The organism is Oceanobacillus piezotolerans (genome assembly GCF_003665065.1).
Classification (GTDB): domain Bacteria; phylum Bacillota; class Bacilli; order Bacillales; family Amphibacillaceae; genus Oceanobacillus; species Oceanobacillus piezotolerans.
In genome coordinates this window covers 57672-108115 of record NZ_RCHR01000008.1, presented here as the reverse complement: position 1 = coordinate 108115, position 50444 = coordinate 57672, and the positions used below count along the sequence as shown (strand labels likewise).

The 50444-nt window shown below is 37.2% G+C and carries 43 protein-coding genes, 8 tRNA genes, 1 rRNA gene, 3 pseudogenes and 1 riboswitch (1 of these 56 only partly in view); of the genes and pseudogenes, 46 read left to right on the top strand and 9 right to left on the bottom strand.

Translation table 11 applies throughout. The annotated features are described in order from the left end of the window. Nucleotides 1-7: 7 nt before the first annotated feature. The 3 genes from rrf to D8M04_RS17755 all read left to right on the top strand — a co-directional run bounded on the left by rrf (nt 8) and on the right by D8M04_RS17755 (nt 284). Nucleotides 8-120: ribosomal RNA gene (gene rrf / locus D8M04_RS17765) — 5S ribosomal RNA — on the top strand. 9 nt (nt 121-129) lie between these two features. Then, nucleotides 130-204: transfer RNA gene (locus tag D8M04_RS17760), tRNA-Asn, on the top strand. Between the two features lie 7 nt (nt 205-211). Next, a tRNA-Thr gene (locus tag D8M04_RS17755) sits at nt 212-284 on the top strand. A gap of 274 nt (nt 285-558) precedes the next feature. On the opposite strand, the gene D8M04_RS17750 is transcribed toward D8M04_RS17755, so the two are convergent. Continuing rightward, on the bottom strand, nt 559-1494 hold the full coding sequence (locus tag D8M04_RS17750; protein WP_121524750.1) for an EamA family transporter: 936 nt from the start codon (nt 1492-1494) through the stop codon (nt 559-561). Between the two features lie 498 nt (nt 1495-1992). Beyond that, nucleotides 1993-2769, bottom strand: a complete 777-nt coding sequence (gene fabI, locus D8M04_RS17745) for an enoyl-ACP reductase FabI (protein WP_121524749.1) — start codon at nt 2767-2769, stop codon at nt 1993-1995. A 243-nt stretch (nt 2770-3012) separates the two neighbouring features. Between fabI and D8M04_RS17740 the strand changes: the two genes are divergently transcribed. The 10 genes from D8M04_RS17740 (at nt 3013) to D8M04_RS17695 (ending at nt 8161) form a co-directional block, all read left to right on the top strand. Continuing rightward, a tRNA-Glu gene (locus D8M04_RS17740) sits at nt 3013-3087 on the top strand. A gap of 4 nt (nt 3088-3091) precedes the next feature. Beyond that, nucleotides 3092-3167 (top strand) — tRNA-Val (locus tag D8M04_RS17735). A gap of 3 nt (nt 3168-3170) precedes the next feature. Continuing rightward, nucleotides 3171-3246: transfer RNA gene (locus tag D8M04_RS17730), tRNA-Thr, on the top strand. A 49-nt stretch (nt 3247-3295) separates the two neighbouring features. Beyond that, nucleotides 3296-3380 (top strand) — tRNA-Tyr (locus D8M04_RS17725). A gap of 10 nt (nt 3381-3390) precedes the next feature. Continuing rightward, nucleotides 3391-3465: transfer RNA gene (locus tag D8M04_RS17720), tRNA-Gln, on the top strand. Between the two features lie 22 nt (nt 3466-3487). Continuing rightward, nucleotides 3488-3560: transfer RNA gene (locus D8M04_RS17715), tRNA-Lys, on the top strand. A 241-nt stretch (nt 3561-3801) separates the two neighbouring features. Continuing rightward, entirely contained in the window at nt 3802-5091 is a 1290-nt protein-coding gene (locus tag D8M04_RS17710) for a hydroxymethylglutaryl-CoA reductase, degradative (protein WP_121524748.1), read from the top strand. Beyond that, on the top strand, nt 5088-6065 hold the full coding sequence (mvk, locus tag D8M04_RS17705; RefSeq protein WP_121524747.1) for a mevalonate kinase: 978 nt from the start codon (nt 5088-5090) through the stop codon (nt 6063-6065). The genes D8M04_RS17710 and mvk overlap by 4 nt, the downstream gene beginning before the upstream one ends. Before the next feature lie 4 nt (nt 6066-6069). Beyond that, nucleotides 6070-7056: a diphosphomevalonate decarboxylase gene (mvaD, locus tag D8M04_RS17700; protein WP_121524746.1), complete on the top strand. Its 987-nt coding sequence runs from the start codon at nt 6070-6072 to the stop codon at nt 7054-7056. A gap of 1 nt (nt 7057) precedes the next feature. Further along, the gene (locus D8M04_RS17695; protein ID WP_121524745.1) at nt 7058-8161 is read left to right on the top strand and encodes a phosphomevalonate kinase; all 1104 of its coding nucleotides are present in this window, start codon (nt 7058-7060) and stop codon (nt 8159-8161) included. Nucleotides 8162-8274: 113 nt separating this feature from the next. On the opposite strand, the gene D8M04_RS17690 is transcribed toward D8M04_RS17695, so the two are convergent. Continuing rightward, nucleotides 8275-8427: an aspartyl-phosphate phosphatase Spo0E family protein gene (locus D8M04_RS17690; RefSeq protein WP_121524756.1), complete on the bottom strand. Its 153-nt coding sequence runs from the start codon at nt 8425-8427 to the stop codon at nt 8275-8277. A 172-nt stretch (nt 8428-8599) separates the two neighbouring features. On the opposite strand from D8M04_RS17690, the gene sigW reads away from it, so the two are divergent. From sigW to D8M04_RS17595, 19 genes are all read left to right on the top strand, one after another. Beyond that, complete coding sequence (gene sigW, locus D8M04_RS17685) at nt 8600-9166, top strand: RNA polymerase sigma factor SigW (protein WP_121524744.1); 567 nt, start codon at nt 8600-8602, stop codon at nt 9164-9166. Between the two features lie 6 nt (nt 9167-9172). Then, nucleotides 9173-9823 (top strand): anti-sigma-W factor RsiW, encoded by a 651-nt coding sequence (gene rsiW, locus D8M04_RS17680; protein WP_425464037.1) that lies wholly within the window; start codon nt 9173-9175, stop codon nt 9821-9823. Nucleotides 9824-10149: 326 nt separating this feature from the next. Further along, nucleotides 10150-10971, top strand: coding sequence for a diadenylate cyclase CdaA (cdaA, locus tag D8M04_RS17675; protein WP_121524743.1), 822 nt, complete (start codon nt 10150-10152; stop codon nt 10969-10971). Next, a complete protein-coding gene (locus tag D8M04_RS17670) occupies nt 10964-12340 on the top strand; it encodes a CdaR family protein (RefSeq protein WP_121524742.1) in 1377 nt (458 codons plus the stop codon). The genes cdaA and D8M04_RS17670 overlap by 8 nt, the downstream gene beginning before the upstream one ends. Nucleotides 12341-12531: 191 nt before the next feature. Next, nucleotides 12532-13878: a phosphoglucosamine mutase gene (gene glmM, locus D8M04_RS17665; RefSeq protein WP_121524741.1), complete on the top strand. Its 1347-nt coding sequence runs from the start codon at nt 12532-12534 to the stop codon at nt 13876-13878. A 108-nt stretch (nt 13879-13986) separates the two neighbouring features. Next, entirely contained in the window at nt 13987-15819 is a 1833-nt protein-coding gene (locus tag D8M04_RS17660; protein ID WP_121524740.1) for a S9 family peptidase, read from the top strand. Between the two features lie 303 nt (nt 15820-16122). Continuing rightward, nucleotides 16123-16674, top strand: a complete 552-nt coding sequence (locus D8M04_RS17655) for a DUF6241 domain-containing protein (RefSeq protein WP_246001333.1) — start codon at nt 16123-16125, stop codon at nt 16672-16674. Nucleotides 16675-17112: 438 nt separating this feature from the next. Further along, a complete protein-coding gene (gene glmS / locus D8M04_RS17650; protein ID WP_121524738.1) occupies nt 17113-18915 on the top strand; it encodes a glutamine--fructose-6-phosphate transaminase (isomerizing) in 1803 nt (600 codons plus the stop codon). Nucleotides 18916-19855: 940 nt separating this feature from the next. Continuing rightward, nucleotides 19856-21343: a glucose-6-phosphate dehydrogenase gene (zwf, locus tag D8M04_RS17645; RefSeq protein WP_121524737.1), complete on the top strand. Its 1488-nt coding sequence runs from the start codon at nt 19856-19858 to the stop codon at nt 21341-21343. Between the two features lie 24 nt (nt 21344-21367). Beyond that, nucleotides 21368-23377 carry a transketolase gene (gene tkt / locus D8M04_RS17640; protein WP_121524736.1) on the top strand — a complete coding sequence of 670 codons (2010 nt, stop codon included), beginning with the start codon at nt 21368-21370 and terminating at the stop codon, nt 23375-23377. 39 nt (nt 23378-23416) lie between these two features. Further along, nucleotides 23417-24310 (top strand): phosphogluconate dehydrogenase (NAD(+)-dependent, decarboxylating), encoded by an 894-nt coding sequence (gnd, locus tag D8M04_RS17635; RefSeq protein WP_121524735.1) that lies wholly within the window; start codon nt 23417-23419, stop codon nt 24308-24310. A gap of 51 nt (nt 24311-24361) precedes the next feature. Next, complete coding sequence (fsa, locus tag D8M04_RS17630; RefSeq protein WP_121524734.1) at nt 24362-25030, top strand: fructose-6-phosphate aldolase; 669 nt, start codon at nt 24362-24364, stop codon at nt 25028-25030. A gap of 61 nt (nt 25031-25091) precedes the next feature. Further along, nucleotides 25092-26429: a glucose-6-phosphate isomerase gene (locus D8M04_RS17625; protein ID WP_121524733.1), complete on the top strand. Its 1338-nt coding sequence runs from the start codon at nt 25092-25094 to the stop codon at nt 26427-26429. A 194-nt stretch (nt 26430-26623) separates the two neighbouring features. Continuing rightward, nucleotides 26624-28042 carry an MFS transporter gene (locus tag D8M04_RS17620; protein ID WP_121524732.1) on the top strand — a complete coding sequence of 473 codons (1419 nt, stop codon included), beginning with the start codon at nt 26624-26626 and terminating at the stop codon, nt 28040-28042. Nucleotides 28043-28756: 714 nt separating this feature from the next. Beyond that, a complete protein-coding gene (locus D8M04_RS17615; protein ID WP_121524731.1) occupies nt 28757-28900 on the top strand; it encodes a BA3454 family stress response protein in 144 nt (47 codons plus the stop codon). Nucleotides 28901-28929: 29 nt separating this feature from the next. Next, nucleotides 28930-29877, top strand: coding sequence for a class II fructose-bisphosphatase (glpX, locus tag D8M04_RS17610; RefSeq protein ID WP_121524730.1), 948 nt, complete (start codon nt 28930-28932; stop codon nt 29875-29877). Nucleotides 29878-30788: 911 nt separating this feature from the next. Next, a complete protein-coding gene (locus D8M04_RS17605; RefSeq protein WP_121524729.1) occupies nt 30789-31349 on the top strand; it encodes an NADPH-dependent FMN reductase in 561 nt (186 codons plus the stop codon). A 93-nt stretch (nt 31350-31442) separates the two neighbouring features. Beyond that, on the top strand, nt 31443-31826 hold the full coding sequence (spxA, locus tag D8M04_RS17600; protein ID WP_121524728.1) for a transcriptional regulator SpxA: 384 nt from the start codon (nt 31443-31445) through the stop codon (nt 31824-31826). A 173-nt stretch (nt 31827-31999) separates the two neighbouring features. Next, entirely contained in the window at nt 32000-32407 is a 408-nt protein-coding gene (locus tag D8M04_RS17595; protein ID WP_121524727.1) for a DoxX family protein, read from the top strand. A gap of 561 nt (nt 32408-32968) precedes the next feature. Here the strand turns inward: D8M04_RS17595 and D8M04_RS17590 are convergent. Then, nucleotides 32969-33745 carry an IclR family transcriptional regulator gene (locus D8M04_RS17590; protein ID WP_147436828.1) on the bottom strand — a complete coding sequence of 259 codons (777 nt, stop codon included), beginning with the start codon at nt 33743-33745 and terminating at the stop codon, nt 32969-32971. 366 nt (nt 33746-34111) lie between these two features. On the opposite strand from D8M04_RS17590, the gene D8M04_RS17585 reads away from it, so the two are divergent. From D8M04_RS17585 to D8M04_RS17550, 8 genes and pseudogenes are all read left to right on the top strand, one after another. Next, a complete protein-coding gene (locus D8M04_RS17585) occupies nt 34112-35275 on the top strand; it encodes a Gfo/Idh/MocA family protein (RefSeq protein WP_121524725.1) in 1164 nt (387 codons plus the stop codon). Nucleotides 35276-35381: 106 nt separating this feature from the next. After that, nucleotides 35382-35774 (top strand): VOC family protein, encoded by a 393-nt coding sequence (locus D8M04_RS17580; RefSeq protein WP_121524724.1) that lies wholly within the window; start codon nt 35382-35384, stop codon nt 35772-35774. A 71-nt stretch (nt 35775-35845) separates the two neighbouring features. Then, the gene (locus D8M04_RS17575) at nt 35846-36133 is read left to right on the top strand and encodes a putative quinol monooxygenase (RefSeq protein WP_121524723.1); all 288 of its coding nucleotides are present in this window, start codon (nt 35846-35848) and stop codon (nt 36131-36133) included. Nucleotides 36134-36311: 178 nt separating this feature from the next. Next, complete coding sequence (locus D8M04_RS17570) at nt 36312-36749, top strand: MarR family winged helix-turn-helix transcriptional regulator (RefSeq protein ID WP_121524722.1); 438 nt, start codon at nt 36312-36314, stop codon at nt 36747-36749. Between the two features lie 75 nt (nt 36750-36824). Then, nucleotides 36825-37769 carry a ring-cleaving dioxygenase gene (locus tag D8M04_RS17565; protein ID WP_121524721.1) on the top strand — a complete coding sequence of 315 codons (945 nt, stop codon included), beginning with the start codon at nt 36825-36827 and terminating at the stop codon, nt 37767-37769. A 49-nt stretch (nt 37770-37818) separates the two neighbouring features. Continuing rightward, on the top strand, nt 37819-38796 hold the full coding sequence (locus tag D8M04_RS17560) for a ring-cleaving dioxygenase (RefSeq protein WP_121524720.1): 978 nt from the start codon (nt 37819-37821) through the stop codon (nt 38794-38796). A gap of 55 nt (nt 38797-38851) precedes the next feature. After that, nucleotides 38852-38977, top strand: a pseudogene (locus D8M04_RS20510) (NADPH-dependent FMN reductase); the annotation flags it as partial. Between the two features lie 280 nt (nt 38978-39257). Continuing rightward, on the top strand, nt 39258-40712 hold the full coding sequence (locus D8M04_RS17550) for a GMC oxidoreductase (protein WP_121524719.1): 1455 nt from the start codon (nt 39258-39260) through the stop codon (nt 40710-40712). 422 nt (nt 40713-41134) lie between these two features. On the opposite strand, the gene D8M04_RS20745 is transcribed toward D8M04_RS17550, so the two are convergent. Both D8M04_RS20745 and D8M04_RS20740 read right to left on the bottom strand, forming a co-directional pair. Beyond that, a complete protein-coding gene (locus tag D8M04_RS20745) occupies nt 41135-41527 on the bottom strand; it encodes a methyl-accepting chemotaxis protein (RefSeq protein WP_425464038.1) in 393 nt (130 codons plus the stop codon). Nucleotides 41528-41569: 42 nt separating this feature from the next. Beyond that, nucleotides 41570-41959, bottom strand: a pseudogene (locus D8M04_RS20740) (PAS domain S-box protein); the annotation flags it as partial. Between the two features lie 163 nt (nt 41960-42122). On the opposite strand from D8M04_RS20740, the gene D8M04_RS17540 reads away from it, so the two are divergent. From D8M04_RS17540 to D8M04_RS17530, 3 genes are all read left to right on the top strand, one after another. Then, nucleotides 42123-42920 (top strand): class I SAM-dependent methyltransferase, encoded by a 798-nt coding sequence (locus tag D8M04_RS17540; RefSeq protein WP_246001331.1) that lies wholly within the window; start codon nt 42123-42125, stop codon nt 42918-42920. Nucleotides 42921-43031: 111 nt separating this feature from the next. Then, nucleotides 43032-43565 (top strand): GNAT family N-acetyltransferase, encoded by a 534-nt coding sequence (locus D8M04_RS17535; protein WP_121524717.1) that lies wholly within the window; start codon nt 43032-43034, stop codon nt 43563-43565. Between the two features lie 458 nt (nt 43566-44023). Then, complete coding sequence (locus D8M04_RS17530; protein ID WP_121524716.1) at nt 44024-44656, top strand: FMN-dependent NADH-azoreductase; 633 nt, start codon at nt 44024-44026, stop codon at nt 44654-44656. Nucleotides 44657-45067: 411 nt separating this feature from the next. Here D8M04_RS17530 and cdaS read toward each other — a convergent pair whose 3' ends face one another. Both cdaS and D8M04_RS20495 read right to left on the bottom strand, forming a co-directional pair. Further along, nucleotides 45068-45682: a sporulation-specific diadenylate cyclase CdaS gene (gene cdaS / locus D8M04_RS17525; protein WP_121524753.1), complete on the bottom strand. Its 615-nt coding sequence runs from the start codon at nt 45680-45682 to the stop codon at nt 45068-45070. A gap of 87 nt (nt 45683-45769) precedes the next feature. Continuing rightward, nucleotides 45770-45931 (bottom strand): annotated as a pseudogene (locus D8M04_RS20495) (sporulation protein); the annotation flags it as partial. A 162-nt stretch (nt 45932-46093) separates the two neighbouring features. Here D8M04_RS20495 and D8M04_RS17520 point away from each other — a divergent pair. Then, entirely contained in the window at nt 46094-47161 is a 1068-nt protein-coding gene (locus tag D8M04_RS17520; RefSeq protein ID WP_121524715.1) for an aldo/keto reductase, read from the top strand. Nucleotides 47162-47506: 345 nt separating this feature from the next. After that, complete coding sequence (locus tag D8M04_RS17515; protein ID WP_121524714.1) at nt 47507-48403, top strand: mechanosensitive ion channel family protein; 897 nt, start codon at nt 47507-47509, stop codon at nt 48401-48403. Nucleotides 48404-48758: 355 nt separating this feature from the next. Here the strand turns inward: D8M04_RS17515 and D8M04_RS17510 are convergent, their stop codons facing one another. Continuing rightward, nucleotides 48759-49793, bottom strand: a complete 1035-nt coding sequence (locus tag D8M04_RS17510; RefSeq protein ID WP_121524713.1) for a YkvI family membrane protein — start codon at nt 49791-49793, stop codon at nt 48759-48761. Nucleotides 49794-49975: 182 nt separating this feature from the next. Further along, nucleotides 49976-50071, top strand: a riboswitch (guanidine-I (ykkC/yxkD leader). Nucleotides 50072-50183: 112 nt separating this feature from the next. Here D8M04_RS17510 and D8M04_RS17505 point away from each other — a divergent pair. Beyond that, a protein-coding gene (locus D8M04_RS17505) for a DMT family transporter (RefSeq protein WP_121524712.1) crosses the window boundary here: on the top strand, nt 50184-50444 show its 5' portion. 81 nt of this gene lie beyond the right edge of the window; 261 of the gene's 342 nt are visible here — the first part of the coding sequence; its start codon is at nt 50184-50186; its stop codon lies beyond the right edge, outside the window.

The window sequence follows — 50444 nt, the reverse complement described above, 5'->3', positions numbered from 1 at the left end:
ATATTTGTCTGGTAGTGATGGCGGAGAGGCCACACCTGTTCCCATACCGAACACAGAAGTTAAGCTCTCCAGCGCCGATGGTAGTTGGGTTTTCCCTGCGAGAGTAGGACACCGCCAGGCATATATTATTCCACAGTAGCTCAGTGGTAGAGCAATCGGCTGTTAACCGATCGGTCGTAGGTTCGAATCCTACCTGTGGAGCCATTTTTGTGCTTCCATAGCTCAGCAGGTAGAGCACTTCCATGGTAAGGAAGGGGTCGTCAGTTCGAATCTGATTGGAAGCTCTCTTTAAACGCTTGTCCGTATAGAGGATGGAGCGTTTTTTTGTTTATCAAAAGTAAAGCCTTATTAAATGGTTGCAGGTTGCTATGAAAGGTAATATTTATGCTTTAAACTATGTTGAAATAAAAAGCCTAAGGACATGTCCTTAGGCTTTTTATATTTCTGGCATTGGATTTTGATGCTTAATCATAGCAAGGAATTACAAATACTTGTTTACTCAAGTTTTACACTTATCCGTGCTACTAAATGCTATTACATGTAAATTCTGAAGGTTGCTTAAGCCCATCTAATTAGCGTGCCTTTTCTGCTTAAAGAACATATACCAAAAGCCCTCATTTCTCCAATTGCAATGGCTAGAAGGATAAGCAAAACACCCAACCATCTTGAAGTGTTGATAAATTCACCCAATCCAAGATAAGCAACCATTACTGAAACTGGAAGTTCAACTGCACCGAGAATGGTAGCTAGTCCTGCTGATATATACGGAGTGGACATGGCAAACATAAGTGGTGTCAAGATAAGTCCACATAGTGCAAGTCCACCTGCATAGAACCATATGTCTGCACTCATTAGGACATCAGCGGTTAAAGACATATGCGGTGGGAAAACAATAAAGATTAAAAGAGCTGCCCCTGTAATCATAATAGGAGTTCGAATGGTTGCGGGGACTTCGACAGCGACACGACCGCTGACAATGATAAATGCCGTATAGGAGAATGCCGATCCAATTCCTAAGACAAAGCCGATAAGGGTGATGTCAGATAGGCCTCCGTTAAATACATCTGCCGCGAATAGAACACCTATTAAAGTTAAGGTAACAGTAACCATTGTCTGCTTACTTGGTTTTTTTCTATTAATAATCCATTCAAACAGTACTCCAATCCATATGAATTGGAAAAGCAAGACAACAGCTAGAGATGCCGGTAAATATTGCATGGAAGCGTAATAAAGAATGCTTGTCAAACCGGTGCATCCTCCAGCAATGGCAAGAGCAACCACTGTTTTAATGTTCAATTTTTTAAATGCCAGTGGATGTTGTTTTATAGCAAAAATGCCGATGACCCAAAGCACTACTAACGCGAAAATAGCTTGCACCACCATAATCTCATCGAGGCTCCAGCCAGCAGCATATCCTAAATTAATAAATAATGGGTTCAAACCAAAAAAAACTGCTCCCAGCAGAAAAATGATAATAGCATGATGATGTTTCATTTTAATCCTCCATTATTGTGAAATAACATGGTGTACCTTTTTGTTTTGGAAGAAATAGACCATAATAACTATCATAGCATATTATTAGGTTTTTTTAAGGGGTATTTTCTCAACTACTCTAGATGGACGGATTGTAGAATAAAATATGGTTTTAGTACTTTTGTATTATTTAGTATATGAATGTATAGTATAAACAGGTATATAAAATGGAGTAAATGAAATGAGGTATGATGCGTAATGAAACAGTTATTACTAAGAATAGTTGCCTATCCAACTTTCGGGGTGGGCATTTACCACACATTTTTTGGTAATGATCATGTTTATGGTCTTGTTATTTTATTTATGGGTTTATTAGGTATTTTGTGCGATTTGTTCTATAAAAAGCTGTATACAGAGTAATCATTAATTTTATATGATAATCAAAAAAGCCCGACAAATCGATATTTATCAGGCTTTCAATCTTCAAAAGAGTAATTTATCGTATAGATATAATGTTATTTATCCACCAATAATATGGTAGCCGGAGTCAACATGTAAAACTTCTCCAGTGACCCCTCTTGAGAGGTCACTCATAAAGAATAGAGTAGCATCTCCAACTTGGTCTTGATCTACGCTGCGGCGAAGAGGGGCTTTTTCTTCAATCACATGCAGTTTATCGTTAAACCCAGAAACACCTTTTGCAGATAATGTACGAATAGGTCCAGCAGAAACAGCGTTGACGCGAATTCCGTCTTTTCCTACATCTTCCGCTAAGTAGCGTACACTTGCTTCAAGGGATGCTTTTGCGACTCCCATTACATTATAGTTTGGAACCACACGTTCAGACCCTAAATATGTCTGAGTTACAATACTTCCGCCTTCTGTCATTAATTCTTTAGCAGCTTTTGTTACTGCTACTAATGAATAGGCGCTAATTTCCTGTGCTAGTAAAAATCCATCGCGGGAAGTGTCTGCGTAATCACCTTGCAGTTCTTCTCTCTTGGCAAATGCGATGGAATGAATAACTCCATGGATTACCCCGATTTCTTCTTTAATTTTAGTAAAAGCTTCCTTAATGCTTTCATCATTGGCAACATCACAGGATACGATTAGTTTTGCGTTTATGCCATTATCTTCCAATAGTTTGACTAATTTTTTATAGGAGCGTTCTTGTCTATTGGTAAAGATTAGATTAGCTCCAGCATTATGTAAAGATTTAGTAATGCCCCAAGCGATACTTCTTTCATTAGCAACGCCCATTACGACGATATTTTTTCCTTCTAATAACTTTGTCATGTTTTACCTCCAAAAAATCAATTCTTAATGTACATTATAACCTAATAAGAATACCTAAAGAAATAATAACTGTAAATCTGTTCCCCCTAGTTTTTTGCATAAAGGATTAATAAATTTCTTTCGATACATAAATGGAGCATGAAAGCATTGATATAATAAGGTTTTGGTCGCTTTAAAAAAAATAAAATTTCCCCTTTACAAAGTGGGGAATACTAGATATAATAGAATTCGTCAGTTTGAAATGGCCCGTTGGTCAAGCGGTTAAGACACCGCCCTTTCACGGCGGTAACACGGGTTCGAATCCCGTACGGGTCACCAATATGGAGGATTAGCTCAGCTGGGAGAGCACCTGCCTTACAAGCAGGGGGTCACAGGTTCGAGCCCTGTATCCTCCACCATATGCCGGCCTAGCTCAATTGGTAGAGCAACTGACTTGTAATCAGTAGGTTGGGGGTTCAAGTCCTCTGGCCGGCACCATTTCTTGCGAAAAATGTTGAATAATGACAGTTACTATGGTTAACAATATGGAGGGGTAGCGAAGTGGCTAAACGCGGCGGACTGTAAATCCGCTCCCTCAGGGTTCGGCAGTTCGAATCTGCCCCCCTCCACCACTATTATTGTTGGGCTATAGCCAAGCGGTAAGGCATCGGGTTTTGATCCCGTGTATCCTAGGTTCGAATCCTAGTAGCCCAGCCATTTCTTTATCTTTAAAAGATAAGAGCCATTAGCTCAGTCGGTAGAGCAACTGACTTTTAATCAGTGGGTCGGAGGTTCGAATCCTCCATGGCTCATCATACGAATTAGCAAATAAACAAGGTGTCTAAAAAGCACCTTGTTTATTTGCTTTTTTTGCTATTTTTTAACATAATAGAAAGAGATGTTTGGCTTTTTCGGTTAAGGGTATTATTTTTTTGATAATAAGAAAACAATCTAAACATGATATGATACATATCATGTTATAATATGTAGAGGAATTTTAGAGCGAATCTCAATTAGTGATTTCATTTTTAATTGAAAAAAGGATGATACAGTATGAAGACCTCCAGGATCTCCGGATTCTATAATATGACTGTTGAAGAACGCAGAAAGTTATTACATGAAATGGGATTTTTAACAGCGGAGGATTTAAATACTATCTCTAACCGTTCGTCTTTAGATTTGGAGACAGCAGACCATATGATTGAAAATGTAGTTGGAACATATGAGCTGCCGTTAGGGCTAGGTTTGAATTTTTTAATAAACGATAAAGATTATGTTATACCAATGGTGATAGAAGAAGCCTCTGTCGTTGCCTCAGCAAGTCATATCGCTAGAATTGTAAGGGAATCTGGAGGCTTTCGAACAGAAGCAACGGAGCGTGTTATGATTGGGCAAATTCAAGTTGTAGGTTGCCCGGACTTTCTGGAAGCAAAAGAAGCAATACTACGACAGAAGCAAACATTAATAGAAGCTGCTAATAATGCCTATCCTAGTATTGTGACTAGAGGTGGCGGAGCAATAGATCTTGATGTAAGAATTTTAAATGAGGAAGCAGGATCTAGGTTTACCCAAATGCTCATGGTGCATATTTATATAAATACGTGTGATGCCATGGGGGCAAATATTATCAATACAATGGTTGAATCACTCGCACCAGTGGTAGAGGATTTAACTAATGGTAAGGTATATTTGCGAATTTTATCGAATTATGCAGATAGATGCTTAGCACGAGCTACTTGTATTATTTCCCCTCAATTATTGAGAACAGGCGATTTCTCAGGAGAAGAAGTGCGAGATGGAGTGATACTGGCTTATGAACTTGCTGCTTCAGATCCTTATCGTGCAGTAACGCACAATAAAGGGATAATGAATGGAATCGATCCAGTTGTAATAGCTACTGGAAACGATTGGCGAGCGGTTGAAGCTGGTGCGCATGCATATGCTGCTCGAAATGGTACGTATAGTTCAATGACGGTTTGGTCAAAGGACGAAGAAGGAAATTTAGTTGGTGAATTAGAATTACCTATGTCAATTGGAACGGTTGGCGGTGCAACCCGGGTTCATCCATTAGCAAAAGCCTCCTTAGAAATACTTGGGGTTGAATCAGCTAAAGAGCTCGCTCAAGTCATTGTTGCAGTAGGATTAGCTCAAAACCTTGGTGCATTAAAGGCATTAGCAACAGATGGCATACAAAAAGGACATATGGCACTACATTCAAGATCTGTTGCTATCGCAGCAGGTGCCACAGGGGAGATGATTGATATCGTAGCAGAAGAATTAATTAAACAAAAACAAATCCGTGTTGGAAAAGCTAAAGAATTGGTGGAAGAGTATAAAAAATGAGTGCAGAAGAAATTACAACCACAGAAAAAACAGCTATCGGTATAGCTCATAGTAAATTAATTTTGATTGGGGAGCATGCGGTTGTGCACGGACAGCCAGCAATTGCGATACCCTTTCCGTTAATTGGTGTTGAAACGGTTATTGAACAGGTACCAGGTGTGGTAAGGTTCGACAGTTCTTTTTATCACGGACCAATAGAACTTGCTCCTGAATCCTTACAAGGTATTACAAGATGTGTAAAAGGAACACTGGAATATCTTGAGCTTCCTGAGCGTGATCTATTAATCCGGATTAGTTCATCCATTCCTCCTGGAAAAGGTTTAGGTTCCAGTGCCTCTGTGGCTATCTCTATAATTCGTTCTTTGTTTGCTTATGCAAATAGAACATACACAGACCAAGAATTATTAAACCTTGCTAATATAGCAGAAACCTATGCTCACGGGCAGCCAAGTGGTATTGATACGTTAACAATTACATCTGATTTACCGGTTTGGTACGAGAAGGACCACCCGATTAAGTATATTAATTTAAATGAGGATTTCCATTTTATTGTTGCTGACTCTGGAAGAGTGGGTGACACCCGTTCATCGGTTGAATCGGTTGCTCGATTGTTAAAGTCAGCTCCGAAAAGAATTCAACGAAAGTTAAATCATATAGGAGATTTAACCCACCAGGCTAAGCACGCACTTGAAAATGCTGGAAGATATATTCTTGGTCAATTATTAGATGAAGCACAGAAGGAACTAGAAGCTCTTGGAGTAAGTGACGCTGGCTTAAATCGATTGATTAACTTTGCCAGACAAGAAGGGGCATTAGGTGCGAAACTAACTGGCGGAGGAAATGGCGGGTGTATCATTGCCTTGGCACAAAATGAAATTCATTCCAGACAGCTTGCTGAGAAGTTAAGAAAATATGGTGCGCATGCTGTATGGCCATTTGTATTGAAAGCAAAATATACAGAACAAAGGAGATAGACGATTGAAAGCTACAGCTAAAGCACATACAAATATTGCTTTGATTAAATATTGGGGAAAGCGCGATGAGGATTTGATTCTTCCCACAAACAGCAGCCTTTCTCTAACATTAGATGGTTTTTATACAACGACAACTGTAGACTTTCAGGAAGGTCTGACCCGTGATGTTTTTCATCTAAATAAAGAAGAAGTATTTGGAGAAGCGTATAATAGAGTAAGCCATTTTCTTGAGTTAATTCGTAATATATCTGGCAAACAAGATTTATATGCGAAAGTAACTTCTCATAATGAAGTACCAACTGCTGCAGGATTTGCATCCTCTGCTTCGGGGTTCGCGGCACTAGCTGCTGCTGGTTCTCGAGCCATTGGTCTGGATTTAAGTGATGAGGAACTATCAAAGCTAACCCGTCAAGGATCAGGCTCGGCCTGTCGCTCTATTTATGGCGGATTTGTTGAATGGAAAATGGGAGAGAATCCAGATGGTTCCGATTCCTATGCTGTGCAAATTGCACCTTCTGCTCATTGGGACGTAAGAATAGCTGCGGTAAATCTTTCTTCTAATATGAAGAAAATATCTAGTCGTGCAGGAATGAAACGAACGGTCGAAACATCTCCTTTTTATGATGGCTGGCTAGAAAGCCTTCCAAAAGATTTAGCACAAATAAAAGAAGGTATTAGGGATAAAGACTTTGAAAAGATAGGGGAGATTGCGGAAGCAAATTGTCTAAAGATGCACGCAACAACTCTTGGGGCCAACCCTCCCTTTACCTATTGGCACGACACAACTATGAGTGTCATGTATGTTGTTCAAGAATTACGTGCAAAGGGAATTCCTGCATATTTTACAATTGATGCAGGTCCAAACGTGAAGGTACTTTATTTACCGGAAGATGAAGCGGTAATTGAAAAAACATTACGGGAAATACCGAACGTAACGAATGTAACACTGAGCAAGCCAGGTCCAGGAATCAGTTATTTAGGGGTTGAATAAATTGCCGAATACTTCTATAAAAGTTCAGGTACCCGGAAAATTAATGATTGCAGGCGAGTTTGCCGTACTGGAACCGTATCATGAGCTAGCGGTACTGGCGGTTAACCGATATGTTTATGCTACACTAGTCAATTCTGAAGAAAATCTCCTTACATTACATGATTTTGAGCTGGAGAATGTTTCTTTCTTTATGACTGATAACCAAGTGGTAACCAAGCTAAAGGACAATCGTTTAAATTTTATTAAAGATGCAATTGGAGTAACCTTTCGTTATTTAAGAGAACAGGAAATAAATATCTCTCCTTTCCACCTTTCTGTAAAAAGCGAGCTTGACGATGAATCAGGAGTGAAATATGGGTTAGGATCAAGTGCCGCGGTAGTTACAGCGGTAGTAAGCTCTATTCTGGAAAAATTTATGCCAACCTCTCCTTCCAAAGGGCTTATTTTTAAGCTGGCTGCACTTTCCCATGTGGTAACTCAAGGGAATGGATCGGGTGCAGATATTGCAGCATCCTCTTATGGCGGATTATTAAAATATGCATCATTTCAGGCAAATTGGTTACAACGTGAATATGAGAAATCGGACACTATTACGGCTTTAACAAAGTTGGATTGGAGCTATTTTTCGTTAAATCCCGTTCGTCTTCCTGATGATATTTATTTCTGTGTAGGGTGGACTGGTAATGCTGCTTCTACGAAAAAGTTAGTAGATATTATTCTGCAATTAAAGAATGATAAGCCTGAAGCCTTTCAAGAATTTCTGAATCATAGTAAAGCCGCAGTGCAAACTTTCTTTAGTGGTGTAGAAGATAACAATCATGATCAACTATTTGAGGGAATTAAAGAGAACCGCAAAGCACTTGCGAAGGTCGGAATAGACGCTAATGTAGATATTGAAACGCCAATGCTGACTACATTATGTGACTTAGCAGAAGAGCTGGGTGGTGCGGGAAAACCTTCTGGAGCAGGTGGCGGAGATTGTGGAATTGCCTTTATGCCATCCAAAGAGAAAGCAGAACAATTAATAGAGTCATGGAAAAATGCGGGAATAAAGCCTTTGACCATACAACCAAGTATGTATGGGGCAACAGTTATAATGGATTAATTATAATATAAATAAGACATGAAACCTTATAATGGACTTGAAGAGTTAGAGAGCTAAAATCTCACTTGGAGTTCATATGACTTTGGTTCATGTCTTTTTTCTATTCTATTATTTTAATTATATATTTTTTGATACTCTAGGATTAGTTTGTCGAGTTTCGTGCTAGATGAGATAACTTTATCAGATGTCAAATCATGTTTGTCACTTAATAAAATCATTTCCTCACGGCATTTCTCAATTTTTTCCAATAACGAAGAATTCGTCACCAAAAACTACCTCCTATCTAGTATAATATATTAGGAGAATACCCTCTTAATGTAAAGATTAAACATTAAAAATTTTATGACTTTTGAAACGTAAATTTTTTTATAAAAAAGTGAAACCTTATTGCGAACTGAAACGTAAGATAAATACCGCAAGTAAGCGGAGGTACTGGAATTGGATCAACTAATTAGAGAAAATATAAAAAAAGTGAAAAAAGGGGACCAAGCTGCATTTGCTGATATTGTTGATTTTTACCAACATAAGATATATCAGCATTGCTATCGAATGCTTGGTAATAAACACGAGGCGGAAGATATGGCGCAAGAGGCGTTTATTCGAGCATATGTAAATATCGATTCCTTTGACGAAAACCGGAAATTTTCTACCTGGCTCTATCGTATTGCAACAAATATTTCGATAGACCGAATTAGGAAGCGTAAGCCCGATTATTACCTCGATGCAGAGGTGAAAGGAACCGATGGACTGGATATGTATTCACAGCTTTCCTCTACTTCTGACAAATCCCCCAGCGAAGAAGTAGAAAGCATTGAATTACAGCGCTATATTCAAAATGAAATAGCCCAACTTCCAACCAAGTATCGTACGATTATCATGCTACGATATTTAGAGGAGTTTTCTCTTCAGGAAATTAGTGATATATTAGATATTCCACTAGGGACAGTGAAAACGAGAATACATCGGGGAAGGGAAGCTTTAAGAAAAAGACTTCGTCACGTGTAAAGGAGTGTGACCCACTTGACTACTCATCATGAATCCATAGAATTCATGCATAAATATTTAGACGGGGATTTAACAAAGGAAGAAGAGCATAAATTAGTTCATCACTTAGAGGCTTGTGAAGCTTGTCAGAGCCATTTTCATGAATTAAAACGAACCATTACCTTGATCAAGAGTGCTGAGACTATAGAAGCTCCTGCTAATTTTACGGCTAATGTTATGAAACAACTCCCCACAGAGAAAAAACGTGTAAAATACAAGCGCTGGTTTAGGGCGCATCCGATGCTCACAGCTGCGGCAATATTCTTCATTTTAATGTTTGGAGGATTAACGGCTCAATGGAATGAAGAAAGTGAACTGGTCGTTTCCAAACAGGAAAATCTCATCATTCAAGGAGACAACGTGATAGTACCGGAAGGAGTAACGGTGGAAGGTGATCTTCTTGTCAAAAATGGGAACTTAATTGTAAATGGAACGGTTGATGGAAATGTTACAATAGTAAATGGGAAATTATTAGAAAAAGAGGATGAACTGGAAGGTAAGGGTTTGATGGCTTCGGCCGGAGAGGTGAACGGGGAACTTACAACGGTGAATCAAGTATTTGAATGGATTTGGTACCAGTCGAAAGATCTATTTAAAAGCGTTTTTTCTTTAGAGTGATATATGGAACTTCAGATGTCTTTCATCTGAAGTTTTCTTGCTTTTTCACTCATTTAATCGTTTTTCTTCCTGAAATTTTTATTAAGGGAACTAGTTTGATTTTAACTTTATATAGGTGTTTATGATATAATTAAATTCAGATTTGTATTAATTACAAGAATGAAAAACTGCGGTAAAAGCGTCTCCCAACAGAGGTACTTTATCTGCTTCGTGTTAGATGAAATCGAGCTTTTATGGATAGTTGATTCCCCTCTTGCCATTTTAGTTAAAGTGGGGAAATTAAATACCTGTTTTAATTAATTTTGCGAAAAGAAGGATGTGTGGACATGCTTGATGGGGGATTGGAATTTGTGGATCTGCTTAGAATAGGCGTAGATATTGCTCTCGTCTGGTATGTGTTTTATAAATTAATGATGCTAATTAGAGGAACAAAGGCAATCCAGTTGTTAAAAGGAATTGCAGTTGTATTGCTTGTTTGGGCGATTAGTATTTTATTTAATTTACAAACGATGCAATGGTTAACTAATCAGGCCATAATCTGGGGGTTCCTGGCAATAATAATCTTATTCCAGCCAGAATTAAGAAGAGCTCTGGAACAGTTAGGAAGAGGAAATCTCTTTTCAAGGACAGTAAAATCGGAAGAGGAAATAATTGGCAAGAAAATAGAAGCCATTATACAATCTTGTAATTACATGGCGAAGAGACGTATTGGTGCCTTAATTTCAATAGAGGGTGATACAGGGGTTGGAGAATACATGGAAACGGGTATACCTGTTGATGGGAATCTGACACACCAATTACTAACCAATATATTCACACCAAATACTCCATTACATGATGGCGCTGTTATCATTAAAGAAGGCAAAATAATGGCTGCAGCTTGTTACCTGCCATTATCTGAGAGTCCTTTCATTTCGAAGGAGTTAGGGACCAGGCATCGAGCGGCAATGGGAATTAGTGAGGTAACAGATGCACTGACCATTATAGTTTCTGAGGAAACAGGTGCTATCTCATGTACGAAAAATGGTGAGTTACATAGAGATATCAATGAAGATACACTGCGTAACATGCTAAATGCCCATCTATCTCTGATGGAAGATGCCCCTGAAAGAAAAACTTGGAAGCGGAGGGGAAGCAAAAATGGATAATTGGTTTAAAAGTAAATGGTTTGTCCGATTTGCAGCATTAGCCTTTGCGATTATATTATATATTTTTGTGGATATGTCCCTTCAATCAACTGGTGCCGATTCTTCTATTCCTGGAAATTCATCGGAGACTCAAAGACTAGAGGACTTTCCGGTAGAAATTAATATAGATGAAGAAAAATATGTGGTTAGTGGTGTACCTGAAACGGTAACTGTCAATTTATCTGGCTCTCCCAGCAGGTTAAGAGCAATTTCTACCCAGCGTAATTTCGATGTCTATGTGGATCTTGAAGGTTTAGAGGAAGGGAATCATTTGGTAGAAATTCAACACACTATTTCAAATGACCTTGAGGTTTACATTGAGCCGAAAACAGTAGAAGTCTATATAGAAGAAAGAGCTAGTGAGAAATTTAAAGTTTCTGCTGATTTCATTAACCAAAGTAAAATGCCCCCTGGATTTGAGCTTGGAGAATACGAAATTAATCCGGGTGAGGTCACGATTACAAGCTCTCGCAGCATTATTGATCAAATCGGAGTAGTCAAGGTGTTTGTAGATGTTTCCGGGTTAGAAACCTCTATTAATAACAGAGAAGTCCCGGTAAATGTCTATGATAGTCAAGGGAATGAGCTATCTGTTAGAATAGAACCTGAAACAGTAGAGGTCTCCGCGCAGATTAACAATCCGAGTAAACAAGTTGGTGTCAATGTACCCACTGTTGGTGAGTTGCCTGAAGGGTATACACTCACCTCCATTACACCTAATATTGAAGAGGTAGAAGCCTTTGCTATAACAGAAGTACTGGAAGACCTAAACAGTATCAATACAGAAGAGATAGACTTATCCGAGATAACAGAAACTGGTACTGTGGAAGTGGAATTATCATTGCCTGAGGGTGTAAATGTTCCAGAAGTGGAAACAATTGAAGTATTGATAGAAATAGAGGAACAATCAAGTGAAGCGGAAGAAACAAATGAAACAGAGGAAACAAATGAAACAGAGGAAACAAATGAAACAGAGGAAACAAATGAAGTAGTAGAACCGTCAAGTGAAATAGAGGAAACAGCTGAAACCGAGGGACAATTAAGTGTAATAGAGCAAATCCCTATCGAAGTGGAAGGCTTATCGAACGGACAAGCTATTTCATTTGTAGAGCCCGAAACTGACGTTATGCAACTCTCCTTGGAAGGTAGTGAAGAAGAGGTAGGTGCATTAACAGCAGACGACTTCCGGGTATTCATAAATGTTCAAGGCTTAGAACCGGGTGAACATACTGTACCGGTTGAGACAGAGACACCAGATTTAAAAGAAGCTACTGTTACAGCTGAATATGAACAAGTAACCGTTAGTATTAGTGATGAAGAGGAAGCATAATTCCCACTCCCTCCAGCTTAGTTGGAGGGAGTGGGAATAACAGCTGTTTTTTATAGAAAGAAACAAGCATTAGCCAAATGCCTATGTCTTCTAATAAATTGTCATATCATATTATATTAAGTCGAAATACAAATTACTTACATAGACGCTCAATTGTAATCAATTGAGTCGGAAGTAAAGGAGAGGTATTCATGGGAAAATATTTTGGAACGGATGGAGTAAGAGGAATAGCAAATAAAGAACTGACACCTGAGCTCGCATTTAAGCTAGGAAGAGCTGGTGGGTATGTCCTAACTAAAGGTACAGAGAAACCAAAAGTAGTAATCGGCAGAGATACTCGAATCTCTGGACCCATGTTGGAGGGCGCCCTTATAGCAGGTTTACTATCTATAGGAGCAGAAGTGATGAGACTCGGTGTTATTTCGACTCCTGGTGTCGCATATTTAACAAAATCCTTAAGCGCACATGCTGGAATTATGATATCTGCATCACACAATCCAGTTGAGGATAATGGCATTAAGTTCTTTGGACCAGATGGCTTTAAATTAAGTGATGAGCAAGAAAATGAAATTGAGCAGCTAATTGATGCAGAAGATACGCTACCTCGCCCAATTGGTAATGAAATTGGAGTTATTAATGACTACTTCGAAGGTGGCCAGAAATATCTATCCTTCTTAAAAGATACGGTGGATAATGACTTTAGTGGCTTAACGATTGCGTTAGATTGCGCTCATGGAGCAACGTCGAGCCTGGCAACACATTTATTTGCAGATTTAGAAGCAGATATTTATTCAACAGGATCTTCACCAAATGGCTACAACATTAATGATGGTGTTGGTTCTACGCATCCGGAAACTTTACAAGCATTTGTTTTGGAAAAAGGAGCAGATATTGGTCTGGCATTTGATGGAGATGGAGACCGTTTAATTGCTGTCGATGAGAAGGGCAATATTGTTGATGGAGACCAAATCATGTTCATTTGTGCAAAATTCCTAAATGAACGTGGTCAATTGCGTCAAAACACAGTCGTTTCAACCGTAATGAGTAATATTGGATTCTATAAGGCTCTTGAAGAGCATGGGATCCAAAGTAGCAAAACGAGTGTTGGAGACCGTTATGTAATGGAAGAAATGCGTAAAGGTGGTTATAATCTAGGTGGAGAGCAATCAGGTCATATTATTTTCCTGAATTACATCACAACGGGAGATGGAATGCTATCTGCCCTTCAGCTAGTAAATGTAATGAAAGAAACTGGAAAGCCGTTATCTGAACTAGCTAGTGAAATGACGATTTTCCCTCAGGTACTAAAGAATGTAAGAGTGACAGATAAGAACGAAGCATTAAGTCATCCGCAGATTTTAAGTGAAATTGAAGCTGTAGAGAAGGAATTGGGAAGCGATGGCCGTGTACTAGTAAGACCTTCAGGAACAGAACCACTTGTTCGAGTCATGGTGGAAGCACCAACGAAGGAAGCGTGCGAGCAGAATGTAGACCGTATTGTAAAGCTGGTAGATGATTTATTAGGAATAAAGGAATAATTTTTAGAAGACCGCACTCCATGTGAGTGACGGTCTTTTTCTATACTTTCTCCCAGTTTATTGTGTATAATCTAATTATTAAGTAAATTGAGGAAGCAGGGTGATGCAGTGATTGAATTTCCAAAACCAAATTTAGAGCAATTTTTCCAAACCTTCAATATTACGGATTTTGTAGTAAGCAAAGATGAAGAATTATTACTATTCAATTCCAATTTAAATGGGAAAATGAATCTATGGGCAATTGATTTAAAGAGCTCTGGATTCCCCTATTTATTCGCACAGCGTGATCAGGATGCAGGCTTTCTTCAATTTGATCCTAAAGACAGGTATGTGTTAGCTGGTTATGATAATAATGGGGATGAGAATTATCAGATCTATGCTATCTCACCGAAAGGCGGAGAGCCAATTCCTTTTATTACTGGAGATAAGGAAGAGAAATACTATTTAGCCCATATTAATCATGATGGTAACCGTGTCTATTACAATACTTCAGAGGGAAATCCCTCCTTCTTTAATACGTATGTAAGGAATTTAGAAGCTGGAACAAACGAGTTACTTTATGAGGGGGAGAAAGGCCCAACGATTTTAGAAGCGGTATCAATGGATGAAAAAACTTTCGTTTACAGTCAAACATTTGGTAACACTTATTCCATATTGTTTGCAAAAATAGATGATGCAACGTATTCTTTTACCCCTGACCCTCAAATTATTCATGTTGCTGGTAATCCCGTCTTTACAGATAACAATCAGATCTACTTTGTTACAAATTATGAAAGTGAATATAGTTATTTAGCTAAATTCGATGTATTCAGCCAAACCTTTACTAAAGTACTCTCAATTGAGAGCGAAAGTATTACTTCCTTAAAGTGGGATAAACGGCATAAAGTCTTCTATTTTGTAACAGAAAAAGGGGTAGTAGATTGTTTATATCGTTACGATCCTAATCAAAAAAATCTGGAGAAATTAAACCCTCCTGTTGATGTCATGGAGAAATTGGATATAGGGGAAACTGGAAATGTGTATGTTTTGGGAAGATCAGCAAGAGAACCGCAGAACATCTTTTCGTTGAAAGCAGGAGAAGAATGGAAGCGTATTACCAATAACCGTGTGTTAGGTATTAGTAAGGAGGAGATGGTTGAGCCACAAGTGATTCACTATTCATCATTCGATGGAATGAATATAGAAGCTCTGCTTTTCAAGCCAAAACCAGAGAATGATAATGGGTATACAATCTTCTGGCCTCACGGAGGACCACAAGCGGCGGAAAGGAAGCAGTTCCGGACCATGTTTCAGTGCGCTGTGAACCGTGGGTATACCATTTTTGCACCTAATTTCCGGGGGAGTACGGGCTATGGAACGACTTTTGTTAAACTTGTTGAACAAGATTGGGGAGAAGGTCCTCGCTTGGATAATTTAGCTGGAATAGAGTGGCTGTTCAACAATAACATCTCTGATAAAAACCGGTTATTTTTAGTTGGAGGAAGTTATGGTGGTTATATGGCATTACTGCTCCATGGCCGTCACCCAGAATACTTTAAAGCGGTGGTTGACATCTTCGGCCCATCTGATTTGTTTACTTTTGTGAACTCTGTTCCAGATCATTGGAAGCCTTTGTTGGAAAGTTTGATTGGCGATCCGGTACGAGATAAAGATAAATTTATCAAGGAATCTCCCATTACTTATCTCAGTGAAATGACGAAGCCAATGCTTGTTATCCAAGGTGCAATGGATCCAAGGGTCGTTAAAGCCGAGTCTGATCAAATTGTAGCTAAGTTAAAAGAGAAAGGCCGTGAAGTAGAATATCTTGTCTTAGAGGATGAGGGTCATGGTTTCTCGAAAAAGGACAATGAAATACAAGTGTATTCCTTAATTTTTGATTTTCTAGATAGGCATCAAGGTTCATTGAATTCTCAAGATGTAAAGAGGCTGGGACATAACTAAATGTTTAATCAAAAAGACGAACGAAGCACCAAGTTAGTGGAGGAAATATACGTAGACTCCTGCGGGAAAAGCAACAAGCGAAGACCCGCAGGAAGTGCCCTTCTTCCGAGGAGGCTGAGACGTTGCCTGCGGAAAGCGAAGTATATTTCCGGAACGGTATTTCTCCACTAAGCATCGTTCGGATTTTTATTTGATAAAACACTTATGGCCTAGCCTCTTTATATTATTATAATTTAAAAAAGTTGAAATATATTTGCAAAGAAAGTAACCTATTAGAAAGGAAAGGTGAGGTCATTGAAAAAAGTGATATGGCTATCGGCATCATTTTTAGTAATTGCTCTATTTATTATCGGTTATATCAAGGCATCGGATATGTTTAAAGGTGCAGATGAAGGGGAAAGTTTAAATAACGCAGCTGCTACTAAGACAGAGGCGGATTTAGAACATACTCGATTGGAAATTCAAGGTAATATTTCTGAAGAAGAATTAGGACAATATCATAAAGATGGATTAAATCCATTTGGTGATTCCACTCACATGAGTGAATTAACAAGTTATCACTATAATGAATATATTCATGGTATGTCCCACCAGAAAGTAAAAGCATCTGAAAAATGGGGTTTCTATGAAATACATCCAACTCGAATTAATTGGTTATTAGAAGGATTAGAAACAGTAGATGTCGATAACGAAGAGATATATCAAGACATTTTAGAAAGATGGAGAGCAAAAGATTTTTCAAGAGTAGATAAGGATCACAATCAAATTTGGAAGATACAGAATGGAACAATAGGGGAGGCGAGCGGTATCCTAAGCCCTGAAGAGGAACAAGCGTATATAAACAGTAAGAGGTAACTAATAATGAACAAGCACATAAAGCGAGAGGGAAGAATAAGATAGAAATAATAACAAACGTAAATTTTAATTGACCAATTAACTAATTGTCGAGTAAAATAAAAGATGTTCACTAATATTTGTGAATTTTATTCAAATGCATGAAAGGTGGATAGAAAAAGTATTGAAAAAAGCGCCAGGACTATTTTTCGGACGAAAGGGAAAAATAGTTGACGAGGTGGAGGTTATCGAGAGTTTCGGCGGATGCCTCCCGACTGTACATCTCAGTCGTCTAGGATTTATTCTAAAAACAATAGGGTGACTTATTGGACAAAGGGATAAATCAAGATGTCATCATACACGAGAGAGGGGCAGAAAAAAGCCCCGACCAGGAATATGTCATAACGTGTTTATATCACGTCTTTTTGTCTGCCCCTCCAAATAGGAGGACATTACGAAATGTGCGGAATTGTAGGTTATATTGGACAAAATGATTCAAAGAATATTTTATTAAACGGATTAGAAAAACTAGAATATAGAGGCTACGACTCAGCAGGTATTGCTGTACTAAACGAAGATGGTGTTAATCTTACAAAGGTAAAAGGCCGTATTGCTACTTTAAAGGAAAGTGTAGATGCGTCTGTTCATGCAACGATGGGAATTGGCCACACTCGCTGGGCAACTCATGGTATACCGAGTATTATTAACGCTCATCCACATCAAAGCACCTCAGGCAGATTTACCATTGTACACAATGGGGTGATTGAGAACTACCAGGATTTAAAGCGGGAATATTTAACTGATGTCACTTTTCTCAGTGAAACAGATACAGAGGTTATTGTTCATCTAATTGAGAAGCTTTATGGTCAATACCAGGATACAGCAGAAGCTTTCCGTCAGGCGATGAACCTGCTTAAGGGTTCATATGCCATTGGCATGATTGATGCGGAAGATGCAGAAACGCTGTATGTGTCGAAAAATAAGAGTCCATTATTGATTGGTTTGGGTGAAGGGTTCAATGTTATTGCAAGTGATGCAATGGCTACACTTAAGGAAACTGACCAATACCTGGAGATTTATGATAAAGAAATCGTTTTAGTCGGCCGTAATTATGTTGAGATTCAAAAGTTAGATGGAACAGTAGTAGAGCGTCAGCCTTATACTGCTCAAATTGATGCAAGTGATATTGAAAAAGGTACGTATCCACACTACATGCTGAAGGAAATTGATGAGCAGCCAATCGTAATGCGTAAAATCATTAACGAATATCAGGATGAGCACAATGAACTGAAGTTGGATGAGGATATACGCCAAGCAATGAAGGCGGCTGATCGTATTTATATCATTGCAGCAGGCACGAGCTACCATGCCGGATTAGTCGGAAAAGAATTTATTGAAAAATTAGCAGGCATTCCAGTGGAAGTTCACGTTGCAAGTGAATTCTCATATAACATGCCATTGTTATCAGAAAAACCATTGTTTGTATTTCTATCTCAAAGTGGAGAAACTGCAGACAGTCGTGCGGTTCTAGTGAAAATTAAAGAAATGGGACATCCGGCATTAACAATGACAAATGTGCCAGGGTCCACCCTTTCTCGTGAAGCGGATTATACGCTGCATTTACATGCAGGTCCAGAAATTGCAGTTGCTTCTACAAAAGCTTATACTGCACAAATTGCTGTTCTTGCAATCTTAGCAGCAGATACAGCGAAAGCAAAAGGTCTTGAATTGCCATTTGACCTTATGAAAGAATTAGCTATTATTGCGAATGCAATGGAAGTTTTAACAGATCAAAAAGAAGAAATAGAACAGCTTGCGAGAGATTATCTCTCTGCAACGCGAAATGCCTTCTTTATTGGTCGTAGCACAGACTACAATGTATCCTTGGAAGGAGCATTGAAGCTGAAAGAAATTTCATATATCCAAGCAGAAGGTTTTGCTGGCGGCGAATTAAAGCATGGTACGATTGCATTAATTGAAGAAGGAACGCCAGTCATCGCACTATCAACGCAAGAGAATGTGAATTATTCTATACGAGGAAACGTCCAGGAAGTTGTTGCACGTGGTGCAAATGCTATGATCATCAGCATGAAAGGTCTAGAGCAAGATGACGATGCATTTGTATTACCAAAAGTCCATCAATTGTTAACACCACTTGTAAGTGTTCTTCCTTTACAGATTTTGGCTTACTATGCAGCATTACATCGTGATTGTGATGTCGATAAGCCACGTAACCTTGCTAAGAGTGTGACGGTGGAGTAAGTTGTACACGATTAAGACTTTAATTATCTCCCTGTAACTCTCTTGTTCCCAACGTAACTTTGTTCTTTCCTGATGGAACTTAGTTTAGCGGGAAAACAATATGTATCTCAATAGCTTTTTCAATCAACAATCAAACGTTTGTTTTAACAAACATTAATCCCAAATTCGGGCTGAATCCAATAGTGATTCAGCCTGTTTTTCTTTGTCCAATACTCCTTCCAACCCTTGTCCAATAAGGGTTTCATCATCTTTTATCCATTCTCTATCCTCTATTATGTTACCATCCTAACTGTGTCCGTCCCAAGGAAGTAAAACAGTTGAACACACTGAAAAAATAATTAATTGTTGCCGCAATCTTTGGACTGAGGCTTGTACAGTTATACCAGTGCAAGAGGCACTCGAAGACCGTTATAAGGTCTACGTGGTAACACATGCTTCAGGTGTTGTGATTACTGAAGTACATGTGATGGCTATTGAGAGTCTATGCAAGATGGTGTAACGCCTATTGTCTTGTTGGCTTACTCTTATATTAGAGGTAAAATATTTTGGAATGTCGCCTGAAGAAATTAGGGGATTTTTTGATAATCCCACCTAGATAAATAAAAAAGGAAAACCCGAACTACAAGAAAAAAATATCTCTAGATCTGGGTTTGAATTAATTAGTTATATATCATAATTTATAGTTAAAGTTTATTCATTGACAAACTAGAGAATCAAGTATAATATTTATTATGAATTAAAGATATCTAAATTCATTATTTATGAATTTAATATACAGATAGAGGATGGAGAGATAATTCTAGTATTTTTTTACAAATATATTTCAAATTAGAGATACCTTAATTAATTTTAATATAAAAATGAAAGTTTTATACTTTGGATAAAATGTTAATAAAAATAGCAGTTCAAATTCTTGATTAATTGAAAGGAGAAAGAATGTATGGATACGATGACCTTCGTGTTATTCGGTGGAACAGGGGATTTAGCAAAAAGAAAAATATATCCGGCATTATATAATTTGTTTCTGGAAGAAAAAATGCCCTCGACCTTTTCCATCATTGGCCTTGGTAGGAACGAATCCACTGATAAGGATTTTCAGGAAAGTGTAGAAAATTCCATTCGAACCTTTTCCAGGCGTTTATCAGATAACGGTTCGAAAATAGAACAATTTCTAACTACTATCCGCTACAGCAAGTTAGATGCTAGGAACAAAGAGGATTATCAAAGACTGCTTCAACTTGTAAAAGACAGAGAAGAAGAGTTGAATATTCCGGAGAATCGATTGTTTTATTTATCTGTCGCACCAGAGTTTTTTGATGTCATTGCATTAAACATAAAAGAAAGTGGATTAGGTACTACAAATGGATGGAAACGACTCATCATTGAAAAGCCGTTTGGACAAGATCTAAAGTCTGCTCGTTTACTAAATCAGAATCTAAACAATGCGTTTAAAGAAGATGAGATTTATCGAATTGATCACTATCTTGGCAAGCCAATGGTGCGGAATCTCGAAGCATTAAAATTTGAAAATCCAGTTTTCCAAGCATTGTGGAGTAACAGATCCATTGCGAATGTTCAAATCACCGCAAGTGAAACAGTAGGAGTAGAGCAAAGAGCTGGCTATTATGATCAAGCCGGAGCGATACGCGACATGTTCCAAAATCATATGCTCCAATTATTGATGATGACAGCAATGCATGCGCCAAAACAAAAGGATGCAAACGAAATTCGTGCAGAAAAACGAAAAGTATTAGAAGCTCTTCGTCCATTAAATAAGGATGAAGTTGGGAAAAATTTAGTAAGAGGACAGTACGAAGCGGGGTTAGTGAATAACAAAAACGTTCCTGGATATAGGGATGAACCAGGTGTTCGAAAAGATTCTCAGACCGATACATTTATAGCTGCACGTTTATGGATTGACAACCAGGATTGGGCTGGTGTTCCTTTTTATATCCGTACCGGAAAGAAGATGCCAGAAAAATCAACGCGTATCGTAGTAGAATTTAAGCGGAATCATAATGATATTTATTTAAATAAGGATCCGAACTTGCTAGTAATCGAAATAAACCCGAATGAATCTGTTTCCCTTATTTTAAATAGTAAAAATCCCGTTAATGGTGAATTGGAACCCATTAATGCCGATTATGCTTCCAGTCAATTGGATGTACCTGATGGATATGAATTATTAATTTATGATGCAATCCGTGGTGATTCCAGATTTTTTGCACACTGGAATGAAGTAGAATTATCCTGGAAATGGGTTCAGCCTATCTTAGAAGCATTTGACGAAGAGCAAATTCCGCTTCATGGATATACAGCAGGATCAAATGGTCCAGATGCAGCAAATCGACTACTTGAAGAAGATGGTTTCTCATGGTGGTTAGACAAGTCATCAATAAAAGAAAAACAATTAGCACTGCAAGCATAAGAAAATAATTAAAGGAGATTTATCATGACATCTACTAAAACAACACAGGAAATTGAAACATTAGCAGTAAATACAATTCGAACTTTATCGATTGATAGTGTCAATCGAGCAAATTCAGGCCACCCGGGTTTACCAATGGGTGCCGCACCTATGGCGTATGCTTTATGGGCCAATCATTTAAACCATAATCCGCAAAATGCAAAATGGTTTGACCGTGATCGCTTTGTTCTTTCAGCAGGTCATGGATCCAGCTTGTTATATAGCTTGTTACATTTGTTTGGATATGATGTGTCAATTGATGATTTGAAAAGCTTTCGCAAGTTGAACAGTAAGACACCAGGTCATCCTGAATTTGGACACACGGATGGTGTGGAAGCAACGACAGGTCCTTTAGGCCAAGGTATTGCCAATGCAGTTGGAATGGCAATGGCAGAAGCTCATTTAGCAGCGAAATTTAATAAAGATGGTTTTCCAGTTGTGGATCATCATACGTTTGCTTTAGTTGGGGACGGGGATTTGATGGAAGGTGTCTCCTATGAAGCCATGTCTATGGCAGGCCATATGAAGCTTGGTAAATTGATCGCATTATATGACTCCAATGATATTTCTTTGGATGGTACATTAAATCTTTCATTCTCTGAAAATATTCAAAAAAGAGCAGAATCTGCTAACTGGCACTATCTACGTGTGGAAGATGGAAATAACATTGAAGAGATCACAAAGGCAATCGAAGCAGCGAAGCAAAACGAGGAACAACCGACAATTATTGAGATTCGAACCACTATTGGTTACGGAAGTCCAAAGGTTGCCGGAACAAACAAAGCACATGGTGCGCCACTTGGATTAGAAGAAGCGAAAGCGACCAAACAGGTATATAACTGGACCTATGAAGAAGATTTCTTTGTACCAGAAGAAGTAAAACAGCACTTCGATAAGTTAAAACAGCAAGGTCTTTCAAAAGAAAATCAGTGGAAAGAGTTATTCACTGCTTACAAAGAAGCACATCCAGAACTAGCGGGCGAACTAGAAAGAGCGATAAATGGCGAAGTATTAATAGATGCAAAAGACATCTTAACGTTTGATAAAGAAAAATCAGTTTCTACTCGTGTAGCTAGCGGAGATGCGATTAATCACTTTGTGAAACAAGTTCCAACTATTTTTGGAGGAAGTGCCGACCTCTCTGGTTCGACAATGACTGATATTAAAGATCAAGAAAGATTTGCGATTGATTCGTATGCAGGCCGTAATGTTTACTTTGGTGTTCGTGAACACGCAATGGGAGCTGCAGCTAACGGCATGGCTCTTCATGGAGGAGTGAAACCATTTGTAAGTACATTCTTTGTTTTCAATGATTACTTAAGACCATCTATCCGTTTAGCTGCATTACAAAAATTACCTGTAACATATGTATTTACTCATGATTCTATTGCAGTGGGAGAAGACGGACCGACACATGAACCGGTTGAACAATTAGCTGCTCTTCGTGCTATACCAGGACTTACCGTTATTCGTCCATCTGATGCAAATGAAACAGCAAGTGCTTGGGGCTATGCTTTAAGTCATACAGAAGGTCCGGTGGCATTAATTCTAAGCCGTCAAAATCTACCTGTATTTGTAGAAACAGAAGCAAATATTGCACACCTTCAAAAAGGTGCCTACGTATTAACAGAAACAAATGAAAATCCTGAAGTTATTTTACTCGCTACAGGTTCAGAGGTTTCCTTAGCAGTCAATGCCAAGGCTGAACTTGAAAAGAAAAATGTTTCAGTACGTGTGGTTGCAATGCCAAGTTGGGAACTTTTCCAGCAACAATCTGAAGCATATAAGGAAAAAGTACTTCCTTCATCTATTACAAATAGGGTAGCAATAGAAATGGGAATTTCCCTTGGTTGGGATCGTTATGTAGGTCCGAATGGAAAAATCATCTCCATTGAGACATTTGGTGCTTCTGGAACAGGTGCATCGGTACTGGAGTGGTTTGGCTTTACAACAGAAAACGTAGTAAACAACGTAAATAGTTTGTTGGGTAAATAAATTAAATTATAAAGATAATTATTTTGAGGGGGAACTAACATGCAAGTAGGATTAATTGGATTAGGAAAAATGGGATTGAATCTTGGTAAAAACTTAATGGACCATAAACATCAAGTTGTGGCATATGATTTAAATCCTCAAGCAGTAGATGAAATGAAAGCGAATGGTGCTGAAGGTACGACAAAGATTAAAGAATTGGTTCAATCATTAGATAAACCAAGAGTTTTGTGGATTATGGTACCCCATCCGGTGGTGGATTCTGTTATAAGTGAAATTACACCTTACTTAGAAAAGGGAGATATTGTAATCGAAGCCGGAAACTCTCATTATAAAGAATCTATTCGCCGTTATAACCAATTAAAAGAAATTGGCGTAAGCTTTATGGATGCAGGTACATCTGGTGGTATGGAAGGTGCTCGTAATGGAGCGAACTACATGATAGGTGGAGATCCGGAAGCTTGGGAGGTTGTCGAACCTATTTTCCATGATACAGCTGTTAAAAATGGCTATATTTATGGAGGAAAACCAGGAAGTGGCCACTTCTTGAAAATGGTGCACAACGGCATTGAATATGGAATGATGGCTGCCATTGGTGAAGGATTTGAGGTTCTAGAGAAAAGTGAATTTGATTATGACTATGAACACGTTGCAAGGGTGTGGAATAATGGGTCAGTTATTCGTTCATGGTTAATGGAGCTTACTGAAAATGCTTTTGCGAAAGATGCAAAACTGGATGAAATCAAAGGAATTATGCATTCATCAGGTGAAGCAAAATGGACGCTTGAAACAGCTTTAGACTTAGAAACGGCAACACCTGTCATTGCGATGTCCTTATTAATGCGTTACAGATCACTCGATACAGATACATTTAATGGTAAAGTAGTTGCAGCTCTACGCAATGAGTTTGGCGGACATGCTGTAGAAAAGAAATAATAACGGATTAATATAAAATGACAGATTAATATAAAATGGAGGAGTTTAATTATGAAATTCTTTATTGATACTGCAAATTTAGAGGATATTAAAAAAGCATATAAAATAGGCGTTTTATCTGGTGTTACAACGAATCCATCGTTAGTTGCGAAAGAAGGCGTGAAATTCGAGGACCGTATTGAAGAAATTCTTCAAGCAGTACCCGAAGTAGAATCTGTATCAGCGGAAGTAACTCCCGATGCGGTAACTGCGGAAGAAATGATCGCCCAAGCAGAGGAACTTATTAAAATTAATGGTGGAGATAAAAACATCACAATCAAAGTTCCGATGACAGTGGCAGGCCTAGAGGCAACTCGTTACCTTGCTAAAAAAGGTGTAAAAACAAACGTTACACTTATCTTTACAGTTAACCAAGCGTTATTAGCTGCTCGTGCAGGTGCAACTTATGTATCACCATTCTTAGGACGCTTAGATGATATCTCTGAAGATGGTGTTCAATTGGTAGCTAAGATAGCTGAATTGTTCCGTATTCATAACTTAGATGCACAAATCATTGCAGCATCTGTTCGTCATCCAGACCATGTAACCCGTGTTGCAATGGCAGGAGCACATATTGCAACTGTCCCGTATTCCGTTATTGACCAGCTTACAAAACATCCATTAACGGACCAAGGAATTGAAAAATTTGCAGCTGATTGGGAAAAAGCAGTTAAAAACTAACATTTCTTAAGATGCAGTCAGTAATTACTGACTGCATCAAACTAAATTTGGGGGTAATTACATGACTATTTCATTCGATTATACAAATGCACTACCATTTTTAAATCAAAGCGAAATTGATAACTTAACAGAACAAGTAAAAGTAGCTCATCAAATGCTACATGACCACAAGGGTCCAGGATCTGATTTTCATGGCTGGGTTGATTTACCAAGCAATTATGATAAAGATGAGTTCTCAAGAATTAAAAAAGCTGCTGAAAGAATTCGCAATAATTCTAAAGCACTTGTCGTAATTGGAATTGGTGGATCCTATCTTGGGGCAAGGGCTGCAATTGAAGCTCTTTCCCATACATTTCATAACCAAATGGATGGAAATACGGAAATATATTTTGCTGGACAAAATATCAGCTCTAAGTATATCACCCAATTACTGGAATTATTAGATGGAAAAGATTTCTCTATTAATGTTATATCAAAATCTGGTACAACAACTGAGCCAGCAGTTGCCTTCCGTATTTTCCGTGAGTATATGGAGAAGAAATACACCAAAGAGGAAATGAAAGAACGTATCTTTATTACAACAGACAAAGAAAAAGGTGCATTAAAACAATTAGCAGATGAAGAAGGATATGAAACCTTTGTTATCCCGGATGACGTTGGTGGGAGATTTTCTGTATTAACAGCGGTTGGTCTATTGCCAATAGCAACAGCTGGGCTTGACATTGACCAAATGATGGAAGGAGCTTCCGCAGCTGCTAAAAAATACAATAATTCTGATCTTGCAACAAATGAGAGCTATCAATACGCGGCGGTCCGAAATGCTCTTTATCGCAAAGGGAAGTCCATAGAGCTATTGGTAAATTACGAGCCGTCCCTTCACTATGTATCAGAATGGTGGAAGCAATTATTTGGTGAAAGTGAAGGAAAGGATCAAAAAGGACTATTCCCTGCTTCAGTTGATTTTTCAACAGACCTGCATTCAATGGGTCAATATGTTCAAGAAGGCCGTCGGGACTTGATAGAAACGGTTATTCAAGTAAAAGAGCCAATTGCTGACCTAACCATCAAAGAAGATTCTGGAAACATTGACGGTTTAAATTTCTTAGCAGGAAAAACCATGGATGAAGTAAATAAAAAGGCATTTCAAGGTACAGTTCTTGCACATGTAGATGGTGGAGTACCTAATTTAGTTGTCGAATTAGATGATCTAAATGAATATACATTCGGTGAATTCGTTTATTTCTTTGAAAAAGCAGTTGGAATAAGTGGACTATTAATGGGAGTTAACCCATTTGATCAACCAGGTGTTGAGGCATATAAGAAAAATATGTTTGCTTTACTTGGTAAACCAGGGTTTGAGAAGGAGAAGGAAGCTTTACTTCAACGCCTATCTAACTAAAAAACTTAAAAAGATATTCTTATTGGAGCTAGAATTTTAAGCTCCAATAAGAGTATAGGATATATTTTTTATTAATTATCTCGGAGTAGAGATAGTTTAATTAAACTATTTTTAATTGGCAGATGAAAGATTAATTATTTTTATTAATGAAAGGGTTTTCTAATAAATCAAGCACCAAGGAAGGGTGAATAAAAATGAGTCAAGCTATTGGTATAAAGGAGATTCATATAGAATCCATTCATGAAAAAGAAACAGTGAGACCGTTTGGCCTACGGGATAAAATTGGTTATATGTTTGGCGATTTGGGTAATGACTTTTTCTTTATTTTAGTAAGTTCTTTCTTAATGGTTTACTATACAGATGTTTTTGGGATTAGTGCAGCTTTTGTTGGGATACTCTTTTTGGTTGCTAGGCTTTGGGATGCGGTTGCAGACGTTACATGGGGTCGCTTCATTGATTCTAGAAAACCTAGCAAACATGGTAAATTTAAGCCGTGGATTTTTAGAATGTCATTTCCACTCGTTATATCAGGTGTATTGATGTTCGTTCATATTCCGGGAATGTCAACTGGGTTTTATGAAGCTTATGCTTTTGTTACCTACATTTTATGGGGAACTTTGTATAGTACAGTTAATATTCCATATGGATCAATGGCTTCTGTTATCACCAACGATCCTGGTGAGCGTACGGCTTTATCTACATTTAGAACCATGGGTGCAATGATAGCAAGTTTAATTATTAATGCAGTTGGACCATTAATTGTATTTGTCGACAATAAGGCAGATGCTGACGGATTTTTCATGGCAGCCGTTATTTTTGGGATACTTTCATTTGCTAGTTACATGGCAAGTTATAAATTATCAACTGAGCGTGTGTCGGTACCAGTAAATACTGGGATCAAACCTAATTTAGGCCGTACAATAAAAGCTTTATTAAAAAACAGACCCTTAATAACAATCCTTGGGGCATCGTTAATTTTTATGATGAGTACGATGCTTATCGGAGCAGCTAATATTTATTTGTTTAAAGATTACTTTAGCAATACAGCAGCATTAAGTATAGTAGGAATTATTCAAACAGTTACTGTATTTATTGCTATCCCATTAGTAAAACCACTAGTTGCTAGATTTGGCAAAAAGGAAATAACAGCTGTGGGAATGTTACTTGCTGCTTTTGTATATATTCTTCTATTCTTTATACCGAACGTATCGACTTCCCAATTTATTGCACTTGCAGCTATAGGTATGTTTGGGTATGCATTCTTTAATACTGTGATATGGGCTTTCGTTACAGATGTCATTGATTATCATGAATTTCTAACTGGAATGCGAGAAGACGGAACGGTATATTCTTTCTATTCCTTTGCCCGTAAAGTTGGTCAAGCACTTGCTGGTGGTATCGGAGGATTTGCAATTACAGCTGTTGGATATGATGCCACGCTTAAGGTGCAGTCACAGAATGCACTTGATGGGATTTATGCGCTAGCTACTCTTGTACCTGGAGTTATCTATTTATTAATCTTTTTAATATTAGTATTTCTATATCCGTTAAATAGGCAAAGAACGAACCAACTTTCAATAGAATTAGCTGAAAAAAGGAAAAAACGAAAGTAATTTAGACTTTTTTTTAGAATCGTATATCTTAGGTTATTAAAGAGTAAAGCCATCTCCATGAGGATGGTTTTACTCTTTAAATGAATATAGTTTTGAGAAGGATAATTACTTAGTTTTTACTTGTTAACATAAAACGAGTTGCTGAGAGTATGGATGGTAGGAATTGCGCTATATGCCTTTCATCTTGAAGAAATATTTTCTACCTCGGATTGCTGAAAGGTGGCTTCTTGCTATTTTTATTCAGCCATTTTTGGGAAAGTAATAGATTAGCAGTTGCTTGGTGCGAATTAGTAGTAATCTACAACTGTTATTAAGATGAATAATTAAAGTTGAATTCCGTGCAATGTAAATTCATCCGGTACAGATTGTTCTGAAAGTAGAAGCAAGTTTTTTGACAAGATAGAAATAACTATAATATAATTATCTCGTATTAGAGATATTTGAATCTAACATAATTTGATATAGAATATTTTTGAGGTGAAAACTGACTTGGAGGTGGTAAAAGAGAAACTCACTTTTATATTCTCGAATAAGATCTACAAAGAAGGCTTTTTAAAATCAAGCATGGAAACACAAAATATTAGAGAAAAATAAAAAGACGCTTTTTTTTATAATATATACTGAATTCATTATAATTTAATTAAATAATATTTAATTTGAGATTCTTTAATATAACCGATATAAAAGGAAATTTATCGTAAGGAGTAGTAAGTAATGATCGAAATCATCGTTACAGTCGAATATAAAGGAAAGAACTATCAAACAAATGTTATTGCTAATAAAGGGATAACATGTGAAAAAGTTAAGTTTTTGGCTAAAGAGCAGGTCTTAAAACAATGGGGCAAAAAAATAAGCTAATCATAAATGTGCAAAGGGAGAGATTTAAAATGGATAGAAATTTATCGGTGGAACTTGTTAGTGTGACGGAGGCTGCTGCATTAGCGGCTGGCAAATGGATGGGAAGAGGTAATAAAGAGGAAGCTGATGATGCAGCAACACAAGCGATGAGGAAGATGTTTAATTCAATTAATATGAATGGAACTGTTGTGATTGGAGAAGGAGAAATGGATGAGGCACCTATGTTATATATAGGTGAACATTTAGGAACTGGAGATGGAGTTGAAGTTGATATAGCTGTGGATCCGATAGAGGGAACAGATATGGTTGCTGCAGGAACGGAGAATGGACTTGCTATGATAGCTGTTGCAGATAAAGGTAATCTGTTACATGCACCAGATATGTATATGGAAAAAATAGCGGTAGGACCTGAATCGGTTGGAAAAGTTGATATTAACGCACCTGTCATTGACAATTTAAAGACTGTTGCAAAAGCAAAAAATAAAAATATAAGTGATTTAGTAGTAGCCATATTAGATCGAGAAAGACATGAAAATATGATTCAAGAAATTCATGATGCTGGAGCAAGAACAAAACTTATACAAGCCGTGGATGTTGTAGCAGCTATAAATACTGCGTTTGAAAATTCTGGTGTGGATATTTTGCTTGGTTCTGGTGGGGCACCCGAAGGTGTATTGGCAGCTGCTGCGCTGAAGAGCCTGGGAGGAGAGTTTCAAGGAAAACTGCTCCCACAAACAAGAGAAGAAAAAATTCGTTTAAACAAAATGGGCATTACTGATTTTAATAAAGTACTATATATGGATGACATCGTAAAAGGTGATGATGCTTATTTCGTTGCAACAGGAGTGACAAATGGTGAACTGCTAAAAGGAGTTCATTATAAAGGGAGTACCGGTATGACACATTCAGTTGTCATGCGAACAAAAACAGGCACTATTCGTTTTATCGAGGGAAAACATAGCTTGAAGAATAGCTAAAGGAGAAAGAAAAATGAATATTATGGATGCAAAAGTAATAAATACGAAATATGGGTTGGAATTGTACTTTGACAACATACAAGCTGTGGACATAAAAGAAATTCATTCCCCAACCATTCAAAATCCCTCTTAAATACTAATTGGGGTAGAGTTTCTAAAAATGAAAGAGAAAAAATATTTTAATGAGATGAAAAATTATTTTTGGATTAGTATGAGTACGGATTTTTAAACGATTAAAATTAAAGAAACAGATAAGGAAAATTTATTTGCTTTAAAGAATGATAAAGAAAGAGAAGCCACTAAGGAGCTTCTTGGAGAATGGCTTATAAAGACACAATCATTTAAAAATGCGATTACTGAACTGATTAATCAACAAGATCTATCTGAAACAGAGCATTTTCTTAATTATCTCTTGGATATAAATTCAAATGACATTAAAAATGCTTATATAGAACAGCATAGTTGATAATTATTACGGTAAAGAGGGTTGGTTTATTGCCAATCCTCTTCTGTGATAGTTGACATGTTATGTGTTGTAGTTATTAAAGGAAATGAAAGTATGATTGAGCAATTAAAAAAAATAGGTCTTTTTGCCAAAAGTAATACCATTGAATCATACTGTATTAAAAACTTCTTTTAGTACAGTATTTTTATTGAACAAAAACTATTGACAAGTGATAGAGTCTAATTTAATATTATATTGAATTAAGATATATTTAATTTAATATAATTTCCGAGTGCTTATTTTTTTAAAACAAAACCTCTAATTCGTAATATATTAATTAATAATATATCTTTAACAATAATTTAAAAAGGTGGTTACAGGTAGTATTTGCTTAGATAAATGACAATGCAATTCAATAATACATTCAAATTATAGAAATAATATATAAAATTAGGAGGAATCATACATGTTAAAAATAGGAATAGTCTTAGGTAGTGTACGTCAAGGGCGTAATGGAGAAGCAGTAACAAACTGGACATATGATTTTGCTATAAAGCGTAATGATGATGTAGAATACGAAATTGTAGACTTAGCTGATTACAAATTACCGTTTCTTGGTGCAGCTCTTCCAGAGAATGAGCAAGCAGAAGCAGAAGCAGCTATAAAAGCTTGGTCAGACAAGATGGCTTCATTGGACGGATACATTTTTGTGACGCCAGAATATAACCATGCAGTGGGTGGCGCATTAAAAAACGCGCTTGATTTTTTAAATCCAGAATTAAATAATAAAGCAGCTGGTTTTGTAGGTTATGGTAGTTTGGGGGGCACTCGTGCACACGAAAATCTACGCCTAATCTTAGCAGAACTTCAAGTGGCAACAGTACGTACAGCAGTGACATTTTCATTAATAACTGACTTTGAAAATATGAGTGTATTCAAGCCTGCTGAATACCACACAGGAAATGCCAACGGAATGTTTGATCAAGTTATAGCTTGGAGCCAAGCATTAAGAACAGTAAGAGGTTAATTAAGAATCAAGATTTAGACTTCCAAGAATTACACAGCAAGCCTTTTATAGAAAAATCAGTATCGCTTTTTATAAAGAAATTGAGGTGATTTGATGGTAACTCTTTTCGTTACACCAAGTTGTACATCCTGCAGAAAGGCGAAAGCTTGGCTTCAAGAGAACGAAATTCCTTATATAGAAAGAAATATATTTTCAGAGCAAATGTCAGTAGGTGAGATAAAAGAAATATTACGCTTAACTAAAGATGGTACGGAAGAAATTATTTCTAGGCGTTCAAGAATATTTCAAGAAATGGATCTTGATATGGATCAATTGTCAATGAAAGATCTATATTCTTTGATCCAAGAAAATCCTGGAATTTTAAAAAGACCAATTATGTTTGATGAAAAACGCTTGCAAGTGGGCTATAACGATGAAGAGATTCGTAGCTTTCTGCCTCGATCCGTAAGGACTTATCATCTATCTGATGCACAATAGTTGATTAATTAAGTATATTTTTGTTATAAAGCAATCAAAAGAATTCTGATAAATTTTAGGTATTGATATTGTTAATCCAAAATTCTTAATTAAGTTGAATCAAATATATTGAATTAATTATATATAAAATAGTAATATATTAATTAGAAATAAAAGTGGAGGTATCATTGAAAATGTCATATAAAAATGAAATAGGATCCTTTTTACTGCGAATTATCCTTGGAGTTGTATTTTTAGCAAATGGAATAACTAAATTTACAGGAGGAATAGAAAATACAGTAGGATGGTTTGAAAGTATAGGGATTCCAGGATTTCTTGCTTATATAGTAGGTGTAATTGAGGTCGTAGGAGGTATTGCTATAATTCTTGGTATAGCAACTCGATTGGTTTCGTTACTATTTGGATTAATTATGATTGGTGCAATATTTACTGTTAAACTTTCAGCCGGATTCTTGAATGGATATGTTTATGATCTTGTACTGTTAGTCATTGCAATTCACATGATTCTGAACGGCAGTAAGTTATATTCACTTGGTAATCTGATTTTTAAGGAAAGAGAAACGCAAAAGATAAGTTGGTAATATATAATATCACTTGGAATTAACAAGTGTTTAGGGAAAAAGTATTAAAAGCTGAGTAGTTAGCTCCAAAATCAGTTGTTGAAGGAAATGATTTTTGGAAAACAACCTTAGAAGCAAATAAAGTTAATTTTATTAGAATTTCTATTCTTTTGCTTGTAAAGTTGGTCAAGCACTTGCTGGTGGTATCGTAGGGTTTGCAATTATAGCCGTTTGATATAATGCAACGCTTGAAGTACAGTCACAGAATGCACTTGATGGGATTTATACACTAGCTACTCTCTACCTGGAGTTAACTATTTATTGATCTTTTTAATACTAGTATTTTTATATCCGTTGAATAAGCAAGGAACGAACCAACTCTCAATATAATTAGCTGAAAAAAGGAAAAAAAGAAAATGAATATTTTAGAGTATTAAAGAATAAAGCCATCCCATGAGGATGGTTTTATTCTTTATCACTTTACCAGCTCCTTTGTTCACAGATAAGAGAGTATAAACTTAATTTACCTTTAAGCGCAACTAAACTGTTGCCTAAAGGCTTGGCGACTACAAAGTTTTCTAACTAATATTGATTGATATCAAAATGTTTGTTGATCTTTTGGCAAGTTTTGAGAAGAGCAGTCACGAGTTTTTGCTCATTGCCATAAAATCGGGTTGCTGGGAGTGGGATGGAAACAACACTGATATTCTTCATGGAATCATAAACAACTGCGCCTACCGCGCAAATTCCTTTAATGTGCTCCTCTCTCGTAAAAGCAACACCTTCTTTACGAACTATTTCTAACTCTTTTAAAAGTTCCTCACGATTTGTAATCGTTTTATCTGTGTACTTTGTTAATGAATCGGGTAGAAGATTTTTAACTTCGGTGATAGGTAATGAGCCAAGAATAGCTTTCCCATTTGCCGTGCAATGTAATGGAAAGGCTGCTCCGGGTTGTGATGTCGCTTGTAATGGATGGGCAGCGATAATTTGGTCCACAAAAAGAACTTTTCCATTATCTAAAACGGAGAGATCAACCGTTTCATTTACTTCATTTGATAGTTGGATTAAAAATGGTCTAATCTCCTCTCTAATATCACTATGAACTGCAGCAGCAAGCAACGAAATCTCAGGACCAAGACGGATTCCGCCGGATGCATTGGATTGTGTGACAAAATTTTCTTGTTCAAGTGTTTGAACAATTCTTTGCACCGTTGATCGTGCCAATCCCACTTCTTTTGCAATCTGTGACAGGCTCAATCCCTTTGGATGATCTCTAAGAGTCCTCAGTATGTTAGCTGCTCGAGAAATAACTTGAACGTTAGCTGTCTTATTTTGATTTTGTTTATCGTTATTCAAAAGTTTGTACTCCTTCCACCTACTATACCAATACGGTATTTCTAAAATGATAGTATAAGATTTGTATTTGCGATAAATATTAAATTTCAAAGTCTTCCTCAACCATTTAATCAGTATGTTTGCCCTTATTTTCTATCATAACTGACTTAATCTATGAAGAAAACTTGATTGACAAAAGTATTATCATTCATTACACTATGATTAACCACTATACGAAACAATTGTACCACATTGTGGTTAGAAATGCTTTATTACCTCCATACGACTCATCTAAATTTATAGTTTTCGAGATTTTTTAAAATAGGATTAATTCTAGAACATGTGTCTCCATTGCATTTTTTATTGTGTTTAAAAAGGAGGAACGAAATGAGCATAGTAAAAGTTGGCATTATTGGTATAGGAAACATGGGCAGTTCACACGTTCAATTATTAGATAGAGGGCAAATCGAAGGAGCAAAATTAACGGCAATTTGTAGCCGTAATGAAGGCCGGATCCAATGGGTCAAAAATAATACCCAAGGAGATGTGCAAGTTTACCAAGATAAAGAAACCTTTTTTAATGAATCAGGAATTGATGCGGTTATCATTGCGACTCCTCATTACAGTCATCCAGAACTAGCAAAAGAGGCTTTTAGAAAAGGGATACATGTCCTTATCGAGAAACCAGCAGGGGTTTATACGAAAAATGTATTGGAAATGAATGATGCAGCTCAAGCTAGTGGGAGAGTTTTTGGCATCATGTATAATCAAAGAGCCAATCCTCTTTACCAAAAATTAAGGGACCTCATTCATTCAGGAGAACTGGGTGAATTGAAACGGACCAATTGGATTGTGACGGATATTTACCGTTCACAAAGTTATTATGATTCAAGCAAGTGGAGAGCTACATGGAAAGGTGAGGGTGGCGGTGTTATATTAAATCAGGCACTTCACCATTTAGATATTTGGCAGTGGGCGACAGGGCTTATGCCAAAACGGGTTAATGCGGTGAGTAGTTTTGGGAAGTATCATGATATTGAAGTTGAAGATGAAGTAACAGCATATGTGGAATATGAAAATAAGGCGACAGGTGTATTTATTACGTCAACTGGAGAAGCACCAGGTACAAATCGTTTTGAAGTAGTTGGAGATCTTGGGAAAATCGTTGTAGAAAATGAGGAACTTACTTTTTACCGATTAAAACAATCAGAACGTGAATTTAATAGGCTGTACAAAGATGGTTTTGGTAAGCCTGAATACCAAAAAATAGATATCCCTGTAAAAAGTGAAAATGCGAATCATGCTAATATTATTCAAAACTGGATTGATTCGATTATGACAGGCTCACCTTTACTCGCACCTGGGGGAGAGGGAGTAAAAGCGTTAGAAATTTCAAATGCAATTTACTTATCATCTTGGTTAAATCAAACAGTAGAATTGCCAGTAGATCCAGATTATTATTATGAAAAATTACAAGAAAAGATTAGCACTTCAACATTTGAGAAAAAGCATGTAACGAACAATACATTAGACGTCAAAGGGACGCATTAATACTTTAGTAGTTAGGAAAGTATAAACCCCTTCCAGGGGAGAAAATATCGTACGTTTAAAGTGAAAATGATAGCTCGAAGATACTAAATGAATGGTGGGGTTGAATATGATTAAAGGGATTAATCACAAGGGATTTCATGTAGTAGATATGGAACGCTCATTAGATTTTTATTGCAATAAGCTTGGTTTTAAGAAAGCGTTTGAATTGAATCAACCAAGCGGTGAACCGTGGATTGTTTATGTGAAAGTGGCTGACGGGTGTTTCATTGAATTATTTTACGGAGGCACAGAGGGTGTTAAAAACAGAGCGGAACATATCTGTTTCGAGGTAGATGATATCCAAGAAACAGCAGAACAATTAAAGAAGAGAGGAGTACCTTTAGAAGTGGATATTTCTCAAGGATTGGCTTTGAACTACCAATTTTGGGTAAAAGATCCCGATGGAAATTGGATTGAGTTTATGGAGATGAATCCTGATTCCCCACATATGAGAAGTTAGATAGGAATGAAAATAATAAGCTGATCTAGATTCTGTAATAGGATAATACAAAAGGAGAAGGAGCTTATAAAATGATTAAAGTTGTATGTAAGGTCAAACTAAAACCAGGTGTAAAGATTGAAGAATATTTAATAATGGCTAGAGAAGTTATTTCAGAAACCAGGAAAGAAAAAGGATGTATAACCTACACTCTTAATGAAGATAGCCATGACCCGACCATCCTTACTATGCTCGAAGAATGGGTGGACGAAGAGGCTTTAAATGAACATAATAAAAGTGAACATGTAATAAAAATCGTTCCAGAGCTTAAAAAACTTCGAGAAAGTACAGAAATCAACATTTATAGAGAAGTAGAATAATTTTTATGATCTTGTTTCTAACTTCGATCATAAGGACGATGTTAGTTCCTTAGTTTTAAAGGAGCAGCTTCACTCGGAATGATGTTCAGTAATGAAAAATATTTCTAATTCGAGATATTTCACTTGCATTTTATTAACTTGAGGTGTAAAGTGATGGTAACGAAAGGAAATGAGTTCATTGAAAAAAAATACAATTGGTTCATTAATCTGGTTGCGTATTGCTCGTTTTACACATCAAAGTAATTTATTATCTAATGAATTTTTAAAGCAGTATGGTATCACAGCTGCAAAGTTTGATGTACTAAATCAGGTTTCTGCACATCAGCCTATCATGCAAAGTGAACTTGCTGCTAAAGTCACCGTGTCTGAAGGTGGTATTTCACGTATGCTCAGTCGGCTTGAACAAGAGGGGTATATACAGCGAAAACAAGACTGGAAAACCAAATGGATTACCCTTACTCCAAAAGGGGAAGAAAAAATACAAGAAGTATTTGAACATCAACTTACCTTCCAAACGTCCATTCTTAATGAGTGCTTAAATGAGGATGAGCAAAAAACATTATACAAACTAATGGCGAAGCTACAAAAACATACTGAATATAAATTGGAAGATTAAGTACCCTATTGGTAAATGTTAAGTTATTTTTTTAATTGTCACTTGACTAGTAAAATGAAAAAGGAGGAACGAATTATGTACAACATTCCAGGACACCATCACATTTCTATGATTACAAAGAGCGCAAATGAAAATAATCACTTTTACAAACAAGTGCTTGGTTTACGTCGTGTGAAAATAACGGTCAACCAAGACGACCCATCTATGTATCACTTGTTTTATGGGGATAGAACAGGCAGCCCAGGTACAGAACTAACATTCTTTGAAATTCCGCAAGTAGGAAACACGCATCCTGGGACAAATGCAATTACAAGAATCGGATTACTCGTCCCTTCAGAGGATAGTCTGCAGTACTGGAAAGCACGGTTTGAGGAGTTTGGTGTGGCTCATGGGGATATCACATCTTATGCTAATCGCCCTGCCATGAAATTTGAGGATCCCGATGGTCTTCGATTGGTACTGCTCGTTTCAAACGGAGAAAAAGTAAAGCACTGGGAAACATGGGATAAATCTGACGTTCCTGCAGAACATCAGATTCAAGGAATGGGCTCTGTAGAAATGACGGTACGTCGACTGGATAAAATGGCGAGCACCCTAACAGATATGTTTGGTTATACAGAAGTGAGTCGAAGCGAAAGAGAAGCGATTTTTCAGTCGATCAATGGTGAGGTCTTTGGAGAAATCGTAGTCAAATATATGGATGGTCCTTCTGAAAAACCAGGCCGGGGCAGTATTCATCATTTAGCCATTCGTGTGAAAAATGAGGAAGAGCTCAAATATTGGGATGAGAAAGTGAAGCAAAGAGGATTCCATTCTTCAGGCATTGTGGATCGTTTCTACTTTAAGAGTTTGTATTTTCGTGAATCAAACGGAATTCTTTTTGAAATTGCGACAGATGGACCTGGATTTACCGTTGATGGAGAAGTGGAACATTTAGGAGAAAAGCTTGATTTACCGCCATTTTTGGAAGAACGTCGGGCGGAAATTGAAGCAAAATTATCCCCTATTGAAGAGAAGTAATAGGGAAAAGTCAGCTAATAAATAAAATAAAATTTTGGAGGAATATAATATGAACCATTTAAAAGGAATGCATCATGTAACAGCAATTACAAGCAGCGCAGAAAAGAACTATGAATTTTTCACCTATGTTTTAGGAATGCGTTTAGTGAAGAAGACAGTTAACCAGGACGATATTCAAACCTATCACCTGTTTTTCGCAGATGATAAGGGGAGCGCAGGAACCGATATGACGTTCTTTGATTTCCCAGGAATTCCAAAGGGGGAGCATGGGACAAATGAAATTTATAAAACATCTTTCCGAGTGCCAACAGACGCAGCATTAGATTACTGGGTAAAACGCTTTGACCGTTTAGAAGTAAAGCATACTGGAATTAAAGAAACATTTGGTGTGAAGACCTTATCTTTTGTGGATTTCGATGATCAACAATATCAATTAATTTCTGATGAAAATAATAAAGGAGTTGCTTCAGGTACACCATGGCAAAAAGGGCCAATTCCATTAGAATATGCGATTACTGGATTGGGACCAATTCACGTGCGTATCGAGCAGTTTGATTATTTTAAAGAAGTATTAGAAAAAGTACTTCTGTTTAAAGAAATTGCACAGGAGGAATCATTGCACTTATTCGAAGTAGGTGAGGGTGGAAATGGTGCACAAATCTACGTAGAGAAGAATGTAGTCTTACCGTCTGCACGCCAAGGATACGGAACCGTACATCACGCAGCTTTCCGTGTGGAAGATCGTGCTGTTTTAGAAGAGTGGATTGAACGAATGAGCAGTTTCGGATTCCCTACATCCGGCTATGTAGATCGTCACTTTTTCGAGTCGTTATACGCAAGAGTGGCACCACAAATTTTATTTGAGTTTGCGACAGATGGTCCTGGGTTTATGGGAGATGAACCTTATGAAACGCTTGGGGAAAAATTATCTTTACCTCCATTCTTAGAGCCTAAACGTGCAGAAATAGAAAAAATGGTTCGTCCAATTGATACAGTGAGAAGCACGAAGGAATTTATTAAAGAATAGAAGTTCTTATTTAGCAATTAATAGTTGTTTCGAAAGGAAATTTAAGATTAAGAGAGCATTAAAAAACGCCCTTGATTTCTTAAATCCAGAATTAAATAATAAGGCAGCTGGTTTTGTAGGTTATGGTAATTTGGGCGGCACTCGTTCCTATGAAAATCTACGCCTAATTTTAAGCCTGCTAATTATCATAAAAAAACAATGCTGATGGTATGTTTGATCAAGTCATCGCTAGGAGTAAAGCATGAAAAACAGTAAAAGGATAAAAATTTGGTGAGATTCTAGACTTCCATGTGTGATGCATGGAAGCCTTTTTTATATAATGGTAACCCTTTTTGTAACACCCAGTTGAAATCCTGAACAAATTATTTAAGTTTGTTAATTAAGCCCTCTGACATAATGGATAAGCAGTCAAGCATAACTTGAATTGATAAAGTATTTAGGGGGGGGAGGCAGGTGTTGCTATGGTTATAAGATACAAGAATAATTGGATTAATACGAAACCACTTTCTGAGTTAACAAACACAGAATACGATGTGGTTATTGTTGGAAGTGGCCCTGGAGGAGGCGCTGTTTTACAGAGACTTTGTCAGTTATGGAAATACCAAGGGGCAAAAAAGATTGCTATTCTTGAAAAAGGGGGTAAATTATTTCATTCCCATGCACAAAATATACCTACACAAAATGTCAATACTTCACGTGATGTACTTCTCCCCAATAATTCCACACCCCTTGGCGAACGCTTACCTCAATTTTCTGGAGCCACGATGGTCTATGCTCTTGGTGGCAGGTCGTTATTTTGGAATGCGGCAACACCCAGACCGATTGAAGATGAACTGAGAAAATGGCCGATTAATCGCAGAGAACTAGATGTCTACTATCGAATGGCTGAGGAGTTATTACATGTCACAACAGATTGGGCGAAAGGTTCATCGATGCAGGAGCGGATGTTACAGAGGCTTCATGCTGCAGGAATTTTAGAAGCTCAAAATATGCCACTTGCTCTTGATTTGTCTCCCTCGAGACAGGGAGAAGTCCATTCCAATGCCTGGTATAGTTCGATTAATTCATTGGCAATGGGCCAATTAGACCGTCCATATGATCTGGCTGTGGATGCTTTTGTTCATAAGGTTAATACTTCTTCAAATGGAAAAAGAGCAGCTGGTGTCGAGGTTATCGATACAAAGACAAAATCAAATTATACCATTCGGGCAAAAAATGTTGTCGTATCAGCAAGTACTCTAGAAACTCCACGGATCCTATTGAATTCTGGTATTCAGGAACCAGCGATTGGACGTTATTTAACAGGACATGTTTCAATGATTGCAATTGGAACAATTGGTCGAGAACAGTTTTCTGACCGACTTGGAAATTTATCGGTTTTAAAATTTGAAACAGAAGAAGATCCTTATCATATTCAGATTCTCGGTCCAGACCAATATTGGTCTTACCAACAATTTGAAGATAAAGTGTTGAGAGACCAGTTGGTAATTGCATACGCTGCCTTTGGTAGAGTAGAATCCAGACCTGAAAATCGTGTATATCTTGATTCTAGGAAGGATGAGTATGGAGTACCATTACAACAAGTTCAATACTCTTTAAGTGAAAGAGACCGTCAAACAGCCCAACAAGTAGAACAAGGCATAAGAGATTCTGCCAGAGCGATGGGCGTCACTTTAGATGAGTCTACTTTAGTCCTCCGGCCGCCAGGAGCAGATATGCACGAGTCGTGCACATGCAGAATGGGTTCAAATCCTAATACTTCAGCGACAAATCGCAATGGTCAAATACATGGAGTTCAAGGTCTATATGTTGCAGATAATAGCGCACTTCCAAGTTTAACTGCAGCAGGACCAGTACTTTCTAACACTGCTTTAGCAATTCGAGTAGCAGATAATATTGTTCGTCATTCAAGATAAGTAATAGGAGTTAAATGTTTAAAAATAAGGACTAATAATGGTGTTCGAACAAACACCAATGAAAACTGATTGGAATAATAATTATAGGATTTTGGAGAATGTGTGTGTAATCATCAATTAAACGTTTGTTTTAACTAAACATAAATCCCAAATTCAGACTGAACCCAACAGTGATTCAGCCTTTTCTTTTGTCCAATATTTCTTCACTTTTATCAACAATGGCTTTTATAAACTTAATTTCATAGGAGACTCGGGTTTTTTGGGTATCACTTATTTCCATTCCCTTTAAGAGTCAAAGCGAGAGCAAAGTCTTGGAAGATAAGAAAGGAGAGAGATGGGGAAAATGAAAAATCTACTAAGTTAAAGATGGAAAAAGAACCATTTTTCTTAGAAGGAAAACGGTTCTTTTCAAAAGTATTATACTATCGATCCATGTTTTCAAAATCCTCAATGGTCTTCTTGAATCTGGTTTGCGTTTCAATAATTGATTCTTGTAACATATCGGTGATATCATGTACCTTTTTTACTTCTTGTGTAATATTTTCTATATTGCTATCTACTTGACCAATTGAATCCGAGACATTACCAGCTAATCTGCGTACTTCATCAGCCACCACCTTAAAACCTCTACCATGTTCTCCTGCACGAGCGGCTTCAATGGCTGCATTTAATGCAAGTACATTTGTTTGAGCAGATATATTACGAATTAAATTAGATACTTCGCTTATTAAATTAGTATGTTCTTTTAATGAATGGAGCGTTTCTATTTTTTCTTTAGAATTTGCAACGACTAAATCTACTAATTCTACTGGCATATTTTTTAATTGAGAAATGATTTCCATGGTTTTGTTTTCTCGATCTGTAATATCCATTGCAATTTTAAGGACAGCCTCTACCTGGCCTTCCTCATTTAAAATGGGCATATAAGTAGCCTCAAACCATAATAAGTTACCTCTTTTGCCAACCCTTTCAATTTTTTCTTGAAACTTGACTCCTTGGCGCAAATTATCCCATAATTTAATATATTCTTTGCTGTTTGTGTATTCTTCCGTACAAAATTGTCGATGAGCCATGTTTTCCATTTCATTGGCAGTGTAACCCAATGTTTTGGCGAAATTATCGTTTACCCAAATTACTTCTTTATTTAAGTTGAATTCTATCATTGCTAAATTGGATTCTAGAGCCGATAAGATGGATTCTTGGTTTAGTACCTGTGTACTTTTATTAAAATTTACAATGGCATTCATAGTTAGAGACTCCTTTATGAATCTATTTGTCTTAAATTATATAACCTTTTCCCTATTTTTTATAGAGACTAATTGTGAAGGAGCATATTTGATTAAAATATTATATTTCAATTAATATTTGGCTATATTATACAGTTGTTTAAAAATGAGAGGGGGTTATTTTGTGAAGACAAAGTATAGTGATGAATTATTCAAGGGAACAGCCTGGTATTATGCACGTTATAGACCTATATATCCTGCAACTTTGGTAAGGTATTTAATCGATAAGTTTAATCTAGATGGTAAAGGTCAAATGCTCGATTTAGGGTGTGGTACTGGACAACTTGCATTGAGATTTGCTGATTGGTTTGAAAGCATAGTTGGGATAGATACAGAGCCTGAAATGATACAAGAAGCAAAACGGCTGGTAAAGGAACTTAGAACAGATAACCTGGAGTGGTTTAATGGAGAACTTAATTCATATAGGAAAATATTTGAAGGCAGTTTTAGATTGGTAACAATTGCGAAGGCTTTTCACTGGATGGATAGAGAAGAGGTTCTTGAAACTTTATATGAGATGATTTCCAATGGTGGCGGTGTGGCAATCATTGATAATTATTCTCCAAATAAGGAACTTTTACCTTGGCAAAAGAAATTGAATGAGGTAGTAAAACAATGGTATGGAAAAGAAAGAAGGGCAGGAAACACAACCTATTCTCATCCAAAAGTTAGCTACCAGGAAATTATATCGAATTCAAAATTTGATTTGGATATGCACGAGATACCAACTTATGAGCAAAACTGGACAGTGGAATCGATAATTGGAAATCTGTATTCAACCTCCTATGGATCTAAACGATTTTTAGGCGATAGTGTTCGTATGTTTGAACAACATTTAAAAGAGGAATTGTTGAATGTTAATGGAGATGGTGTTTTCAAGGAACAGATAAATATATCGATAAAACTTGCTATCAAGAAATGATAAACAAAAAAACTGGTTTATAGTTATATAATAGATGCCCCACAGTTGATGACTAGCATGAGCAGTAGTGTTTGAAGTAGAGATACACTCGAGAATCGAGGAGGATTTTAGATGATTAGATTGAGGTTTTTTAAACGTTCCGATTTTCAACAGCTTATAGATTGGATTGAAACTCCTGAATTTCTATCGCAGTGGGGAGGGTCCATGTTTAGTTTCCCATTAACTGAACAACAATTGGAGGAATACCTAAAAGATGCAAACAATGATCATTCTCGTTTTTTGATTTACTGTGTGGTAGAAGAGGAAACTGGGTCTGTTATAGGGCACATATCATTAGGGAATATTGACAGAAACAACAAGTCGGCAAGGGTAGGGAAAGTGCTGGTAGGAGATAAGAATGTTAGAGGTAAAGGGATAGGTTTACAAATGATGAACGAAATTCTCAAAGTAGCATTTGATGAACTTAAACTACACAGGGTTAGTCTTGGTGTATTTGATTTTAACACATCTGCAATTACTTGTTATGAAAAAGCTGGGTTTACAAAAGAAGGGTTACTCAGAGATTACAGAAAATGTGGGGATGAATACTGGAATATGTGGGAAATGAGTATGTTAGAGAATGAATGGAAGGGATTAGATAAATAATAGTATTCTTGTAATAGCAGGCGGAGCTAAGATTCTATCTAAAACAGCTTCTCAGTAAAATGAATTCAATACTGAATTTAGGCCAGGCCTTTTATGGGTCTGGTCTTTTTGTTAGTCCCAAAAAGATTCCCACTAAAAACACTGATATTTAATCCTGCAATAATATACTATATGGCATTTAGGGATATTTATCGCAGGTTAAATGGCTGTAAAGTCCACGTGCAAAAATGGCTACCTTTCACACTTGTTATTTTTCAACTTAACGTCATCCCTAAACCGTTACATTACCTGTTTTTTTCTCTAATAATCTTAATTTGTTAGAATAATGATTTATAAAAATTCCATAAAAGGTTGCATGCCCAGAAGTAGGCAGGGTCATAATGTTGAACTTTATACTAGTTTAGTATATTATTAATATGAGATGTTTTAATTAAAAATAAAGAGGAGAATTACAATAAATGAACGTATTAGTAGTAAAAGCAAATAACCGTCCAGCTTCAGAAGGTGTATCAAGTAAAATGTATGAAACATTCATGGAGAATCTACAAGGTGTGAATGTAAGAACTTATGATGTCTTTGCCGAAGATATGCCTTATTTAGGTCAGGATTTATTCAACGCTTTCGGAAAAGTAGAATCAGGCGAAGAGTTGACAGATATCGAACAACGTATTTTAGCTGCAAAACAAAGAGTAATGGACGCCTTTACAGAGGCAGATATTGTTGTATTTGCCTTTCCTCTATGGAACTTAACAATACCAGCTAAATTACAAACATTTATCGACTATGTGTACCAAGCTGGTTACGCATTTAAATATGATGAAAACGGCCAAGCTGTACAATTATTGACGGACAAAAAGGCTGTGATTCTAAATGCGCGTGGTGGTATTTATTCCACACCAGAAGCAGCACCGATGGAAATGGCTGCAACCTATATGAAAAACGTTCTAGGTGGCGTATTTGGTATGGAAATTGTGGATGAAGTTATTATCGAAGGTCATGCTCAAGCACCAGATCAAGCGGAAGTGATTATTGCGGAAGGTTTAGCAAGAGTGGAAGCCGCAGCAAAACGATTGTCGGCAGTAACGGTTTAATTATTAGTAAAGCATTTTAAGTTAGGGTTTCTAGAAACGCATCCTACATCACATGATGAAGGACGCGTTTTTATTTAAGCAGGAAAGTATAAGAAAAACTATATTGGATGTAGAAGGGACTCATTACTACTCATACTTTGCACATACATAAGATTTTTTCTTAAAGATAGAACACAAAATACATAATTCTAACCTTTATATTCTCTCTTTCTGCATCCGCAAAATGTTACAGATAAGAATCTACTGCATGTTATTTGTAGCTAAAATAAATTCCCATCTAACGTTACGTTAAAAAACAGGAAGAGGGTTCCAGATGATTAACAGGCTTCCATATCTTCAAGAATTTTAATCATGCAGTTAATGGGAGGAGCTTGAATTTTGTTTAGCGGTATATAAATCAAGATGATTATTTTAAGTTGGCCCACCCGGTTGAATTGGATATAAAACTCCATCCAATGCAAAGGAGGCTCTTCCTGTTTCTTCAGATACTACCAATACAATGGCATCGCTTTTTTCTGATAAACCGACCGCGGCCCTATGCCTCGTTCCAAGTTTTTTTCCTTTTGCATCCTTTTGGGTTAAAGGAAGTACATTTCCTGCAGAGACGATGGTATTTTCTCTAATCAATACTGCTCCGTCGTGTAGAATGCTGCCGGGATAAAATATAGATTCTAGCAATGCATGTGATACGGTTGCTAAAATTGGAGTACCTGAATGTATGAGGGGTTCTATTGGTTCTTTTCGTTGTATTGCCATTAATGCACCGTGTTTTCGTTCTGAAAAATGCTGAATGGCAGTGGACAACGCTTGATAGGAATCTGTAAAAGGTGATAAATATGCATTTAGATAATGAGATGCCGTTGTTTCTTGGAGTTTACTAAATATATCGTGCACGTGCCCAAATTCACTAAGAATACGACAATCATTATGATCCATTGAATTGAGCATCTCTTCAATTTCTACTGTTACCTGCCGTAAATTCTTTTTTAATTGTGCTTTTATTGGCTCGGTAAGCCCAGTCTCCATAACCATGTGATCACTTCCTACTTTTACTATCTTTTTTTATTTCTTTAATATCTCCAGTAATCTTAAATCGTATACTGCAGATATGTTTTATGTTACCTTTCTGATAGTAAAAAACTTGGTTAAAAGCCATGGTCCTTGAGAGAATCCAAGCCCAACCTGCCAAGCTTCAATTCCTTGAAGTTGATATTCACGTACTAGCTGCATCTTTGCCGCAATACTTCGGGTGTCTTCAAACCAGACAACATGATTCTCTCCCGTTTCATCGACTATCAGCGATGCTGAATTTGGTGCTGATAGTTGTTATTCCTTAATCTCTATGGGTATGCAGATTAGCCAGCTCCTCCATGTTTATCCTTTTTATGATTAGGTAAAACAGAAATAAATAGTATCAACAACATAGGAGAGGATATCATGGAATATGTTTATTTGGGGAATTCCGGTCTTCGAGTTCCTAAGTATATTTTAGGGACGATTCCTTTTAGCGGAACAAACGGATTTGAAGCAGCAGGAAATGTGAAGGGTAAAGAAGCGGAGAGAATGGTGGATATGTGCTTAGATGCAGGAATCAACATGTTTGATACTGCTAACCTTTATTCCAAAGGGAACGCGGAAGAAGTACTAGGCTCCGCTATTAAAGGACGTCGTGATAAAGTGCTATTAACGTCAAAAACAGGGTTTCATCTAGGTGGAAATCCAAACTCTCTCGGTGCATCGCGAATTAATATAGAGGCTTCTATCGATCAATCACTTCAGCGTCTTGGTACGGATTACCTTGATCTATACTTTATCCACATTTGGGACGGCCGTACTCCAGTGGAGGAAACGATTGAAACGATGACTAACTTGGTTAAATCAGGTAAGATTCGATATTGGGGTGTTTCAAATTACAGTGGCTGGGCGCTTGCCAGAACATTTACAGTTGCAGAGCAGTCCGGTTATATCCCACCGATTTGTCAGCAGATATATTATAGCCCGGAAGCGCGAGAAGCGGAATATGAGCTGCTGCCGGCTGGGAGTGAACTAGGGATTGGCTCGATGATTTGGAGTCCACTCGGCGAAGGTCTGCTTAACGGTAAAATTAGCCGAGAGAAGCGAGCTCCAGAGAATACCCGCCAAGGTGATGGTTGGCCTGAACCATGGGTATTAGATAAAGAACGACTGTATAATGTAATTGATGCCCTTCAAGAAGTAGCAGATAAACGAAACGCGACTATTCCACAAATTGCGCTTGCATGGGTGAAGGACCGCCCTAATGTAGGCCCAGTTGTTATTGCGGCAAGGAATGAAAAGCAACTTCGTGAAAATATTGATTCGTTTGAAATAGTCTTAACAAAAGATGAACATGACAAAATTGAATCTGTTGCCCGTCCAGAACCTTTTTACCCTCTTTGGCATCGTGCCATGAATACAATTGAAATAGGTTCTCCATCTGAAATTCCATACCTTGAAGGATATAGGAAATCAATGGGCATCGAATAATGTTGGTTATAATGCCTGTTAGTTCGATGTAATATGGGAAGGGACCGCCCTAAAGGAATTTGCAGACAGAATATAAAGATGCACACCCCTCAAGGTAGGAAGAATTCTATTTTTTGGGGTGTGCTTTTTGGATATCCAATTCTCTTCGGCCAACCCACTTAAAAATAATTTGGTTTATTGAAGATAGATAAAAGGGTAGATATAAATATGCCTCTTTTAATGAAGAGAAATGGATATTAGCAGGAAAAGGAAATTAAAATAGGGACTTGGACATATAGAAAATAGAGTGTACCTTGTGTATTCTTATAATTTAATATATACATAGTAGTCTTGGGGGTTTTTAATATGGAAGAATTTAATGATCAGGTTTTATCATTTTGGGATTACTTGACAGGTCCAGTGTTATGGACAAATATCATTACTGGTTTCGTCAAAATTGTTGTCATTGTTCTTTTGGCAGTGCTTATTGTGAAAGTCGTTAGAAAACTAATTGACCGATTCTTCACAAATAGACAAAAGGGTCCGCTTCGCATAAGTAAAAGACGAGAAAACACCTTAACAAAATTAATTAAAAGTATCATTGCCTATTTTGTGTATTTTGTGGCCATTGTAATGATATTAAGTGTTTTCAACATTAATGTAGGTCCACTGCTTGCCGGTGCAGGGGTACTTGGTTTAGCTATTGGTTTCGGGGCACAAAACCTGGTGCGAGATGTCATCTCCGGTTTCTTTATTATTTTTGAAGATCAATTTTCTGTCGGCGATTATGTTGGTGTTGCGGGGATTGAAGGAACAGTTGAGGAGATTGGCTTACGTGTAACTAAGGTGTTAAGCTGGACTGGCGAGATGCATATTTTGCCAAATGGAAATGTTACACAGGTAATCAATTATTCTATCCATAATGGAATGGCGATAGTAGATATTAATATTCCGTATGAGAGCAGTGTGTATGAAGCGGAGAGAATTATTAATGAAGTTGCTGAAACATTGCCAGAGAAGTATGATTATCTTGTTGGAGTTCCGGAGATTATTGGAGTACAGAATCTGGATGTATCACACTTTGTGATTCGTGTGATTACTGAAACGTTGCCTGCATCTCAATGGGCAGCAGAACGTAATATCCGAAAAGAAATGCAGGACCATTTATATAAGGCAGGTATTGAGATTCCTTCCCCTCGAGTTGTTATGTATTCAGGTGAAGAGAAGGCACAAATGTACCAGAAACGTGGTTATGAGCAGTGATTTCTGACCTTGAGGCTGGTTGTGCCATATTGGTCTATGCCTGCTCTTAAAGAGGAAGCTTTAGGATTGCCTGCAACGATAAGTGATTACTGTATTGTATCTTAAAGGATCAGAAGAGCTCGAAATGATTCAAATTCTAACGCAAGAATATTGAATTATATCGGGCTTGCTTCAGGTTCAACCATTGGAATCTTCCCAATATGGATGGTGTTTGGGTCTCCGCAATGCTTCTTAGCTCAGATAGATTAAGTGTATTTTGAAAAGAAGTCGTGCCTATAGGAAAAGGTGAAAATTTGGCAGGTAAATAAGAGAACGCATGAAAACGATCAAAAACAAAATGAATAACGTATACCTATCATTCAGGTTTACGTTTAAAGAGTAAGACAACGAGATAGAATAAACCAACATAGCCAAAGAACGGATAAAGGGTACTAAGCAATTGTCCGTATCCGATTTGACTGATACAAAAGATAACGAGCAGAATTAACCATACAGCATGCTGATATTTTAAGTGAAAGCTCGTTTTTAACTGTCGCGCAACACCATACACATTGGCAACAACCGTGTTAAAAATTTCTCCATAAATAACGACTACAAACATGATGTGAATCAGTGAACCCAGTTGTTTTACAATTTCTGCCATAGGAATATCGAAAAGGAAGCTATTGGGATTGGCGATTAATGAAAAATGACTTAACAGTAAAATAACGCATAGACCAATACCACCCAAAGTACTCCCCCATTTAAGGACGCGTTCATCCTTTATCTCCTTGCCTAATGGAACAAGTACAACAAGTGCAGTGATAAGATTAAATGATGCATAAGAAAAAGGCGAAATCAACCAATGGATATGGTCTGGTACTGTCAATGTCAGCAAATCTAATAGTTTACCTGGTTGATGATCAAACATGGAAAAAAATATAAACAGCCCGAACAAGATAATCAAAGGTACAATATAAGCGTTAATAGCAAATATTCCATCTAAACCTTTTAACACAACAAAATAGCAAAGAAGCAGGGTGGAAATAATTCCAACCTGAAATGGAATACCGAGCTGTTCGTGAAAAACCGCACCAGCTCCTGAGAGCATGACAGATGTAGTGGAAATAACAATAATAAAGATCATGCTATTAATAAGTTTGCCGAGCTTATTTCCAAAAATATAATCATTGAATTCTTTAAAGGAATAGGCTTCTATACGGGTAGATATAACCATTATCTTATTCCCTAGTAGAATAAATAAATAACAGCTAATCAAAATACCAAGTGCCCCGACCGCACCAAATCTGCTAAAAAATGTAACGATCTCTTTACCTGTAGCAAAGCCGGCACCTATAACTGTTCCAATATATGTTGCTGCGACAAGCAGTACAGATATCCCTTGTTTCATTACTCAATCCCCCCTTTTTTATATGTATGATGAACGGCAGAGGAAAAGACAAGCTTTCTTGGTTGAGATTAATACTATTGGACAATAGTAGTTAAGTTTTAAACAGTGATCTACTGAATCCCTTAAAAACGCCACCTTGAAGAATGGATTATCTTATGTTACTATGATGGCAATTGCATAAACTAAATGTTTTCTAGGGTTCCGCAACAATTAAGTTGGTCTGGTCCAAGGGAAAACTCACGTTAGACGTGCCACGGACGGATAAAAGCCTAGGAGATCTTTAAACAGATCTCCTAGGCTTTTTTGCATCTAAGAAAGAGCAACTAGACATTCGCCATGTGCCAGGTTTCTAATAGTTTAGGGCAATAATAGTGTTGGGGGTGCTTGTATATGAATAATAACTGGACTAAAGTAGTGATTGCTGCCTTTTTTGAAGTTTTTTGGGTTATTGGGTTAAAACACGCAGATGACTTTTGGACTTGGACGGGAACGATTATTAGCATAATCATTAGTTTTTATTTAATGATTATGGCTGGTAGAGTACTTCCTGTAGGAACTGTTTATGCCGTTTTCGTAGGACTAGGTACAACTGGGACGGTACTCTCTGAAATTCTATTTTTTGGAGAACCAATTCAAATGGGTAAAATGCTT

Coding starts and splice junctions, on each gene's coding strand:
- fsa (WP_121524734.1), top strand. CDS start 24,362: ATGAAATTCTTTATTGATACTGCAAATTTAGAGGATATTAAAAAAGCA.
- D8M04_RS17510 (WP_121524713.1), bottom strand. CDS start 49,793: ATGAAACAAGGGATATCTGTACTGCTTGTCGCAGCAACATATATTGGA.
- spxA (WP_121524728.1), top strand. CDS start 31,443: ATGGTAACTCTTTTCGTTACACCAAGTTGTACATCCTGCAGAAAGGCG.
- D8M04_RS17520 (WP_121524715.1), top strand. CDS start 46,094: ATGGAATATGTTTATTTGGGGAATTCCGGTCTTCGAGTTCCTAAGTAT.
- glmM (WP_121524741.1), top strand. CDS start 12,532: ATGGGAAAATATTTTGGAACGGATGGAGTAAGAGGAATAGCAAATAAA.
- D8M04_RS17595 (WP_121524727.1), top strand. CDS start 32,000: ATGTCATATAAAAATGAAATAGGATCCTTTTTACTGCGAATTATCCTT.
- mvk (WP_121524747.1), top strand. CDS start 5,088: ATGAGTGCAGAAGAAATTACAACCACAGAAAAAACAGCTATCGGTATA.
- D8M04_RS17530 (WP_121524716.1), top strand. CDS start 44,024: ATGAACGTATTAGTAGTAAAAGCAAATAACCGTCCAGCTTCAGAAGGT.
- gnd (WP_121524735.1), top strand. CDS start 23,417: ATGCAAGTAGGATTAATTGGATTAGGAAAAATGGGATTGAATCTTGGT.
- fabI (WP_121524749.1), bottom strand. CDS start 2,769: ATGACAAAGTTATTAGAAGGAAAAAATATCGTCGTAATGGGCGTTGCT.
- D8M04_RS17615 (WP_121524731.1), top strand. CDS start 28,757: ATGATCGAAATCATCGTTACAGTCGAATATAAAGGAAAGAACTATCAA.
- D8M04_RS17515 (WP_121524714.1), top strand. CDS start 47,507: ATGGAAGAATTTAATGATCAGGTTTTATCATTTTGGGATTACTTGACA.
- D8M04_RS17585 (WP_121524725.1), top strand. CDS start 34,112: ATGAGCATAGTAAAAGTTGGCATTATTGGTATAGGAAACATGGGCAGT.
- cdaS (WP_121524753.1), bottom strand. CDS start 45,682: ATGGAGACTGGGCTTACCGAGCCAATAAAAGCACAATTAAAAAAGAAT.
- D8M04_RS17620 (WP_121524732.1), top strand. CDS start 26,624: ATGAGTCAAGCTATTGGTATAAAGGAGATTCATATAGAATCCATTCAT.
- D8M04_RS17710 (WP_121524748.1), top strand. CDS start 3,802: ATGAAGACCTCCAGGATCTCCGGATTCTATAATATGACTGTTGAAGAA.
- D8M04_RS17580 (WP_121524724.1), top strand. CDS start 35,382: ATGATTAAAGGGATTAATCACAAGGGATTTCATGTAGTAGATATGGAA.
- D8M04_RS17605 (WP_121524729.1), top strand. CDS start 30,789: ATGTTAAAAATAGGAATAGTCTTAGGTAGTGTACGTCAAGGGCGTAAT.
- zwf (WP_121524737.1), top strand. CDS start 19,856: ATGGATACGATGACCTTCGTGTTATTCGGTGGAACAGGGGATTTAGCA.
- D8M04_RS17535 (WP_121524717.1), top strand. CDS start 43,032: ATGATTAGATTGAGGTTTTTTAAACGTTCCGATTTTCAACAGCTTATA.
- D8M04_RS17750 (WP_121524750.1), bottom strand. CDS start 1,494: ATGAAACATCATCATGCTATTATCATTTTTCTGCTGGGAGCAGTTTTT.
- D8M04_RS17575 (WP_121524723.1), top strand. CDS start 35,846: ATGATTAAAGTTGTATGTAAGGTCAAACTAAAACCAGGTGTAAAGATT.
- glmS (WP_121524738.1), top strand. CDS start 17,113: ATGTGCGGAATTGTAGGTTATATTGGACAAAATGATTCAAAGAATATT.
- tkt (WP_121524736.1), top strand. CDS start 21,368: ATGACATCTACTAAAACAACACAGGAAATTGAAACATTAGCAGTAAAT.
- D8M04_RS20745 (WP_425464038.1), bottom strand. CDS start 41,527: ATGCCAGTAGAATTAGTAGATTTAGTCGTTGCAAATTCTAAAGAAAAA.
- D8M04_RS17565 (WP_121524721.1), top strand. CDS start 36,825: ATGTACAACATTCCAGGACACCATCACATTTCTATGATTACAAAGAGC.
- D8M04_RS17560 (WP_121524720.1), top strand. CDS start 37,819: ATGAACCATTTAAAAGGAATGCATCATGTAACAGCAATTACAAGCAGC.
- D8M04_RS17670 (WP_121524742.1), top strand. CDS start 10,964: ATGGATAATTGGTTTAAAAGTAAATGGTTTGTCCGATTTGCAGCATTA.
- D8M04_RS17625 (WP_121524733.1), top strand. CDS start 25,092: ATGACTATTTCATTCGATTATACAAATGCACTACCATTTTTAAATCAA.
- D8M04_RS17550 (WP_121524719.1), top strand. CDS start 39,258: ATGGTTATAAGATACAAGAATAATTGGATTAATACGAAACCACTTTCT.
- cdaA (WP_121524743.1), top strand. CDS start 10,150: ATGCTTGATGGGGGATTGGAATTTGTGGATCTGCTTAGAATAGGCGTA.
- glpX (WP_121524730.1), top strand. CDS start 28,930: ATGGATAGAAATTTATCGGTGGAACTTGTTAGTGTGACGGAGGCTGCT.